The organism is Sphingomonas sp. PL-96 (genome assembly GCF_020707215.1).
Classification (GTDB): Bacteria; Pseudomonadota; Alphaproteobacteria; order Sphingomonadales; family Sphingomonadaceae; genus Sphingomonas.
Map to the genome: position 1 here is coordinate 1 of NZ_JAJFET010000003.1, position 57671 is coordinate 57671.

Below are 57671 nucleotides of genomic sequence, written 5' to 3' on the forward strand. Positions count from 1 at the left end.
AGCCCGGTAGCTCGTCAGGCTCATAACCTGAAGGTCACAGGTTCAAATCCTGTCCCCGCAACCACACACAAAACAGCCCCGTCTCACCAGAGACGGGGCTGTTTGCGTTTGAGCCGTCAGCAGCAGGGCGCAGACGGCGCTACGGCGGCTGTGCCCCTGCGCAGGGAGGCAGTCGCGGCCGCCCGGGCTTACGCCGACAAGCGCGGTTGCGCCGCTTGGCGGGAAGGTTCTCAAGCGGCTGTACGGGTCGCGTTAGGGGGCCGGGATCTGTGGCGCGTGACGGCCGACGATGCACCCATACCCGGTGAGCCGGATTGGTGGTACGAATTTGACGGCGGCCAGTCGTACTTGATCGATGCCGAGCACGGCGAGTGCGTTGGCATTGGCGTCGTCCATAGCGATGTATTCTTCGGTTCTCTGGGCTGAGTAACGCGAGCGGACGAGTCATAATCACGAGTTGAGTCTACGCTGAAGCGCCAGCGGATTGTGGTGAGGACCCAAACTCCACCGTTCAGAACGTCCTTCCCGCTCCCCTAGAAGCAGAGGCCATCGCCCACCGGTTCCGAAAGCTGCCGTTCGATCAGGTGGCTGCCGCAAGTACGATAAGTGGAAACTGGTCTGTCCGCGACCGGCAGCGAGCACTCCAAGCAGCCGAACGGAGGGCGGGCGCATTGGGCCTTGCGGATTGCTTGCTGACCGCCGCATCTGATGCCTCAGCCTTTTGTGTTGGCTGAACGAAACGTCGGCCCGACGAGGTATCCGGATGCACGGGTGTGTAATCCGACATCCCGCAGAAAGGCTGGGCACCGAAAAAAAAAAGCGCCGAGGAGCGCCTCCACGAGATGCTCCCGTTCCGCCTTTCGCAGCGGGGCATTCCCTTCGCCCGGAGTGAGTTTCCTTCATCCAAGATGTGAAACATGCGTTTGATCTACTTCGGGCGGGCGATGAATAGTCGCAGCAGGTCGGCATCAGGCCGGCGGTCAAGATCGATGGAGAGTTTGATGCTGCTTTCGGGAAAGGTTGCAATCGTCACAGGTGCCGCGTCGGCTCGCGGTATCGGCCGCGCTACGGCCCGGACCTTCGCCGAGCAAGGCGCGACGGTGGCCATCATCGACCTGGATCCGGGCAGTGCCGCGGCGGCAGCCGAGTCTCTTGGCGCAAAGCATCTGGGTCTCGGCGCAAACGTCGCCGACGAAACCGCCGTCGCCGCTGCGGTTGCCGCCGTAGCGGAGCAGTTCGGGCGGATCGACATTCTCGTCAACAATGCCGGCATCACCCAGCCGGTGAAGACGCTGGAGATCGGCCGGGCCGACTACGATCGCATCCTCGACGTCAACCTGCGCGGCACGCTGATCTGCTCGCAGGCGGTGATCCCGCACATGATCCGCGCGGGCGGCGGCAGCATCGTGTGCATCTCGTCCGTGTCGGCGCAGCGGGGCGGCGGCATCTTCGGCGGTCCGCACTACAGCGCGGCCAAGGCCGGCGTGCTCGGCCTCGCCAAGGCGATGGCGCGCGAGTTCGGGCCGCAGCAGGTGCGGGTGAACTCGATCACCCCGGGGCTGATCTCGACCGACATTACCGCGGGCAAGCTCAGCGACGCGCAGGAAGCCGAGATTCGCGCCGGCATCCCGCTCGCCCGCCTTGGCCGCGCCGACGACGTCGCCAATGCCGCGCTCTATCTCGCCAGCGACCTGTCGAGCTATCTTACCGGCATTACGCTCGACGTGAACGGCGGGATGCTGATCCACTGAGGCGCGCGGCGCGGGCTCAGCCCGCGTCCGCCGACCCGGCGAGTTCGTCGAGCAGCCAGCGCGTGAACGCCTTCACGATCGGTCGGTCGGCGTTGCGCTTGGGATAGACGAGGTAATGGCCGGTCTCGGCCAGGTCCTCGCTCCGTCCCTCCAGCGGTGCGACCAGCCGCCCGTTCGCCAGTTCGCGTTCGGCGAGCCGAGTCGAATCAAGGCAGATGCCGAGGCCATCGGCGGCGGCGCTGATCGCCATGAAGCTCCGGTCGAAGCGCATGGTCGAGCCCTGGCCTGGCTGCACTCCGTTGGCGCGAAACCACCTGTCCCACTGCACCGACTTGAGCGTGCTGCAGATCAGCATGTGTCCGAGCAGGTCCACCGGCGTCTTGATCCGGGTGGCGAGGGCGGGCGTGCACAGCGGGCGGATCCGCTCCTCGCCGAGCGGATGAACGGAAAGCCCTTCCTGTTCGCGCATGCCATAGACGATGTCGGCGTCGAACTCGTCGTTGGTGAAGCGGCTGTAGTCGGTGTCGGCGGCGATCTGCACTTCCATGCCGGGATTGGTCGCGAGGAACTTGTGCAGCCGCGGGGTCAGCCACTGCGCGGCGAAGCTCGGCGCGGCGTGGAGTCGAAGGACCTCGGCCTGGCGGCTTGCTACTGCCTTGATCCCCGAACGCACCAGCGCCAGTGCCTCCTCCACCGGGCCGTGCAGCGTACGCCCGTCAAGCGTCAGCGCGAGCTGGCGGCCGTCGCGATCGAACAGCAGCGCACCCAAATCGCGCTCGAGTTTGGCGATCGCGTGGCTGACTGCGCTGGGCGAGAGGTTGAGCTCCTCCGCCGCCGCCTTGAACGAAAGGTGGCGAGCCGCGGCATCGAAGACGTGCAAGGCACCAAGGCTGATATGCATGGGCTCACATGAACCCAGTTCATCTGTGGTGCAAACATAGCGTTTGTCTGATCGGCGCCGCCGCCGTCTACTCAGCTCACGACAGGACCGTCCGCAAGGGACGGATTGCCGAGAGGAGCCAGAAGTGAGCGCCGTTGCCGCCGCCAACATGCCCGTTCGCCAGCTAGCGGAACGGGCCTATCATATTCGCAAGCACGCCCTGCGCATGGGTGCTGTCCAGGGGCAGGGCTATGTCGGCCAGGCCCTTGGCGTCGCCGATGTGCTCGCGGTTTCCTATTTTCGTGCGCTCCGCTACCGGCCCGACGAGCCCGAATGGGAGGGCCGCGACCGTTTCCTGCTCTCGATCGGCCATTATGCGATCGCGCTCTATGCCGCGCTGATCGAGGCCGGGATCGTGCCCTTCGACGAGCGGGAGACCTATGGCTCGGACGACAGCCGACTGCCGATGTCGGGCATGGCCTCCTATACGCCCGGCATGGAAATCTCCGGCGGCTCGCTCGGCCAGGGGCTCGGCATCGCGGTCGGCATGGCATTGGGCCTCAAGCGCAAGGGCTCGGACCGCTTCGTCTACAATCTGCTCTCCGACGGCGAGCTCGGCGAAGGGTCGACCTGGGAGGCCGCGCTCTCGGCACCGCACTGGAAGCTCGACAACCTCATCGCGATCGTCGACTTCAACAACCAGCAGGCCGACGGCCCCTCGATGGACGTGCTCGGCCATCCCGATCTCGTCGCCAAGTTCCAGGCGTTCGGCTGGCATGCCCAGCGCGTCGACGGCAACGACATCGAGGCGTTGGTTGCCGCCTTCGACACCGCCCGCGAGCTGCGCGAGCCCAAGCCACGCATCATCATCGCCGACACGCTGATGGGCCGCGGCGTGCCCTTCCTCGAACAGCGCGAGAAGACGCATTTTATCCGCGTCGACGAGGATGAATGGGACAAGGCGATTGCTGATGTTGACGCCGGCTGGGCCGCCCAGGGCGGCACCGTCAACAGCGCGATCTGAGGGAACCCGACCATGAACGCACCCGTCCGCCTCAAGACCTCGGCCATGATCGCTTCGATCGCTGCCGAGGGACAGCGCACCATCGCCGCACCGTTCGGTCACGCGCTGGCCAAGGCCGCAGAGACCCGCCCGCGCATCGTCGGCATGACCGCCGATCTGGGCAAATACACCGACCTGCACATCTTCCAGCAGGCGCATCCCGACCGCTTCTATCAGATGGGCATGGCCGAGCAGTTGCTGATGATGTCGGCGGCCGGAATGGCGCGCGAGGGTTTCCAGCCCTGGGTCACGACCTATGCGGTGTTCGCCGCGCGGCGCGCCTATGACTTCCTCTGCCTCGCGATCGCCGAAGAGGACCTGGATGTGAAGGTCGCGTGCGCGCTGCCGGGCCTCACCACGGGCTATGGCCCGTCGCACCAGGCGACGGAGGATCTCGCGATCTTCCGCGGCATGCCCAACCTCACCATCCTGGATCCCTGCGACGCGATCGAGATCGAGCAGGCGACGACCGCGCTCGCCGACCATCGCGGCCCCGTCTACATGCGGTTGCTGCGCGGCAAGGTGCCGGCAGTGCTCGACGAGTATGGGTATCAGTTCGAACTCGGCAAGGCGAAAATGCTGCGCGACGGGGCCGACGTGCTGATCGTCTCGTCGGGCTTGATGACGATGCGCGCACTGGAAACCGCCGATGCGCTTCGCGCCGACAAGCTCGAGGCCGCGGTGCTCCACGTGCCCACGATCAAGCCGCTCGACGAGGAGACGATCCTGGCCGCCGCGGGTGCGAAGCCCGGCCGGCTCGTGGTGGTTGCCGAGAACCATTCGATCACCGGCGGCCTTGGCGAGGCGGTAGCGGGCGCGATGATGCGCGGCGGCGTCCACGCACCTTTCCGCCAGGTGGCGCTCCCCGACGCGTTCCTCGACGCGGGCGCGCTGCCGACGCTGCACGATCGCTACGGCATTTCGACGCAGGCCATGACCGAGAACATCAAGGCGTGGCTCGCCGCGTAACGGATGCGGGACTCGAAACATCGAGCCTGCCGGATAAGGAGAGGATTATGACCACCACTGCTCTACGCGCAGGCACTGGCGCGGTGGACGGCGGCGTCTACGGCAAGATCGCCTGGCGCATCCTGCCGTTCCTGCTGCTCTGCTACCTTGCCGCCTATATCGACCGGGTGAACATCGGCTTCGCCAAGCTCCAGATGTCTTCGGACCTGGGCTTTTCGGAAGCGGCCTATGGTTTGGGCGCCGGGATCTTCTTTATCGGCTATTCGATCTTCGAAGTGCCGAGCAACCTGATGCTGCACAAGGTCGGCGCGCGGCGGTGGATCGCGCGCATCCTGATCAGCTGGTCGCTCATCTCGGCCTGCTTCGCCTTCGTCGAAACCGAGACGCACTTCTACATCCTGCGCTTCCTGCTGGGCGTCGCGGAGGCCGGGTTCGCGCCGGGTGCGCTGCTGTACCTGACATACTGGTTCCCCGCGGCACGGCGCTCGCGCGCGAACAGCGCGATGTTCCTGGCGATCCCGCTTGCCGGCATCATCGGCGCGCCGCTGTCAGGCCTGATCATGGAGCACATGTCCGGCGTCGCCGCTTGGGAAGGCTGGCGCTGGATGTTCGTGATCGAGGCGCTGCCTGCCATGATCGCGGGATTGCTGACCTTCCGCTTCCTTCCCGACCGGCCGAGCGACGTGGACTGGCTGTCGCCCGCTGAGAAGCGTCAGGTGCTCGACGATCTTGCCGCGGATGCGGGTGTGCGAACCGAGCATCTTTCGGTCCGGCAGTTCCTTGCCGACAAGCGCCTGTGGCTGCTGTGCGCGATCTACTTCTGCGTGGTCATGGGGCAATATGCGATCACCTTCTGGCTGCCGACGATCGTCAAGAACGCTGGCGCGACCGGTCCGTTGATGAACGGGATGCTCACCACCCTGCCGTTCCTCGCCGCGATGGTGGCCATGCTCGGCTTCAGCTTCTCGGCAGATCGCCACCGCGAGCGCCGCTGGCATCTGATCGTCCCGATGGTGGTGGGTGCCGTCGCACTGACGATCGCCTCCTTTGTGCCACACGACCTGACGCTTTCGATTGTGCTGCTGTCGATCGCAGCGGCAGGCATGCTGAGCGCGACCGTGATGTTCTGGAGCTTGCCGCCCGCCTTTCTCGGCGGCGTGTGGGCGGCCGCCGGCATCGGCGGGATCAACGCGATTGGCAACGTCGCCGGCTTCGTCTCGCCCTATGTGATCGGATCGCTGGTGTCGGCCGGCGGCGACCTCCGCCTCGGCCTCTATGCGATCACCGCCGCCGTGCTGATCGGCGCAGCCTTGGTGCTGCGGGTGCCCCGCTCGGCCAATCGTTGATCCGGCGGCGCGTTCTGGCGCGCCGCCTGCTTCCACCCCTGAGGCTCGCAGGACCGCCGTGATCCGGCGCGCCGGAGGAAAGCCATGCTGATACTGGCCCTGGCAGCGTCCGTTGCTGCACCCCTTCCGGAGCAGACCGGACCGGTCCTGCCGACCCACGCCCCGGCGCAGACCGGATCCGCCGAGCCGGCCGAAGCGCCCGCGCAGGAGGCCCTGCCGCCCCGGCCGGCGCCCTCGGCGATCACGGGTGCGCCGCCGCCACCTGCACCGCATCTGCTGGGGGACTGGGGCGGAGTGCGCACTGCGCTGGAGGCGAACGGCATCACGCCCACGATCCAGTATATCGCGATGCCTGCGTGGAACGTCAGCGGCGGGACACAGGAGCGCGTAGAATATGCCGGCCAGTTGACCATGGGGGCGACGGCCGATCTCGACCGGATCGCCGGGATCCAGGGCGGATCCTTCCAGCTGCTCGTCACCAACCGCCATGGCCGCAACCTCAACGCGACCGCCGGACTGGAGGTACTCCAGCAGCCTCAGGCGATCTTCGGCGCCGGCCAGATCTGGCGGTTGTCGCAGCTCTTCTATCGCCAGAAGCTGGGGAAGGTGGAGGCCAAGATTGGCCGCATGAGCATCGGCGAGGATTTCGGCACGGCACCCTGCTTCTTCGAGAGCCTCTATTTCTGCGGCATCGTGCCGGGGCACGTCACCCCCAACTACTGGTACAACCCGCCGGTGAGCGTCTGGGGGGCGCGGGTGAAGGTGGAGGATGGTCTCGGCTACACGCAGGTCGGGGTCTACGAACGCAACCCCACCAACTTGCGCGAGGATCGTGGCTTCTACCTCGGCACCGCGGGACAGACCGGCGCGCTGATCCCGCTCGAGCGTGGCTTCACCGTGAAGCTGGGGGGCGACGCGCGGCGCCCCGGCATCTACAAGATCGGCGTGTGGCACGACACGTCGCGCAGCGAGGATCTCGTGCGCGATGTCGACGGCGGCTATGCTGCCTTGTCCGGCCTGCCGCTTGCGCAGGCACGCGGGCGATGGGGCGGCTATTTCGTCGCCCGGCAGCAGCTTACCGCGCCGGCAGCGGACGGCAGCGGTGTGTTCAACCTGTTCCTGAGCGGTACGTTGACGGACGGGCGCACCAATCTGATCCGCTCGATCCTGGTCGCCGGCGGCACCTGGTCGGGGATCCTGCGCGGCCGGCCCAAGGACGAGATCGGCCTGGCGATCGGCCGCACCCGGATCAACGATCGGCTGACCGAGGTCGAGGCACGCCAGCGCGCGCTGGGCCTGACCGACCGCTCACCCCAGCGCGCCGAATGGGCGGCCGAGCTGGCCTATTCGATCGTGGTGGATCCCGCCTTCAGCCTGCGGCCCAATCTCCAGCTCTATCACCACCCGGGCGGTCGCACCGATCGGAACACGGTTGCGGTGCTCGGCCTGGGAGCGTTCGTGACGCTGTGACCGAAGTCGGCGCCCTTGGTCGAACAGCAGCGGGATTCGGGTTTCGGCGGTAAGGCGTTCTGCTCTGCGCAACCGTGTGAGCAAGAATCACGCTGCACGAAAGTTTTGCACCTCCCGCACTGCTTGCTTGAGCTCGCTGAAAGCATGGCCGAAAGCCCGTCGTGCTCCCGCACGTCATGCCGCGCGGGAGTGTCAAGCTTCGCCACTTGGGTCCCGCGACCGTGGCAATTGCGGAGGCTCAATTGGACGTCTCAAAAGGTGCGCGGATCGCGCAACTCGCCTTCGGCGCCGTGCTCATCGCGCTCGGTGTCTTTTTCGCTGGCTTCGGCGGCTGGCTCGCCGTTCTTGGCGGCTCTCTCTACTATCTGCTGGTCGGCGTGGTGATGATCGCCAGCGGCGTGCAGGTGGCCCGTCGCAAGCCGTCCGGCTTCTTCCTCTATCTCGGCATCTGGCTGATCACCCTTGTCTGGGCGATCTGGGAAGCGGGCAGCGACCCGTGGAAGCTCGAAGTACGGCTGCTCGCGCCAAGCGTGCTGCTCGCACTGTTCCTGATCCCGGCGCTGGCGGTGCCGGCGCGCACCAGGATCTCGACCGGCCTGTGGCGCGGTTTCCAGGCGGCAACCGCGATCGCGGCGATCGGGCTTGTCGCGCTGATCCTGGTTGCGAGCTTCGGCCCGGAACGTGGCGCCCAGTCGCAGGTCGTCGCGGCAGGACCGCAGGGCGCGAGCGACTGGGGCTTCTACGGCAATGATGCCGGCGGCTCGCGCTACAGCGCCGCGGCACAGATCACGCCCGGCAACGTCCGCGAGCTCGAGGTCGCCTGGATCTCCAACAGCGGCGACGGTCCCGACGAGACCGAGATCCACCACAAGGGTCGCGAATATCATTCCGAAGCGACCCCGCTGAAGATCGGGAACTCGCTGTTCACCTGCACGCCGCATTCCATGGCGCTCGCGATCGACGCGACGACTGGCAAGACGCGCTGGAAGTTCGATCCCAAGCTGCCGCGCACCAACCCGTACATCGTCTGCCGCGGCGTCGCTTATTATGCCGCGCCGCAGGCTGCGGAGTGCAAGACCCGTATCTTCCTGCCCACCATGGATGCCCGCATCTTCGCCATCGACGCGGAGACCGGACAGCCTTGCCGCAGCTTCGGCAACAACGGCGCAGTCGACCTGCGCGACCAGACCGGCACCTGGCCTCCGGGCTGGCAGGTCTCGACGTCGACGCCGCTGGTCATCAATGACCGGCTCGTGATCGGTAGCCGGGTGATCGACAACATGTCGACCAACGCGCCGTCGGGTGTGGTCCGCGCCTTTGACCCGGTCAGCGGTACGCAGGCCTGGGCGTGGGACGTCGGCCGCTCGCCCGACGCGCTGCCGGGGCGCCTGCCGGAAGGGCAGGAATATACCCGCAGCACCCCCAACGTCTGGGGCCCGATCACCGGCGATCCGAAGCTCGGCCTCGTCTATCTGGGCACCGGCAACCCGTCGCCCGACTACTATACCGGATTCCGTCGCGCCTTCGACCGCCGCTTCGGCTCGTCGATCGTCGCGCTGGAGGCCGCCACCGGCAAGCTCCGCTGGAACTTCCAGATGGTCCACGACGACATGTGGGACTTCGACACGCCGATCGGCCCGTCGCTGTTCGACACGGCGGATGGCACTCCTGCGCTGATTCAGACGACCAAGACGGGTCAGGTGTTCATGCTCAACCGCGCGACCGGCAAGCCGATCGCTCGCGTCGAGGAGCGTCCCGTCGACCAGGTCGGCGCGGTCCCCGGCACCTTCATCTCCAAGACGCAGCCATTCTCGGTCGGCATGCCGAGCCTCACCCCGCCCAAGCTGACGCCGCAGGACATGTGGGGCGCGACGCCGCTCGACCAGCTGATGTGTCGCATCGACCTGGCACGGGCTCGCAACACTGGGATCTTCACGCCGATCGGGCCGAGCCGTTCGATCGGCAACCCCGCGTTCGATGGGGTCACCGACTGGGGCGGTGCCTCGGTCGACACGCAGAACCGCGTGATGTTCGTCAACACGATGAACATGCCGTTCTACTTCGAGCTGGTGGATCGCAACAGCGCGCGGGGCAAGGAACTGCTCAAGCGCAAGAGCAGCGGCGGCGAGAATGCCAAGAAGCTCGACGTGCGTGTCCAGGCGGGTACCCCCTATCTGGCGACGCTGCGGGCCTGGCTGAGCCCGGCGACGGTGCCCTGCGTGCCGCCGCCCTGGGGCGAGATGGTCGCGATTGATCTCGACACGCGCCAGATCCTGTGGCGCAAGACGCTGGGCACGGCGCGGGACAACAACCTGTTCGGCCTGCAGCGGAACCTGCCGCTTCCGACCGGTACGCCGAACCTGGGCGGTTCGATCGTCACTGCCGGTGGCCTGGTCTTCATCGGCGCGACCACCGACCAGTATCTTCGAGCCTTTGACGCTCGGACCGGCAAGGAGGTCTGGCAGCACCGGCTCAAGGCCGGCGCCACCGCCACGCCGATGACCTATGTCGGCGCCGATGGTCGCCAGTATGTGGTGATCACCGCGGGCGGGCATGGCGCGCTTGGCACCCGGTACGGCGATGAGACCATCGCCTTTGCGCTGCCTCCTCGCAGCTGAGACACGAACCCGGAAGGGCGGCGCAAGCCGCCCTTCTTTTTTCTCCAAGGAGATCAGAAATGGATTTGGGACTGAACGGCGCCAAGGTGCTCGTCAGCGGCGGATCGCGCGGGATCGGCCGCGCGATCGCCGAATGTTTCCTGGCCGAAGGTGCTGAGGTCGCGTTCTGCGCGCGTAGCCCCGAGGGTGTCGCGGACGCGCAGCGCGCGCTTGGCGAGCGCAGCCATGGCAGTGCGGTCGACGTGACCGATGCCGATGCGATCGCGCGCTGGATCGCGGAGGCCGGCGAGCGCATGGGCGGCATCGACATCGTCGTGCCGAATGTCAGCGCGCTTGCCGGCGGCGGCGATCTCGCCACCTGGCGCCGCGCCTTCGAGACCGACATCCTCGGCAGCGTTGCGATGGCCAATGCTGCATTGCCCTTCCTCAGGGAGTCGGCGATCGCGTCGGTGGTGCTGGTGTCGAGCGTGTCGGGGCGCGAAGTCGACATGTTCGCCGAGCCCTACGGCGTGCTCAAGGCAGCGCTGATCCACTACGGCAAGACGCTGTCTGAGCGGCATGCGGCAGACGGCATCCGCGTCAACACGGTCTCGCCGGGCAATGTCTACTTCCCCGACGGCGTCTGGGGCTCGATCGAGCGCGAGGCGCCGGACGTGTTCGAACGCTGCATGGCGCAGAACCCCTTCGGCCGCATGGCCCGTCCTGACGAGGTCGCCAAGGCGGTCGTCTTCCTGGCCAGCCCGGCCGCGAGCTTCACCACCGGCACCAATCTGCTGGTCGATGGCGGATTGACCAAGGCGGTGCAGTTCTGATCGGCAGCAACGATGCATTTTTGTGCGTCGGCAAACTCCGACCGACAGTGCCAGAGCGGGGGTGGTTGTAAAATCAGCGCAAGGGGGCCGATGATCCATAAAGGCCAATGGCAATCGTGCGGTCGAGGCCAGGCTGTCGATGGCATACTACGTCATCGAGCGGATGAACCTGGATCTCTGCGGACTTGCCAGCCACATGTGACCAGATCTGCATTGAGAACATAGACGATGTCGATGCTGCCATCGCCTCCGCGGGAAAGGAGGGCATCAGGAAGATCGCCGGGAGGTTGTTGCAGCGACATGAACGCCGCTGCGGCGTCGATCGCTGCCGACCGACCAGTTGACCTCGCAACGGCAGCTTCACCAACGTCGTTTGTCAACACTTGCCAGTCCCTGACTGGCCCTTTCCGGCTAGGCAACGAGTCAGCGAATCAAAGTGGCTGCATGTCCCCGCAACCAAACACAAAACAGCCCCGCCTCACCAGAGACGGGGCTGCTTGCGGTTGGGGCGTCAGCGGCAGGGCCGCGTCAGCGGAAGGACCCAGACTAGGCTACGGCGCCTGTGCCCCTGCACAGGTCGATTGCGAGCTTGCCGTCTTCCCGCGTGAGCACCACCGCCTCGAAGAGGGCGCCGATGCGTTCAATGCCTGGGCCTTCAATGCCGCAACCTCGAACCCCTCCGCGGGACGGACCCTCGACTTCGATAGGTCGGACCGAGACCGGGGTGGAGCAGCGCGGAGACGTCCTCGCGGATGGCACTCACCTCCAGCTCGGCGCTCAGTTGCCTCCCGCGCTCACTAGGCTGCTTCAACTCCTCCACGAACATTGCGGCGTCGACGCCCTTGAGAATGGAAAGCCGTCCACGTCATCAACAGTCGAGATGCGCGGGCGAACGTTGATCCAGGACAGGTGCGTCCTGGCGGATCAGCGCCGGGGTTATCAGCGTACGGCGGTCCCGGGAAGAGACGGGAAGTCTCCCGCCTCTTCCCTAGCTTTAGCGAGCGTTAGAACTTTTTGCTGAGCGACACCCGCCAGGTCCGCGGATCGCCGAGGAAGCGAGGACGGATGACGCTGAAGCCGAAACCGGTGGTCCAGTAACGATCGTCGGTCAGGTTCTTGACGTTGAGCTTGAGGGACCAGTCGTCCAGGTCATAGCCGACATAGGCGTTGACGATGTCCGTCGCCGGAACGTGCCCGTAGAAGGAATTGTCGGGCGTCGAGTAATAGTCAGACCGGGCGTTGTAGTTCGCACCCAGCAGGAACGTGCCCGGGCCGGCCGCGAGCGACAGATCCGCGCCGACTGTTGCCTGGTACTTGAAGACGTTGGTCATCTCGTTACCGACAAAGGTGCTCGCCGCATTTGCGACCTCGTCTGCAGATTCCTTGTACTTGCCGTCATTGTAGACGCCGTTCGCCCAGAGGGTGAGGGCAGGGATCGGCCGGACATTCAGCTCCGCCTCGATGCCCTTGTGCCGGGCGGCATAGTTCTGGGTAAGGAAGACCCCTTCATCGGTCACCAGCTGCTGCTGGATGCTGCTGTAGTCGTTGATAAAGGCCGAGACGTTCAGCCGGGCGTGATGATCGAAGAACTCGCTCTTGAAGCCGAGCTCATAGGCTTTGACCTTCTGCGCGGCGAACGGCAGGTCCACCTGGGCCGCGGTATCGGAAAGCCCGTTGTAGCCGCCCGCTTTGAAGCCTTCGCTGTAGCTTGCGTAGAGGAGCAGGTTATCCAGCGCCTGATAGTCCAGGCTCGCCTTGGGCAGGAAGTCCTTGAACTTGTCGTGCCGGACTACCCGGACGCCGCTGATGGTCGCATCGAGCGATTTGTGATCCTCGGTGTAGCGGCCACCCAGGTTCAGCGTGAGCTCCGGCGTGAAATGCAGTCCGACCTGACCAAAGGCAGCGTAACTGTTGGTGACGATGTTGAACTCGTGCGGGATCTCACTGCCGAACAGCTCGGTCCGGATGTTCTGCGCGCCCGCCTCACGGAAGTAGTAGAGGCCGCCGACGAACGACAGAAACTCGTTCAAGGCGGTGCCGCGCAGCTGGAGTTCCTGGCTAAGCGCGGTCTGGTGGCTGGCGGACGTGTTCACATATTGCGCCGTATATCCCTCGCCTGGAATGCCGAGCGCGGCGTTAGGGGTACCGCCGCTGAAATCCAGCGTCCAAGCATCGGTGAGCTTGGACCAAGCCGAGATCGAGGCGAGCTCGACGGTGTTGCTGAGCTGGGCGGTGACGTTGAGGCTGGTGCCGTACTGGCGCACATCGGTGTAGGCCTCGCGCGGGGAGTTCACGACGCGGTACGAACCCGAAGTGGGCTGGATCGCCTTGTAGTCGGTTTCAGTGCTCGTCGGATCAAGGCCGACGGCGTAAAGGCCATCGCTGCTGAGGTGTGAGTAGAAGCCCTTCAGCCGGGCCTTGATGTCGCCCTTGTCGTAGACAACGTCGCCCTGAAAGCCCTGGTAGGATTCGGCGCCGACCTTCTTGTCGAGGGTGGCGTTATACTGGCGGCCGCCGTCGCGGTCGCGGATGATGCCGGAGAAGCCGGCGCGCAGATCGCCGTCCTTGGTGACCGGCCCGCTGATCGCGGCCTTGCCGTAGAATTCGTCCCAGCTGCCCGCACCAATCTCGATGCGTCCCTGGGTGGTCTCCCCGGGTTCGCGCGTCACGATCTTGAGCGCGCCGGCCGAGCTGTTGCGGCCATAAAGCGTTCCCTGCGGCCCGCGCAGCACCTCGATCCGCTCCACGTCGAGCGCCTCGATGAACGACGCCGCGGTGCGCGGCTGATAGACGTCATCGATATAGACGCCGACCTCTGGCTCGGAGGTGATGTTGGATCCGTCGGTAACGCCGCCGCCGCGAATGAACGGCACGATGCCCGCCGACCCCCCGGTCGTCGTCGTGATCTGCACGTTGGGCGCGATCTGGCCGATGTCCTTGGCCGAGGTGATCTGCAGCTTCTCCAGGGCCTCGGAAGTGATCGCGGTGACGGCGACCGGGACCTTCTGGACCGACTGCGAGGTACGTTGGGCGGTTACGACGATGTCGCCGAGACCGCCGTCGGCGGAGCCCGCAGGGGCTTCCTGCGGCGGGGTGGCATCCTGTGCCTGAGCGGGGGTAACCAGAAGGGTCGAGGAAATTAAAGTAGTCGAAAGCAGCATGCATCGTACAAATCGGTTAGCCATGTCGGTATGCCCCTAGCTCTTTCTATCGCCGCTGGCATTGCAGGCGATGCGAGCGGGGACTGTTAGGCATATTCGCGGATTTCGCCGCCTGTCGGTCAATGACGTCACAAAACTGCGATTTAACCGCCTGCCGGCTGAGCCGGGATGATTGCGCTGCAGCCCCACCGGACAGGCCATGCTGGCTTCCACGGAACACGCAAGCAGGAAAAGGGTGGGGCGCATGGAGCTGGATGGACGCATTGCGGTGGTCACCGGTGCTGCTTCCGGGATCGGCAGCGCGGCGGCCCGGCGGATCGCAGGGCTGGGCGCAACGGTGATCGGGTTCGATCAGGCCGCCGACGGGGCGATCATGGCTGTGGACGTGGCGGATCGCGCGGCAGTGGACCGGGCGGTCGCGGAGGTGATCGCCACTCACGGCCGCGTCGACATGCTGGTAAACGCAGCCGGAATTGGCCGGCTCGGCACGATCCTGGATATTGCGCCCGCCGATTGGGACGCGGTGCTCCAGGTCAATCTGCAGGGCAGCTTTGCCACTTGCCGGGCGGTGGCGCCCCATATGGTCGCGCGGCGGAGCGGCGCGATCGTCAACATCGGGTCCACCTTTGGTCTGGTCGCTCGCGATCAGAGCCTCGCCTACGCGGTGAGCAAGGCGGCGGTGATCCACCTCACCCGCGTCATGGCAGTGGACCTCTCCGACAGCGGCGTGCGCGTCAACTGTGTGTGTCCGGGGCTGATCGAGACGCCGATGACGTCCGAACTCTTCACGGACGAGGCGCGCCGGATCCTGGAGCAGAACGTCGCGCTGCACGCGATGCGGCGGCGGGGCCAGCCGGACGAAGTGGCGGAGGCGATCGCCTTCCTCCTTTCCGACCGCGCATCGTTCATGACCGGCGCGATCGTGCCGGTGGACGGCGGCTACACCGCCGGCAAGTGGGTGCAGGACTGAGCCGGGTGCCGGGCGTCAAGCGCCCGGCATGTTGCCGCAATCAACCGGCAGGAACACGCCGGTGATGGCGTGGCTCGCCGGATCCGACATCATCAGCACGCCGTGCGCGATGTCCTGTGCGGTGGCCAGGCGATTCATCGGCGAATAGCCGGCCATCAGGGCGAGATAGGCAGCGGGATCGCCGTCCTTGTGGAGATTTCCCATCAGCATCGGCGTGTCCACCGCCCCCGGGAGCACGGCGTTGACCCGGATGTTGTACTTGCCAGCGCTTTTCGCCGCGGTGCGCGTGGTCATGAGCATCGCCGCCTTTGACCCGCAATATGCGGCACCGTCCGGATTGGCCGTAATCGACATGCCCGAGCCGATGTTGACGATGGCTCCGCCACCCGACGCCTTCATGCGCAGGATCGCATGCTTGCAGCCGAGGAACGCGCCATCGGCGTTGACCGCGAAGTGGCGGCGCCAGACGTCGATCGTCATGTCCTCGAACGCGATGTTGGGGGCGTAGAAGCCGGCGTTATTGACCAGAATGTCGATCCGGCCGAACTGCGCTTCGATCGCGTTCATCGCCGCGGTCCAGGCTGCGTCGTGGGTGACGTCGAGGGCGCAGGACGCAGCACCGCCCCCGAGTTCGTCGGCGAAGGCTGCAGCGGGCGCCTCCGCCAGGTCGGCGACCATCACACGGCCGCCCTCCGCTGCATAGGCGCGGCAGATGGCGCGACCGATGCCGCCGGTGCCGCCGGTTACCAGAATGTTCTGATTGGCAAACCGCATGGGTGTTTCCGTTCAAACAGGGAAAGCGCGGCCGCTCATGCGACTGCAGGAACTGGAGCTCCAGCCGTGCTGCCGTTCAGCCGGTACCGCGAGAAGAGCAGCAGACTCGCCAGCTGCGCACCCGCCGGGATGAACGAATACAGTAGAAGGATGCCGGTGATTGCTTGGGGGCTCTGGGCAACGGCGCCGCCCGTCGAGCTGTGGAAGCCGAAGAGGCTGAGCACGATTCCGCCTACCAGCGGCCCAAGCGCGAACGCGAGCTTCTCGGCTGCTGAGAATAGACCGGAGAAGACGCCTTCATGCGCAACGCCGAAGCGCTGACGCTGATAGTCGACCGTGTCGGTAAGCATCGACAGCGCGAGCAGTACGAACCCAGAATTGACGACCCCGATGAAGACTCCGCGCACCAGGACCAGGACGTGCTGCGTCGCAAGTGGACCGACGAGCGGCAGCGTGACCAGAACGTCGTTGCCCGGGCGGAGATAGAACCAGGTCGCAGTGACCGCGGCCCAGCCGATCGACCCCGCGACATAGCAGCGCTCCTTGCCGAAGCGGCGCGACAGCGACAGCCAGAAGGGCTGGCTGAGGATGCTGCCCAGGCTCATCGACAGCACGAACAGCGGAATCAGCCAGATTGCATCAAGCGCATAGAGGAAGATAAACCCGATCACCGTATAGCTGGCGGCCTGGCCGATGTTCTGGATGAAGGTGGTGCCGAGCAGGACCGTGTACGGCCGATTGGCGAAGACCGGGGCGAGCTGATCGCGGAGGCGCGGCGGCGATTCGCCGCCGGGGAGCAGCGCCACGTGGCGCAGGCCGAGCGCCGTGACCAGCATCGAGACCAAGCAGATGCCGGCAAAGGCGATCGCCATGACGTGCCAGCCATGCGCACCGCCGCCAAGCCAGAAGATCAAAGGCTGCGCGAGCCCCACGCCCAGCATCACCCCGATGATCGTGAAGACCATGCGGAACACCATGATGCGGGTGCGTTCGTGCGGGTCTGTCGACAGTTCGGAGGCGATGGCCAGATAGGGCACCGAAAACAGGCTGAACGCCGTCGAGGCGACAAAGAACAGCACGCAGATCGCCGCCGCGGCGACATAGGGGTTCGAATAGCTGGTGATCGTGAACAGCGCGACGAAGCTGAGGCTGGTCAGGACCGCACCGACCAGCAGGAACGGTGTGCGACCATGGCGCGCCTTCGCACGATCCGAATAGGCGCCGACCAAGGGATCGCAGAGGATCACCCAGAGTTTCGGGATAAGGATCGCGATGCCGGCAAGCCATGCGGGCACACCAAGCATGGTGGTCATGAACATCGGCAACAGCACCGCCGGCGTGTCGCGAAAGATCTGCGCCCCCAATTGCCCCGCGCCGTAGCGCGTGACGATGCTCGTCGAGATCCGGCCAAGCGCTTCATTCATGTGTCTGGTTCACTCCCTGTTCGCCGTTCCTGGCAAGAGGGCCGCAGGCGCGGCGTCGAAATGCTAACCCTAAGCATTGGGCGGCCACGGTACAGCCGTCACCTCTGTCCGGCAGTCGGATAGCGGTTGCGCCGGTCTTCGTGACTGGCATGCGCACGAGTCAGCCAGTTCGATACCGGGGAGATCGGTGCGCGCGTCCATTGATCCGGGCGCAAGCCGGTAACCGCCTGGCGATCAAACGGCGGTGGCGCGTGGCACATGCCGCGGAGGGACTTCTAGCTTTCGGACCAGGCGAATATAGCTGGGCAGAGGCCTTGGTGACCGAGGCCGGTTTCTGGCGGAAGAGGACGGATCCGATGCTCAATACTTTTCAGCAGGCCCGACATGCCGTGTTGCCCGATGCAACGCCTGAGGAAGCGGCTCGCCAGGAATTTGTGAAGAGCCTCAAGCACTTCATCCAACAGGGCATCCTGCCCGGCCTGGGCCCGATCTATCGGACGCGGGCCACCAAGCGGTTCGAAAAGGAAACCGGCAGCGCACCATCCGACCGTCACGACATCCGCAAGGCGATGGTTCCGGACACCTATTTTCAGCATTATGCGGCGGTGAACCGGATCAGCCAGGAGCTGCTCTGGGACAGCGTGATCGACAGCATCGACCGCGAGGGCGAGGGACTGGTCGAGCGGGCCGAGGAAGCGGCTGCGACCAACAAAGGCACGCTGCGCATCGACGAGGCGTTCCAGGTGCCGAAGTATGTGTCGTCGCTCGACATCCACTGCATGCCCGGCGGCTATGCGGGGCGCCCCGGCAACGACGATTTGCGGCTCGGCGCGTTGTATGACCGCGGCGTGTTCCTCTACGCCATGGGCTATACCGGCCCGGACAATGACGACATGGGTCGCTCGGTCTGCCTCTACATCAAGTCGCGGCTCGGAGACTTCAAGCCGCGCCGCATCCTCGACATGGGCTGCACCGTTGGTCACTCGACGCTGCCCTACAAGGAGCTGTTCCCCGAGGCGGAGGTGTGGGGCATCGACGTTGGCGGGCCGCAGGTACGTTATGCGCACGCCCGCGCCGGCGGCATGGGGCTGGACGTCAACTTCGCCCAGATGAATGCCGAGAAGATCGACTTCCCTGATGGCCATTTCGACCTGATCGTCAGCCACATCCTGCTGCACGAGACGTCGGGCAAGGCGATGCCGCAGATCTTCAAGGAATGCCACCGGCTGCTGTCGCCCGGCGGCTTCATGATCCACGCCGATCTGCCGCCGTTCGACCTGATGGACCCGTTTACCCAGTTCATCCTCGACAACGAGACCTATTATAACAACGAGCCGTTCTGGGGCGCGATGCGCGACCTGGACCAGATCAAGCTGGCGCGCGAGGCCGGGTTTCCGGCGGAGACGATCCGCTTCGACACGGCACCGATGGCGGTGATGATGTTCGCCGAGAGCGAGGCCGCCGGATACAGCCAGGATGCCGCCGATTCCGTCGCCGAGCGCGATTTCGTCGCCGGTGAATTCGCCCCCGGCGGCGGATGGGAAGTGCTGATCGCGCAGAAGCAGGCCTGAGAGGAAGCATAGAAGATCATGACGACGCAGACACTTCCGCCCATGCTTCGCAGCGCCAAGGGCAAGCGGCCGAGCTTCTACGACACGCCAGGTCTAGACCAGATGATGTCGATGATCATGGTCCTGGCCGGTGAGGTATCGGTGCTCGCGGACCAGATTGACCTGATGCAGCGGGTTGCCGGCAGCAAAGGGCTGGACCTTGCCGAGGGCATGAAGACGATCGAGCTCAGCCAGGAAGCGCTGGAGGAGCGCGAGGCGCGTCGCCAGGCGATGCTCGACCGCCTGTTCTACCTGATGCGCAAGGAAGCCGCCGAGGCGGAAGCCGAGGAAACCGCCGAAGGCTATAGTCGGGTGATCGAAGAGATCGCGCAGGGATGAGCGTCGCGGTGGAGGAGCGGGCCTCCCTTGCGAGCCGGCTGACCGAGATCGTTGGTCAGGATAACGTCCATACCGGTGCGGCCGTGGAAGCGCGTGCGACGGACGTGTTCCGCGCGGGCGCCATGCCGGTGGCGGTGGTGCGGCCGGGGAGCGTGGAAGCGCTGCAGCGCGTGGTGGAGCTTGCCGCGTCCGAAGGCGTGCGCTTCACCGTGCGCGGCGGCGGTGCCTCCTATACCGACGGCTATAGCGCGCGCGACGCGGGCCAGCTGCTGATCGACCTGGGGGCACTCGACCGGATCCTGACGATCAATTCGGTCGACGGCTATGTCACGGTCGAGGCAGGCGTCACCTGGGCGGCGCTGCGCGATACGCTGGCCGCGCAGGATCTGCGCACGCCCTTCTGGGGACCGTTCTCAGGGCTTGCCGCCACGGTTGGCGGATCGATGTCGCAGAACACGATCAGCCACGGATCGGCGGCCTATGGCATCTCGGCGGATTCGGTGCTGTCGTTCGACGTGGTGACCGCCGATGGCAGCATCCTGAGTACCGGCCCTGCGGCGGTGGGCGCCAAGCCCTTCATGCGCCACTTCGGACCCGATCTGACCGGGTTGTTCACGGGCGATTGCGGCACGTTGGGCATCAAAGCGCGTATCACCCTGCCGGTGATCGCGCGGCGGCCGACCCACCGGCCGATCTCCTTTGCCTTCGAGACGTTCGAGGCGATGCACAAGTCGATGCGGCTGATCGCCCGCGAGCGGATCGAGGACACCCATTTCGCGCTGGATGCCGCGCTGTCGCAGGGACAGATTGCGCGGCAGGAGCGGGCCGGCGCCACGCTGGGCATGGCGCTGTCGATCGTGCGCAGTTCGCCGTCTCTGGCCGCCGGCGTGCGTCAGGTTGCCAAAGCCGCGCTGACCGCCCGGCGGCAGATCGGCGCTGCCAAGTACATGACCCACTATATCGTCGAGGGGTTCGACGATGCCGAGGTGAAGGCGCGGCTCCACCGCATTCGAGCAATCAACCAGGGTCTGGGCCCCGAGATCGCGGCGACCGTGCCGGCGGTGGTGCGCGGCACGCCGTTCGCCCCCTTGTACAACGTGCTCGGGCCGTCCGGTGAGCGCTGGGTGCCGCTGCACGGCAACCTGCCGCATTCGGCGGTGCCGGCGTTCCACGCCGCCTATATGGCGCTGCTGGAAGCACGCGCCGCCGATATGAAGGCGCACGGCGTGTGGTGCGGCGGCATGTATGGGGCGATCGGATCGGGCGGGTTCCTGTACGAGATCGCGATCTACTGGCCCGACGAGATCACCGCCTATCACAATGCCACCGTGCCGGCCGACTATCTCGCGGGGCTGCCGCGTTACCCCGCCAATCCGACGGCGCGCGCCTATGTCACGCAACTGAAGGCCGACCTGGTCGACCTGCTGGTGGCGCATGGGGCGGTCAACTTCCAGCTCGGCCGGGCGTATCCCTATGCCGGGCGTTTGGAAAAGGCGCCGCTCGGCCTGGTGAAGGCGATCAAGGCAAAGCTCGATCCGGAAGGTCTGGTCGCGCCGGGCAATCTGGGGTTGTGAGCAGCGGCCGAACGCTGCGCAAGGCCTATGTCGACTTGCCCGATGGCCAGGTGCATTGTCGGGTCGTGGAGGGACGCGATCCAGCGATCCTGTTCCTGCACCAGACGGCGAGCTCGTCCGCGAGCTACGTTCCGCTACTTCGGGCGCTGCGTCTTCCGAACCGGCTGGTGGCGATCGACACGCCGGGGTTCGGCGGCTCCTTCGATCCGGAAGGGGACCCGAGCCTCGCCGACTATGCGGGATGGGTCGTCTCAGTGGCGGATGGCCTCGGCTGCGATACGTTCCATATCTTTGGCCATCACACCGGCGCCAGCCTCGCGCTTCACCTCGGCGCCGATCTGCCGAGGCGGGTACGTTCGGTCATTCTCGCTGGGGCGGAGTTCATGACCGTCGACGAACGCGAGGCGCTGGAGGCCGGGCTCGGCACCCCGCTCTATCCACAGGCGGACGGGAGCCATCTCCTTGCCAACTGGTCCTACGCCGCGCAGTTTAATCCGGGTTGCGACGTCGAGCTGCTCCACCAGGAGGTGCTGTCCATGGCGCGAGCGTGGCGGGGCCGGGCGCAGGCGTATCGCGCCGTCGCGCGTGGAGACTCGGTCGCCAGGGCCAGAGCGCTGGCGTGCCCGGCGCTGATCCTCACTTCGCCCGGCGATTACTTCCACGCGATGGTCGATCGGGCGCGGGCGGCCCTGCCCGATGCGGCGCTCGCGGTGACGGGGGGCGACAATTTCCAACGGAGCACGGATCCGGACGGAGTCGCGCGCGCGATCGAGTGGTTCTTCGCCGGCCTCTAAGCGCCTTCGCGGCCGGTGAGTTGCTGCTCGCCGGGATCGGTCTCAACCAAGTTGAGCAGGACGCCGTCGGGATCGCGTAGGCAGACTTCCTGCTGCGCGCGGTGCGGCATGCGGAACATTTCCGGCTCGGGCGACCAGGTGGCGCCAGCCGCACGAAGCGCGTCCAGCGTGCTTGCCATACTGCGCACGTAGAAGACCAGCGCAACCTCGCCGATGCGTGCCGGTCCGCTGGCCATGGGCACTGTTCCGGGCTGGAGCGCGGGATCGATCTTGAACAGCCCGATCATGCCGTAGTTCGGCCCATCGTCGCTCTTGCAAATGCGCAGGGCGAGCGGCCCGTGATCTGCAAACCCGAGGATGGTGGAGGCGGACGGATCGAGCAGCACCCCCTCATAATAGATCCGGGTGAAGCCCAGCGCCGCGTAAAAGCGGCAGGAGCGCGCGAGGTCGCGGACAAAGATCGTGCCGCGGATCAGCGAGGATACCGTGCGTTCGGACAGTGCTACTTCCACCGTCATGCTTCGCTCCATTCGGCCAGTTCGTACCAGGTCTCGATCAGCGACCAGCGCATCAGGAGGAACAGATTGTCCTGCGCCCGCACCCACAGGTCGGCCGCGGGCCAGTCCTCGCGCCAGCGCAGCGCATAGCGGCGTGCGGCGAACCGGCCGGCGGCGACCTCGATCTCCTCGGCGCCGACATATGCCGCGTCGATGGTCATCAGGCGCCCGCCGATCGCCTCGTCGCCATTGGGCGATACCGAATTGGTGACGGTGGCGATCGGGCGGAAACGGCCCGGATCGTCCGTGCCACGCTGTTCGACGATCAGGGCGTCGCCCTGAAGCGGGTGGAGGCCGAGATAGGGCAGGGGCGCTTCGGTCGGGATAAACTGCTGGGGGGCTGCCTCGCCCGCGATGCTGGAGTCGACCCGCACCCCGTCCGGCTCAACGCGGCACCACAGCACCCCCTCGGTGCGGCCCCCGCGGGTGACGCGGCAATAGCCTTCCTGTGGCCGCCAGTCGTGCGCCAGCGATAGCGTCACGTCGCGCAGCAGGTCGACATCGTCGAGGACGCACAAAGCGCGCAGGATGTGGCCGCCCGGATGCGAGCACAGGTCGAACGTCTCGCGGCCCACCTGCGCGCCATCCCCGGCGCGATAGGCGATGCTCCCCTGGAGCCTGCGGGACAGAGCGGATGGGACTGCCTTCATGCCGCGACGCTATGCGGCGGCGGGCACGGCGCTGTCTGCAACCTTGTCCCTGTCCGCCAGTCGGGCAGGACCGCTGCCGCTGTACCTTCCCGCACGCGCGCTGGCACATTCGCCGGGTTGTCGCTTGGGGTTCGGGATGAGCGGATTCGTCGAAATCGTCTGGAGTGTCGTCGACATCGATCGCGCCTGTGCCGCGATGGTCGATGTTGCCGGCTACCAGCGGCACGACTTGCCCTACGCTACGCCGGAGGAACTGGCTTACTGGAACGTGCCGGGCTGCACGGGGATCGCGCAGGCCATGCTGACGGCGCCGGGCGAAACCAAGGGCAGCTTGCGGCTCGTCTCCTTTCAGGGCTGCAGGAGGCAGCCGATCCGCCCCAGCCAGCGCACCTGGGACAGCGGCGGGATCTTCGACCTCGATCTCTTCGCGCGCGACGCGCGCGGCATCTATGACGCGCTGGTCGAGCGCCACGGCTGGACTGCGTTCGGCAACCCTGTCGATTATGTAATGGGTGCGTTCGACGTGACCCAGGTGGTGGCACGCGGCCCCGATGGACTGGTGCTGGCGATCATCGAGCCGCGGCAGGCGGTGGAGATCGCGCTACCGCCGGCGGACCGGCTCACCCGCATCTTCAACTCGACGCAATTGGTGCGCGACGTTGGCGACGCCATCGCCTTTTACACCGACGTCCTGGGGTGGAAGGTGATGATGGACATGGTGATCGACGATGCGGTGGAGCCTGGCGCGGACGTATTGGGGCTGCCGATGCCGTACGCCAGGGCGGTGCGCCGCCGGGTCGCGATCGTCCATCCCGAGGGGCGCAACGATGGTTCGGTCGAGCTGATCGAGATCGACTTTGCCGGCGAGGATTATGCCGAACGCGCAGTGGCGCCCAACATCGGGTTGCTCGCGCTGCGGGTTCCCGTCGATGACGTCGCATCGCTGGCGGCGCAGGTGGCTGGATGCGGGCACGCGCTGCATACCCCGCCGACGCTGGTCGACGTCGCCGCTATCGGGCGCACCCTGTTGTTCAGCGTACGCACTCCCGACGGCGCGATCATCGAGTTTTTCGAAGCCGGGGGCGCATGACGCGCTGGATCGCCCGCTCGCATTGATTATGCCTCTGCAGCTTCCCGCCCTGCCGCCGCCGGCATGGCCGGGAGCGCCTGGCGCGTCCGCCCGGACACGCTTTCTTGACCACAGCCGACTGCAACACCGGAGCTGCCCTGATGGAATATGATTACGTCCCGCTGCCCCAGCGCAATCCCCTTCAGTGGCCGGGCGGCGCGCGGGTCGCGTTGGTCCTGACCTTCAACCTGGAGACCTGGGATCTGGTGAAGGACACGGACAAGCCTTATTATGCCGGCGGCCCGTCGATCCTGCCCGACATCCTTCCCGGCAACACGCCCGATTTCCCCAACTACACCTGGCGCGAATATGGCCAGCGGGTCGGGCTGTGGCGGATGATCGACCTGTTCGACGAACTGGGCGTCAAGGCGAGCTGCACCACCAACGCCGTCACCTTCGAGCGGCGCAAGGCGATGACCGACGCGGTGCTCGAGCGCGGCTGGGAATTGCTGACCCATAATTGGGAGCAGGGCGAGCTGCTGACCAATTTCGCCAACGATCCCGCCAAGGAACGCGAGATCGTGTTGCGCACGCTGGACCAGTTCGAGAAGTTCACCGGGCGCAAGTCCAAGGGCTGGTTGTCGTCGTCGCTGCGCGGCACGCTTCAGACTGCGGACATCCTCGCCGAGCAGGGCTGCACCTTCTACTGCGACATCATGAACGATGATCAGCCGTATCTGCTGCGCACGCCGAACGGCCCGATCGTGTCGGTGCCCTATTCGAACGAGATCAACGACTTCACCTTCATCACGCGCAAGAACTACACGACCGACCAGTTCCGCGACGCGCTGATCGAGGAACTCGATGTCCTGAATGAAGAAGGCGCCAAGACCGGGCGGATCATGAACGTCGGCTTGCACCCGCACGTCTCCGGCCGTGCGCACCGGATACGCGCGCTGCGCGAGTTCATCGAGCATGCCAAGTCGCTGCCGGGCGTGTGGTGGGCCACGCGCGAGGAGATCGCGGCCTGGTATCTGGAGAACCATGAGGCGCACATTCCTGGCCAGCTTGGCTGACCGGCACTTGAGCTGAGAAAGCGGGGGCGGGACGATCGATATCCCGCCCCCTTTTTTCATCTGCTCAAGGGTGATTCTGAAGGAAGTCGGCGATGGCGTACCCCCAGGCCTCGGGCGCCTGATCGCAGATGTCGATGCCGCCGCCCTCGATCTCGCGATAGGCGAAATCGGGACGCAAGCGGTGCGCGGCAAGCGCAGACGGGTGCGTCATGTCGCCTGTGTTGCTGAGCAGCAGCACCGGCTGGGCGAGGCGCGCGAGCGGTTCGTCGTGCCGATAGGAGAAGGCGGCGTAGTGGCCGTACCAGTAAGCGTCATGGCCATAGGCCTGCATCGCCTGGACGACATAGTCGCTGATCCTCCGCTCACCGACACTGCCGGCCGCCAGCATCTCGCGGATCTCGGCCACTTCAACGAAGTGGCGGCCTTGGGGAAGGGCGGTGAAGGCCCTTTCGCGGTCGACCAGCGTATCGAAGCCCGACTGACGTTCGGCGTCGCTGATGATCATCGGGCCGGCAAGCACCACCGCGGTAATCCGCTCGGGATGGGCGAGCGCCAGCTCGGTGGCGACCAGCGCGCCGGTGTGATGGCCAGCAACGGCCGCGCGATCGATGCCGAGGCTGTCGAGCACCGGCAGCACGGCGGTGGCATAGTCTGCAATCGTCGGCGGCGCAGCAGGCGGGTCGGAAGCACCGAAGCCCGGCATGTCGATCGCGATCGGGCGAAGACCGCGCTCGACCAGCGGTGCGAAGACGTTGGCGAACTGATCCGAACTCATGATTGCCTGGTGCAGCAACACCAGCGGACGTCCTTGCGCGGCATGCTGGAAGTGGATCTGGCCGAACGGGCCGTCGGTATAGCCGCGCCGCAGTTTCATGCTTGGTTGGTTCCCTTCGTCACGGCGTCACCACTTGGCGGATCGCTTGTCCGTTCGCCAGCGCGTCCATCAACTGGTTGATGTTGGCCAGCGCGTTGACGGAGGTGAGCAATCGCTCGACCGGCATGCGCCCTGCCTTCCACAATTCGATATAGCGGGGAATGTCGCGCGCCGGCACCGCCGATCCCATGTAGCTGCCGATCAGGGTTTTGCCTTCGGCTGCTAGCGACAAGGCGGGGATGTCGAACCGTTCGGCCGGATTGGGCAAGCCGACCGTGACGATCCGGCCGCCGCGACGGGCGGCCTGGTAGGCGGCGATCAGCACCGCGGCGCGGCCGACCGTCTCGACCACCACGTCGGGGCCGCCGTCCGGAAACAGGCCGCTGAGCGCGTCCGCTGCCCCCTCGGGCGCGAGTGCGGTCGCGCCAAGCTCCTCCGCGATCCGGCGCTTCTCCGGCGACGGATCGATCGCGGTCAGCGTCCTGGCGCCGATCGCCCGCGCAGCCAGCAGCGCCGACAGCCCGACACCGCCCAGGCCGTAGATCAGCACCGTCTCGCCTTCGCGCACGGCGGCGGAGTTGAACACCGCGCCGGCGCCGGTGAGCACCGCGCAGCCGAACAATGCCGCGATCTCAGGCGGGAGATCGTGCTCCACCTTCACGGCCGAGCGGCGGTCCACCACCGCGTGGCTGGCGAAGGCGGAAATGCCGAGGTGATGATGGACCTCGTCGCAACCGTCGTGCAGGCGCCGGCCACCGTTCAACAGCCGCCCCTCGCCATTCGCCGCCGCGCCTGTGCCACACATATAGGGCTCGCCTGCGAGGCAGCGGGCGCAGGTGCCGCAAGCGGGCAGGAAGGCGAGGATCACCCGATCGCCGACCGCGAAGTCCGGGTCGTCGGGCGAACCCAGCGCCTCCACGATCCCGGTCGCCTCATGGCCGAGCGCCATCGGCATCGGCCGGAGCCGGTCGCCGTTGATCACCGACAGGTCGGAATGGCACAGGCCCGCCGCGTCGATCCGGATAAGCAGCTCGCCTCGTCGCGGCGCATCCAGCTCGAGCTCGGCGAGGCGCAGCGGCTGCGTCTGCGCATAGGGTTGGGCATGGCCGCCCGATCGTTCCAGCAGCGCTGCCGTGATTCGCATCAGTCGGCTTGTCCCCATTTACGATCGAACGCCCAGACGTCCTCGAACCCGATCATGCCGCAGAAGGTCCTGAAGTCGAACACCTCGGGATCGCTCGGCTCGCCTTCGCCTGCGTCGCGCAGCTGGATCAACGCCTTTTCCATCGCCGAAGCCGCAACCAGGCTGGTGAGCGAGGGATAGATGCCGAAGGCAAAGCCGATCTCGGCCAGCACGCTCGCGTTGAGCGGCGGAGTGAGGCCGCCATTGGCGATGTTGACTAGCACCGGCTGATCGAACTCGGCGCAGACGGTGCGCATCTCCTCCTCGCTTTGCAGCGCTTCGGGGAAGAGGATGTCGGCGCCGGCCTTGGCATAGGCTTCGAGCCGGCGCAGCGTGCCGTCGAGTCCCTCGGACTGGCGCGCGTCGGTGCGCGCGATGACCAGCATGTTCTCGCGCGCGTCCACCGCGACCCGCACCTTGTTGGCCATGTCCTCGGCCGACACCACTCGCTTATAGGGGGTGTGGCCGCACTTCTTGGGGAATTCCTGATCCTCGAGCTGAATCGCCGAAACGCCCACGGCCTCATAGCCGCGCACGGTGTGGTGGACGTTGAGCAGCCCGCCATAGCCGGTGTCTGCATCAGCGATCAGTGCGGCCTCTGAGGTCCGCTTCACCGTCGCCATCCGGTCGACCATCTGCGAATATCCGACGATCCCGGCGTCCGGCAGCCCATAAGCGGAGGCGGTGAGCCAATAGCCGGTGCCGTATACGACATCGAAGCCGACACGGTCCGCGACCACGGCTGCGATCATGTCCTGGACGCCTGGCACCACGAAGAACTGCTTGGTGGCGAGTTTGTCACGCAGGCGGGTATCGGTCATCTGTCTATCCTACCAGAGCCAGGGCATCGCGCGGCGCTGGGCCGCCTCGAAGCTGGCGATGTCATTTCCGTGCAAGCTTTGGATGCGGGTGATCTCGCTCCAGCCGTTGAGCAGCGCCGCGCGCTGGGCCGGCGCCACGTCGAAAGCGAGCGGCGGCAGGCCGTCGACCCTCAACCGCTGCTCGAGGAGGTCAACGGTGAAGCGCCCGCCCGATGTCGCGCTCGCGTGAAGCGCCGTCACCGTCTCTGTGTCCAGCCGGATCGGGAGCATGCCGTTCTTGAAGCAATTGGAGTAGAAGATCTCGCCGAAGCTTTCCGCGATGATCACGCGGACGCCGAGATCGTCCAGTGCCCAGGGCGCCTGTTCGCGGCTCGAGCCGCAGCCGAAGTTGGGGCCGGCGACCAGGAAGGGCGGGACCTTGCGCAGATCGGGCGCGATCGGAAAGGCGGGATCGTTGCGCCGGTCGTAAAAGGCAAAGGCGCCGAGCCCGGTGCGCTCGGTGATCAGCAGAAAGCGGGCGGGATAGATGATGTCGGTGTCGATGTCCGCCTGCGGCAGTGACAGCGCCTGGCCCGTGACCCTAGTCAGCGGGGTCATGCCCGGCTGCTCCGCACGTCCACGATGCGGCCGGCGAGTGCGGCTGCGGCGACCATCGCCGGGCTCATCAGATGGGTGCGCGCGCCGATCCCCTGGCGCCCTTCGAAATTGCGATTGGAGGTGGAAGCACAGCGCGCGCCCGCCGGCAGGCGATCGTTGTTCATCGCCACGCACAGCGAGCATCCCGGCTCCCGCCACTCAAACCCGGCCTTGAGGAACACGCGATCGAGCCCTTCCGCCTCCGCGTGGCGCTTGACCGCGGCGGAGCCGGGCACCACCAGCGCACGTACCCCGGGGGCGACATGGCCGCCGCGCGCCACGTCGGCCGCAGCGCGCAGATCCTCGATCCGCCCATTGGTGCAACTGCCGATGAATGCGTGGTCGATGGGAAGGCCGACAAGCGGGGCGCCGGGTTCGACTGCCATATAGTCCAGTGCGCGGCCCAGCTTTTCGCGGCCTTGCGGCACCGCGCCATCGATCGCGATTACCTGATCCGGGCTGGTGCCGAAGGTGACGTGCGGCGCGATCTCGTCGGCGCGAATCACCACTTCGCGGTCGAACATGGCGTCGTCGTCCGATCGCAAGCCGCGCCAGTAGCTTAGGGCCGCATTCCAGCGGCTGCCCGATGGGGCGCGGGGCCGGCCCCACACATAGGCGAAGGTGGTCTCGTCGGGCGCGACCAGCCCCGTGCGCGATCCCGCCTCGATCGCCATATTGCAGAGCGTCATCCGCCCCTCCATCGACAGCGCGCGCACCGCGGGGCCGGCGAACTCGATCGCATGCCCGACCGCGCCCGACGCGCCGATCCGGCCGATCAGCGCGAGTGCCATGTCCTTGGCCGACACGTACGGCGGCAGCTCGCCCTCGAAAACCACCCGCATCGTCTTGGCGCGCGTCTGCCACAGCACCTGGGTAGCCATGACGATGCCGCACTCGCTGGCGCCGATGCCGAAGGCGAGCGCGCCGAACGCGCCATGCGTCGAGCTGTGGCTGTCGCCGCACACCAGGGTGACGCCGGGCAGAGTGAAGCCCTGCTCGGGGCCGATCACATGGACGATGCCCTGGCCGCCGCCGTCAAGGGGAAGGTATTCGATTCCGTAGCTGGCGCAGTTGCTTGCCAGCAATTCGATCTGCGCCGCGGCTCGCGGATCGGCAATCGGCTGGTCACGGGCCTGGGTGGGTACGCTGTGGTCGGCCACTGCTAGCTGGGTTTCGGGGCGCCGCACGGGCAGTCCCTCCTCGCGCAGCATCGCGAAGCTCTGCGGGGTGCTCACCTCATGGAGCAGGTGGCGATCAATGTAGAGCAGCGACGGGCCCTCGCCGCCGTCGACGACGAGGTGCGCGTCCCACAATTTCTGGTACAATGTCCGGGCCATCTCGCCTGAGCGTTACCGCGCCGGCCCTGCCGGGCCACAGCCTCCGGCACGGGTTTATCCGCTGTGCGGGCAGCCGGCGACAGCCGCCCGCTTCTCCCTCAGCCGCGGGTGGAAATGCCGCTCAGGTCGCTGCTGATCGCAGCGGCACAGGCCTTGAGCGTTGGCAGGTAGCGCTCGATCGCCGTATCGAGCTTCATGGCGCTGACAAAGAACACCATCGTCATGGCGGCTTCGAACTCGCCGTCGTTGAAGATCGGCACCGCGATCGAGGAGGTCTTGCCCGGCGTGCGATTATAGTGGTTGCGCCCCTGGACGGCATAGCCGTTGGCGCGGATCTTCTCCACGTCGAGACTGACCTGCGCGGAGCGGAGATAGTCCAGCTCCACCTCGGGCATCTCCCGCATCCAGCCCAGGATCATCTCGCGTTCCTCGTCCGCTGCAAAGGCGAGCGACAGGCGGCCCGAGGCGCTGTCCAGGATCGGCAGGCTGAACCCGGGATAGTAGTTCTCGAACGTCAACGCAGTGTTGGCGTGGGTGCTGTCGCGCAGCATCATCCGGCGCCCGACGCGGATCGCGATCGAGATCGGCCAGCCCACCTCGCGGGTGAGTTCCACGATGTGCGGGCGGGCGGTGCTGACCAAGTGATCGCGATGCTGGAAGCCGTGCGACAGCGTCTGGACCAAGGCTGTCGGACGATAGCGCTTGCGGGACGGTTCCTGCTCGATCAGTCCTTCGAACAACAAGGTCTGCACGATCCGGCATGCGGTGGGGTAAGGCACGCGGGAGGCCTTGGAGATCGCCATCATCGTCAGCGAGCCATGCTCGTTGATCGCCTTCAGCGCGGCGATCGATCGGCTGAGCGATCGGATAGGCACGCCTTTTTCCATCTGTGCGACTCCTTGATGACATTTCAATGTCCGACAGGTGACCACGACGCTACCGATGTGCGGATATTTTCGCTGCTTTTAACCGACTGTCGGATAGAAACCAGATCGCCGGCATCGGATCGGCGAAAGCTTGGATCACCTCACCATCGGGCATGCGCCGGGGATCGTCGCTCCCGAACCTTCGCTCCTTCTGCTTCATGGGACTTTGACATTGCTCCAGATCGATCGGCCGGGGCTTCGCCCGCAAACCCAGTCCTTCCTTGATCGCCGGGCGAGCGGCGAGGGGCTCTTGATCGATGGCGCCTGGACCCAGGCAGCAGGCGGCGGGACCCTGCCGACCGTCGATCCGGCGACCAATGCGGAGATCGGCCGGATCGCGGACGCTGGGGAAGGCGACGTCGACTCGGCGGTGCTCGCTGCCCGGCGGGCGCTGCCCGGCTGGAAGGCGACCACGCCCGCGCAGCGCGCCCGCATCCTCTGGGCCATCGCCGACCTGCTGGAAGCGCGCATCGACGAACTCGCCGAGCTGGAGACGTTGGACCAGGGCAAGCCGCTGTTCGTGGGCCGATGGGCGGAGATCCCGGGCGCGATCAATCAGTTCCGCTTCTTCGCCGGCCAAGCGATGGCGATCGAAGGCCGCGTGATCGACAATTCGATCGACTATCAGCCGGCGGGCAAGCAGGTGCGGAGCTGGACGGTGCGCGAGCCGGTCGGCGTGGTCGCTGCGATCGTGCCCTGGAACTCGCCCGTGGTGCTCACTGCGATGAAGCTTGCGCCAGCGCTCGCGGCCGGCTGCACGATTGTCCTGAAACCGGCCGAAGACACGTCGCTCACCGCACTGATGCTGGGCGAGCTGATGATGGAGGCCGGGCTGCCTGCAGGCGTGCTCAACATCGTTACCGGGCTCGGCAGCCGCACCGGCGCCGCGCTCGCCAATCATCCGGGTGTGTCGAAGATCGCCTTTACGGGATCAACCCAGACCGGCCGGGCGATCATGGATTCGGCCAAGCGCGACTTCAAGCGCGTGACGCTGGAGCTTGGTGGCAAGTCGCCTTCGATCGTCATGCCCGATGCGGATCTCGACCTCACGATCCCCGGTGTCGCCAACGGCATCTTTTTCAATGCCGGGCAGGTCTGCATCGCCGGGTCGCGTCTTTACGTGCACCGCTCGATCTACGACCAGGTCGTGGACGGCGTGGTCCGCTACGGCAAGGGGCTCACCATGGGGCACGGCCTTGCCGCCGAGACGCAGATGGGCCCGCTGGTCTCCGGGCGGCATGCGGCGCGGGTGGCGCAGTTCGTCGACACCGCGCGCCAGGATGGGGCCACCGTGCTGAGCGGCGGCGAGTTGCTGGGCGAGGCGCAGACCTTCATCGCTCCCACGGTCGTCGTCGACGTCCGTCCCGACATGGAGATCGTGCGCGAGGAGGTGTTCGGGCCGGTCGTGGTCGCGCAGCCGTTCGACGAAGTCGAGGAGGTGATCGAGTCCGCCAATGCCAGCCATTATGGGCTCGCCGCGAGCGTCTGGACGCAATCGCTCTCCACCGCACACCGGATGAGCAGCGCGATTGAGGCCGGCACGGTGTGGATCAACTGCCACGCGATGTACGATGCTTCGCTGCCGATCGGCGGCATCAAGCAATCAGGGTCGGGACGCGACAGCGGCCGCCAGGCGCTCGACGGCTATCTCGAGTGGAAGACCGTCTGCGCAGTGCTCTGATCGGCACCGCGACCCGCGTGTGACCGCTGAGCGGACAACCGAGAGGTCAATCTATCCGGTTCCGGCTGGTTCCGGTGAGGATGCACTCGGCGGTCACGACGTCTCAGAAAGTGGATGCCGGACGGATCGGCGCGGGCGGGCTTCGTGCGCGCGCCGCCGGCCTGTGTGCGGTGCCCGAGCGGATCGACGAGAACAGGCGGGCGGAGCCCCGCAACGAGGAGCACTATTGATGGCCTATCGCTTGGGCGTAGACGTTGGCGGCACCTTCACCGATCTTCTGCTGTTCGACCAGGGAAGCGGGGCCTTCTGGCGGCACAAGACCCCCTCCACGCCCCATGACAGTTCGGAAGGGATCCTGACCGGCGTCGAGGCGATCTGTGCCGCCGCCGAAATCACCCCGGCCGACATCGAATATTTCCTGCATGGAACCACCGTCGCTACCAATGCGGTGCTGGAGGGCAAGGGCGCGCGCGTCGGCCTGATCGTGTCCGAGGGTTATCACCAGATCATGCAGATCGCCCGCAGCTTCGTTCCGGGCGGGCTTGCCGGTTGGATCGTCTGGCCCAAGCCGCAACCGCTCGCGGCGCTGGAGGATACTTTCGAAATCAAGGGCCGGATGAGCGCGCAGGGCGACGAGCTTCGCGCCGTCGACGACGCTGACATCCGCGCTCAGTTGGAGCGGCTGAAGGCACAGGGCGTCGAGGCGCTGACCGTCAGCCTGATGAACGCGTATCTCAACGGCGCGCACGAACAGCGGGTCGGCGAGCTTGCAGCGGAAATCCTGCCGGACGTCCCGGTCTCGCTGAGCCATGTCGTGCTGCCCGAGATGCAGGAATATGAGCGTACGCTGACCACCGTCGCCAATGCGGCGGTGCGGCCGGTGGTCGGGCGCTACGTCCGCAACCTGCGCAGCAAGCTGCGCGACGCGGGCATGGCCGGCAAATTGTCGCTGCTGCGTTCCGACGGCGGCCTGATGACCTCGGAGAAGTCGGAGGAGCATCCGGTCTCGCTGCTGATGTCGGGCCCGGCCGGCGGCGTCACCGGCGCGATCTGGGTCGGCAAGAACGCAGGCATCAAGAACATCCTGACGCTCGACGTCGGCGGCACCTCGACCGACGTGGCGCTGATCGAGAATCTGGAGGCTCGCCGGGTACGCACGACCGAGGTTGGCCACCTCGCCGTCCGCGCCTCGGCGCTGGACGTCAAGACGGTGGGCGCGGGGGGTGGCTCGATCGCCTATGTGCCCGAACTGACCGGCGCGCTGCGCGTCGGGCCGCAATCTGCGGGCGCGGTGCCCGGGCCGGTCGCCTATGGCAAGGGCGGTACCCTGCCGACCGTGACCGACGCCAATGTCGTGCTCGGCTATCTGCCGGAGGCGCTGCTCGGCGGCACCTTCAAGCTCGATCGCGAAGGCGCGGTTAAGTCGGTGCAGACGATCGCCGACGCGCTGGGCATCGAGCTGTTCGCCGCCGCGCGCGGGATCATCGACATCGTCAACGAGAATATGTTCGGCGCGCTGCGCATGATCTCGGTGCAGCAGGGCTATGATCCGCGCGACTTCGCGCTGATGGGCTTCGGCGGTGCGGGACCGATCCACGTCAACGCCGTCGCGCGCCTGATGGGCAGCTGGCCCGCGATCTCGCCGGTGTCACCGGGCGTGCTGTGTGCACTGGGAGACGCCACCACTCGGATGCGCACGGAGACTGCGCGCTCCTTCTCGACGCTCGCGTCGAAGACCGACGCGGAAGCACTGGCGGCCGTCCTGTCGGAAATGGAGGCGCAGATCCGCGCCGAGCTGGAGGATGAGGGGGTCGCCGCCGGTGACATCGACGTCACTTTCGAAGTCGACATCCGCTATGCGGGGCAGGCGTTCGAAGTGCCGATGGGCGTGACGCTCCTCGCGTTACTTGAAGGCGGCCTTGCTGCGCTGACCGGACGCTTCGACGAGGAACACCGCCGGCTGTTCACCTTCAACATGGAAAGCGAGCATGAGATCGTGAACCTGCGTGCGGTCGCACTCGGCGTCGCGCTGGATCTGCCGGCGGTCCAACTGCCGGAGGGCGACGGCGACCCCAGCGCCGCCAAGATTCGCGACCACCAGCTCTACATGGACGGCCGCATGCAGCCCGCGGTGATCTACGACCGGTCCAAGCTGCGGGCCAAGGACGTCATTCCAGGCCCCGCGATCGTGATCGAGATGGACTCGACCACCCTTATCGAAGCCGATTGCGTCGCGACCGTCGATGCCGTCGGCAACATCCTGATCACCCTGGCGAACGCCTGATCTGAAGGACTGAAACCATGCCCGCACGGATCAACCAGACCAACCACAATGTCTTCGAGAAGAAGGCGATCGACCCTGTCACCCTCGACATCATCGAGAATGCGCTGCGCAACGCGCGCGTCGAGATGGATGCGACGCTGGTGCGCACCGCCATGTCGCCCGGCATCCGGGAACAGGGCGACGCGTTTCCGCTGATCGCCGATTACCGGGGCCGCATGATCGTCGGCCAGTTCGGGTCGTATATCGGCCCGTTCCTCGACGGCTACGACGGCGAGGTCGAGGAAGGCGACCTGATCATGCTGTCCGATCCTTATTCGGTGGGTGGCGCAGTCAGCCATTGCAACGACTGGCTGGTGCTGCTGCCCGTGTTCAAGGACGGTCGCCTGATCGCCTACACCTCGATGTTCGGGCACCAGTCCGACATCGGCGGCATGGTCGCTGGATCCATGCCGATCGACGCCACCTCGATCTTCCAGGAGGGCGTTCGCATCCCGCCCATCAAGATCTTCAAGCAGGGCGTCTACAACGAGGATCTGGTCAAGCTGATCATGCACCAGGTCCGCACGCCGGACTGGTGCAAAGCCGATCTCAACGCGCTGGTCGCCGCATGCCGCGTCGCCTCGCGCCGGGTCATCGAAATGGCCGAGCGCTTCGGCGACGACGTGTTCGTCTCCGCCTGCGAGGAACTGCTCGCGCGCAACCACAAGGCGATGGCGCAGCTGATCGACACCGCGATCAGCGAGGAAAAGGTCAGCTTCCAGGATTATATCTGTGACGACGGCCTCGGCTACGGCCCGTACAAGATCCGCTGCACCATGTGGCGTGAGAACGGCCGCGTCGTCCTCGACTTCGACGGCACCGATCCGCAGAGCGCTGCCTCGATCAACTTCTTCCTCAACGAGAACATGATGCGGATGTTCTTCGGCATCTACATGATCATGGTGTTCGATCCGCAGATCCTGTTCAACGACGGCTATTACGATCTGATCGATGTCCGCATCCCGGAAGGATCGCTGCTGAAGCCGCGCTTCCCGGCTGCGCTGTCGGGCCGGACCCATGCGCTGGGGCGGATGTTTGACATCCTGGGCGGCCTGCTCGGCCAGAAGACGCCGGACTTCCTTACCGCCGCGGGCTTCTCGTCCAGCCCGCACCTCTTCTATTCGGGGTTCGACAAGGAGGGCGAATATTTCCAGCTGTTCCAAATCGGCTTCGGCGGCATTCCCGGACGTCCGCTGGGCGACGGCCCGGACGGTCACTCGCTGTTCCCCAACTTCACCAACGTGCCCAACGAGTTCCTGGAGCGCTACTTCCCGCTCGTAATCGAGCGCTACGAGACGGTCGCGGACTCCGGAGGCGCCGGGCTGCACCGTGGTGGCAACGGCATCCTGATGTCCTACCGCTTCCTGGAACCGGGCAAGATCGCGATCCATGACGATCGCTGGTTCGTGCCCCCCTGGGGCGTGAACGGCGGTGCGCCCGGCGCGCGTGCCCGCAAGACGCTGGAGAAGGCGGACGGCACCAAGGTGATCGTCGGCAACAAGATCGAGGATTATGAGGTTCAGGCGGGCGACGTGCTGCACTTCGTCACCTGGGGCGGCGGCGGGTGGGGAGATCCGCTCGAGCGCGACCCGGCGCTGGTGGCGCGGGAAGTGGGGCAGGGGCTGGTCACCGTCGCGGGCGCCCGCGCCTATGGCGTGGTGCTGACCGACGACGGCGTAGTCGATGCGGGCGCGACCGAAGCACTCCGGACGCAGATCCGCGGCGAGCGTGGCGATGTGTCGGTGTTCGACTTCGGCCCGGATATCGAGACGCTGCGGGCGCAGTGCGAGGCGGAGACGGGGCTGCCCGCGCCTAAGCCGCCGCGCCAGCTTCATTCGCTGGCAAGGGCGGCCTGAGCCGATGAGCGACGAACTCAAGGACAATTACGCCGGGGCGTTCGACGGGACGCTCCGCTTCGGCGAGCGGCCCGCGTTGCTGATCGTCGACGTGGTCGCCGCCTATCTGACGCCGGGATCGTCGCTGTACGATCCAGCGTTCGAGGTGGCGCTGGCGTCCAACGAGCGGCTGGTCGCAGCCGCTCGCGCGGCGGGGGTGCCCGTGATCTTCACGAACGTCGTCTACCAGCCGGGTGGCGCCGACGGCGGCCTGTTCTACGCCAAGGTGCCGGCGCTGAAGGCGTTCGATCGCGGATCGGCGATGGGGGCGTTTCCGGACACGCTGCAGCCGCGTGCCGACGAGACGATCGTCTCCAAGCAATATGCGTCCGCCTTTTTCGGGACCTCGCTCAGCTCGACGCTGGCGGCGCGGCGGATCGACACGCTGCTCATCACCGGCTTTTCGACGTCGGGCTGCGTGCGCGCGACGGCACTCGACGCGTTGCAGCACGGCTTCGTGCCGTTTGTCGTGCGCGATGCGTGCGGCGACCGCCACCCCGCCCCGCATGAGGCCAATCTGTTCGACCTTCAGGCCAAATACGCCGAGGTTGTGACGGAAGAGCGCGCGCTGGCGCTCCTCGGCGGGGCGGAATAGCGGCGGCTCACAGCCGCACGGTGATGGCCTTGGTTTCCAGAAATGCACCAAGGCCGTCATCGCCGAACTCGCGTCCCCAGCCCGACTGGCCATAGCCGCCGAACGGGATGTTGGTGCCCACTGCCCCATGACAGTTGATGGAGACATGGCCGGACCGGATCCGGCCCGCAAGCCGGTGCGCGGTCGACAGGTCCCGCGTCCAGACGCTGCCGGACAGTCCGTAGATATTGTCGTTCGCGAGGGCGGCGATTGCGTCGAGATCGTCGGTGTCGAAGCGGCGCACCGCCATCACCGGACCGAAGATCTCCTCGCGCTCGATCGCCATGTCGGCATGGGTGTCGGCAAAGATCGTTGGTTCCACGAACCAACCGGGGCGATCCACCCGGCGCCCGCCGGCGACCAGGCGTGCGCCCGCCCGTTTCGCCCCCTCAATGTGGCCGAGCACCTTGTCCAGCTGTCCTTGCGAAATCAGCGGCCCTTGCTGCGTCTGGTCCGAAAGCCCGTGTCCCAGCGTCATGCCGCGCGCGAATGCGGCCATTCCCTCCAGCAGAGCCTCGTAGATGGCGGCGTGCGCGAAGATGCGCGTCCCCGCCATGCAATTCTGCCCCTGGAGGAAGAAGCACGCCATGGCGACGCCCGGGATTGCCTGCTCGAGATCGGCATCGGGCATGACGATGACCGGCGACTTGCCGCCGAGCTCCAGCGAAACCTTCTTGAGGTTTCCGAGCGCCGCCTGAACGATGCGGCGCCCCGTCGCAGTCGATCCGGTGAAACTGATCTTGTCGACCAGCGGGTGTTCGGCCAGTGCTGCGCCCGCATCTGCGCCGAAGCCGTTGACGATGTTCACCACGCCGGCCGGAAAACCCGTCTCCAGCGCGAGCTGCCCGAGCGCCAGGATCGACAGCGGGGTTTCCTCCGACGGCTTCACCACCACGGTGCAGCCTGCCGCCAGCGCCGGGGCAAGCTTGAGGATCGCAGTCGAGAGCGGCACGTTCCACGGCACGATCAGGCCCGCCACCCCGACCGGCTCGCGCAGCGTATAGGTCAGCGCCTCCCCAAGATCGGCCAGATGGCGGGGCGGCGGCATGGTCGCGCCCTCAATCCGCAGGACGGCGCCCGCGTAATAATCGACCATCTCGATGCAGTTGGCGACCGTCAGCCGCGCGATCGCGATCGGCATGCCGTTGTCGAGGACGTCGAGTTCGGTGAGCAGCTCCGCCTGCGCCTCCATTGCCCGGGCAAGACGAAACAGCAGTGCCGATCGCTTTGCCGCGGAGAGGCGCGCCCAGAGTGGAAAGGCTGCGGCCGCCGCCCGGACCGCGGCGTCCACGTCAGTCGCCCCGCCGATCTGGAAGCGCGCCAGCTCCAGCCCGGTGGCCGGATCGCGCGTCACATGGCTCTGCCCGCCTTGTGCATCCACCCAGGTGCCGCCGATCAGCAGGCGATGGGGCCCCGGCAGAAAGGCGCGCGTCGAAGCCGCGATGGCGTGGCCGTCGAAGGGCGTGGCGTCCAGGGTCATAGCGCAACCGTCCTGCAATCGTAGCTGAAGAGGCCGAGCGACTCCTCGTCGCGAAGGCTCGCCAGGCCGAAGCTGTCGCTGTCCTGCCCCTGCATGCGATCGGCGTTGGCGTTTGATTCCGCCTGGATGAAACTTGCCCGGGCGTGCCGGGCCGCGACATAGCGCCGCAGCCCCTCGGCAACTGTTGCGCTGTCCGCAAGCGCGCGCGTCAGCACGATTGCGTCCTCAATCGCGGTGGCAGCCCCTTGGCCCAGAAACGGCGTCATCGCGTGCGCCGCATCGCCGAGCAGAGTGACGCAGTCCGTTTCGATCCAATTGGAAAGCGGGCGCCTGGCGTTGATCGCCCACTTGAACAGCGGGCCACGCCGTGCGGCGGCGATCATCGCCTGCACCTCACCGCACCAGGTCGCGTAGGTGGCGGCAAGGTCGTCCGCCGACGCAGGAATGGTCCAGCCCTCCTGGTCCCAGCCCGCCTGGCGCGCGAAGAAGACGCAGTTCAGCAAGGTACCCGCGCGCACCGGATAGCGGGTGATCATCCGGCCGGGACCGATATGGATGCCGGGATAGCCAGCAAGCGCGGCGAGATCCTCGTTCACGGGAAGCAGCGCCCGCCAGGCGACATGCCCCGTGAACTGGGCAGGGACCTCGTCAAACCGCGCGCGCACGGCCGACTTGACCCCGTCGGCACCGACGATCACGTCGCCCTCGAAGCGCCGACCGTCTGTCAGGACAAGCGTGTTGCCGACGCTGCGGGCGACGCATGCGCCATTGTGCAGATCCACCCCTGCGTCCCGCGCGGCGGCGAGCAGCAACTGGTGGAGGTCGGCGCGATGTATCGTGACATAGGGTGCGCCGTAGCGATCGCGCTGGCTGCCACGCTCGACCGCGCGCAGGATCCGGCCGTCTTGCCAGTGCTGGATGCGCTGGCGGCTGGGCTCGATGCCGGCTTGCGCGACCGCCTCGCACAGGCCGATGTGATCCATCCCCTTCATCGCATTGGGCGACAGGGTGACGCCGGCGCCGATCTCACCGAACTGCGCGGCAGCCTCCAGCAGCATCACGCCAAATCCGGCCTGCGCCAGGGCGACGGCAGCGGTCATGCCGCCGATGCCGCCGCCGGCGATGACGACCCTTGCGGTGGATGCCATGTCCCTCGTCTCTCCCGCCCTTCTCCAAAGTGCTATGGGCCAAGGCCTCTTCGCCGGATGCGCTCTGCTGCCCGGTGATCGGCTGGCGGATATTCGCGTTTCGACGGCCAAGCTTCGCGATCGACCGACTAACCCCTTCCCCAGAACAGGAGGCAGCGCCGCCATCGCGACGTTGCGGAGAGGGGAGGCAAACCGAGTGACAACCGCGAGCGTAGCCAGGCGGCCACACGCTGACGTCCTGGGCTTCCGAAGGAAGTTCGGCGTGCTGGGACCATCGACGAACACCGTGGTTCAGCCCGATTTCGACGACATGCGACCGTGGGGAGTGACCAACCACTACAGCCGGATCGTCGTCGCCAACCCTAGCGCCGTGTCGAACGAGACCTTTCTGGCAGGTGTCGCCGACATCGACCGCAACACAGCCGACGCGGTGACCGGGGTGATGACCTGCCAGCCGGATTATCTGGTCATGGGCATGTCGGCAGTCACCTTCTTCGGCGGGGCGGAAGGCGCGCGCCGCTGGCGGGAGTCGATCGAGGCGCTGTCGGGCATCGGCGTCACGATCGGGTCGGAGGCGGTCGCTGCGGCGCTCGCCGCTTATGGCAATGTAAAGCGGGTGGCGTTCTTCTCGCCCTATTACCCCGCCGCCAACGATCAGGTCCGGCGCTTCCTGGCTGATCATGGCTATGAGACAGTGCGCGGCACCCCGCTCCAGTGCCCGTCCTGGATTGCCATCGCCGAGCTCACGCCGGAAACTCTGCGCGACACCATGAAGGACCTGGATGGGGACGACGTGGACGCGATCATTCAGGTCGGCACCAATGTGTCCAACGTGCGCTTGGCCGCCGCTGCGGAGCTGTGGCTCGGCAAGCCGGTGATCGCGATCAACACGGCCACCTACTGGCACGCGCTGCGGGCCAACGGCATCCATGATCGCATGCCGGGCTTCGGACGCCTGCTCGCCGAGTTCTGACCTGCCGTACGCGGGCGGCGCGGGCGTTGCGCCCTGCCGGTCCGCCGACGCCGATGTTCGTGCTGCGGACAGTTCGCGCAGGTTCGTGGGAACCCGGCGCAGCCCTCCCTAGCCGCATCGCCATTCAATCAGGGAATAGGTTCAAGCATGACCGGTCAAACCGAACGCGTTCAAGTCGTGATCGCTGGCGCGGGACCCGTGGGGTGTGTGGCTGCCACCTATCTGGCCCAGCGCGGCATCGACGTGATCCTGGCAGAAACGGGCAACGACGCTGCGCAGGACTTGCGCGCCTCTACCTTTCACCCGCCGTCGCTGGAGATGCTCGACACGCTCGGAATCGCGCAGAGCCTGATCGACATGGGGCTCAAGGCGCCGATCTATCACTGGCGCGATCGCCGCTCGGGCGAGGTGCTGTCGTTCGACCTGAGCGAGATCGGCGACGTCACTCGCTTTCCCTACCGCATCCAGTGCGAGCAATATCACCTCGCGCGCATGCTGGCCGAGCGACTGGGTGACCAGCCCAGCGCGCGGGTGATGTTCGGCCACCGGGTGATCCATTTCGATCAGGACGAGGCGGGTGTCACCGTCTCGCTCGAACATACCACCGGGATCAAGAAGGTGCGGGCGGACTATCTGATCGGGGCCGACGGCGCCAACTCCCTGGTACGCAAATGGCTGGGGGTGGAGTTCGATGGCTTCACCTACCCCGAGCATTTCCTGTGCCTGAGCACCAAGCAGCCAATCGATGCCGAGATCCCGAACCTCGCTTACGTGAACTACGTGTCCGACCCCGAGGAATGGCTGGTGCTGTTGCGCGTGCCCTCTGTCTGGCGGGTGCTGGTTCCCGCAAGTGCCGAGGAAGACCCCGCCTGGCTCCTGTCCGACGCCAAGAAGAACAAGGTCTTTGGCGGTCTGCTCGCCGATGGCGAGGCGGTGAAGACCGAGCACCGCACCATCTACCGCGTTCACCAGCGGGTGGCGAAGAGCTTCCACCACAACCGCGTCCTGCTGATGGGCGATTCCGCGCATCTCAACAATCCCCTTGGCGGGTTCGGCATGAACAGCGGCATTCACGACGCCTTCAACGGCTGCGAGAAGCTGGTACGGGTGCTGAACGGCGAGGCCGGGCAGGAAGAACTGGCGCTCTATGATCGCCAGCGTCGCACTGTCACCCACGACTTCACCCAGCAGCAGACGATCGAAAACATGGCGATCATGCGGGCAGGGCAGGGCGAGGCGCACAAGCGCAAGCAGGAAACGATGCGCACGCTGTCGACTGACCCGGAGCGCCGTCGCGCCTATTTGCTGCGGCAGGCGATGTTTACCAGCCTGGCCGACGCAGCGGCGATCCGCTGACGCCGTTCGCAACCATAATCCAGGACATCCCATGTCGAACCCGCTTCTCGAACAGCTGAAAGCGGCAGGCTGGCTGCGGCAGAAGAACGCGATCGGCGGTGTATGGCGCGACGCCGACGACGGCGCGACGTGCGAGGTGACGGACCCGGCCACCGGCGAGGTGCTCGGGACTGTTCCCTGGAGCGGGGCCGCCGAGACGCGGCAGGCGATCGAGGCGGCGCATGCCGCCTTCGCCGGCTGGTCGGCGGCGCTGGCTGCCGATCGTGCCGCGGCGCTGCATCGTATGGCGGCGCTGATCCGCGAGAATGTCGACCTGATTGCCGCGATGTTGACCCTCGAGCAGGGCAAGCCGCTGAGTGAGGCACGCGGCGAGGTGCTGCTCGGCGCCAGCTACGTCCAGTGGTTCGCCGAGGAAGCGCGCCGCATCAACGGCACGGTCGTGCCTTCTCCGTGGCAGGGCAGCCGTATCTTGGTGACGCGCGAGCCAGTGGGCGTGGTTGCGGCCATTTCCCCGTGGAACTTCCCCTTCTCGATGCTGTCGCGCAAGATCGCGCCGGCCTTGGCCGCGGGCTGCACCGTTGTGGTTAAGCCGTCCGAGCTTACGCCTTACTGCGGGCTGCTATGGGCGGTGCTCGCGGAGCGGGCGGGGATCGCGGCGGGCGTGGTGAACATCGTGACCGGCGACGCCGTCGCGATCGGCGGCGAGCTGACCGCCAACCCCCTGGCGCGCAAGCTCACCTTCACCGGCTCAACCCGCGTGGGCAAGCTGCTCTACCAGCAATCCGGCGCGACCATGAAGAAGCTGTCCATGGAGCTCGGCGGGAACGCACCCTTCCTGGTGTTCGACGATGCCGACCTAGACGAAGCAGTGGCGGGCGCGATCGCGGCCAAGTTTCGCAACACCGGCCAGACCTGCATCTGCGCCAACCGCCTGTATATCCAGGACGGCATCTACGAAGCTTTCGCGGAGCGCTTCGGCGCGCGGGTGCAGGCGCTGCGGGTCGGCAACGGTCTCGACGCGCATGTCGAGCAAGGGCCGTTGATCAACACCGCCGCGATGCAAAAGGTCGAGGCGCACGTCGCCGATGCGATTGCCAAGGGCGGACGCGTGCTCACCGGCGGCAGGCCGCATGCGCTGGGCGGCACCTTCTACGAACCAACGGTGATCCGCGATGCCAACCCGGACATGATCATCGCTCGCGAGGAGACCTTCGGCCCGGTGGCCCCGCTGTTCCGGTTCACCGACGAACAGGCGGCGATTGAGGCGGCCAACGCAACCGAATTCGGGCTCGCCGCCTATGTCTACACGCGCGATCTGGCGCGCACCTTTCGGGTCGCGCAGGCGCTGGATGTCGGGATGGTCGGAATAAACCAGGGCATCATCACGAGCGAAGTGGCGCCATTTGGCGGCGTGAAAGACAGTGGAATCGGCCGCGAAGGTGCGACTTCCGGTATCGAGGAGTTTGTCCAATACAAGTATGTGAGCCTAGGCGGCCTGTAACTAGGGTCAGGGCCCATCAACGTGAGCGTTGCGATCTGGTTCGGACTCCGTGAGGGGACTGGAGTAAGCAACCTGGCTTGGCCGACGGGCGGCCAGGTCAGCGACTACACCGGCGCGGCCGGGCTATGCCGTCGCACGTCTCCGTTGGCGGCTCTCACGATCGGAAGCAGCTCGAAAACCGGCCGCGCGAGGGAGGGATCGCACGTGGCTTGAACCAAGGTGATTGGCAGAGCACTTGGATGTGTCGCGTCAGACCGTAAATGCGGTTGGGGCAGACAAATACGATCCGCTTCTGCCGCTTGCGTACAAGCGTGCCGCGTTCTTCGACATTGAAGTCGAGGCGTTGTTCTGCAATCCTTTCAAATCAACGGCCCGGATCGAATAGGCATATGTCGGATGCAGCGCTTGTTCTGATTGCCACGTTGATCGGCCTAGCAGCCTATACCGCCCTGCCATCTCTCTTGGCTATGGTGCGGAAACACCCCGATCGGGCCTTGATTTACAAGCTAAGCCCCCTGTGTCTCCTATCGTTCCTCCTGTGGCTGGTCCTTGTCGCATGGGCTTCCACCGGCCAACGGAACGATGCAGTCATCTCACGTTACATATCTAAGCTGCGAGGGAACAATCGCCTCCCTTTGGCGATCATGCTGCTGATCCTATTCGGACTAGCAGGAAGTCTTATCTCGCTTATGCGCTGATCATTCGTGGAGTGGATCATCGCAACGGCGATCGCCTTGGTGCTGCGATGACTCTGCCGCCCGCGATAACTGCGGCCAAGAAGTCCATCAAAGGGGGTGGCAGGATGGCAGGTGTTGCACTCTCCATCGGGCTCGCTTTCTCCATGCTCTACGACCCTCCGCAGCACTAGGTCATAGAGAACATCGCAAAGCGCCAAAGCGACGACGAGGACGTGGCCCACAGGACGAACGGTAAGCGCGAGCGGTCCCAATCTCGATCCGGATGGGAAAGTTCCGGTTTGACTGCCGCTCCTAGCCGGGATGGCATGGCAGCTTCAACCGGACCGGTGGCACCTTCCCACCCACAGCGAGGCACGGACGCAAAACATGACCAGTCTCGACGAAACCAAGTTTGCGTAGAACCTGCCCCGAGGCGGGGTTGTCTTCGAAATTCCCGGAGGTGAGAGAGTGACAGCCAACGTCTACAAGGCCGAAGGTAACAACGGCTCGTGCCGCTTCCGTTGCAACTCCCTTCCCCCAGTGCGCACGGGACAGCCAATAGCTCAGCTCGGCAGTTTCGGCGTCATTCTCCGGGGTCAGCCCGACCGCGCCGATAAGCACGCCGGATCCTCGTAGGGTTATCGCCCAGACCCATTCGGCGGGCACAATCTGGTCGAGGAAGAATTGCGCGTCGTCCGGCCCATAAGGATGGGGAACCCGCGCGAGACGGCGGGCGACATCCCAATCTCCAACGATGCTCACGATGGCATTCATATCACCATCGTTGGGGCGCCTGAGAGACAGGCGTTCGGTCACCAGATCAGGACGTTCGTGCAGTGAGAGACCCTTGGTCATTGGCAGACGCCGCCCAAGCGCTGAGCACTCGGACCGGCTGCATATCCCAATTCCTGCCGCGTTGTTTTCGCAATCTTGTAGCGCGCAAGCTGCGCCGGATCGTCACCGGCTTCTACGATCCAGGCCGCTATCTTGCCCGATGGTGTGTCCAAGTCCTCGCTGCCGACGACCCGCGCGGTGAAGGCGCCGAAACCTTTGTCGTACTGCCAGAACGGAACGGCGTAGGTGCCCCCCTCCTTCAGCGGCAAGGCGGCGAAGGTAAGTCCCCACAGATTGCCATCCCACGTCGGACGCGCCAGTGCCACGTCTAAAGGCGTCGAGCCCGTGGCCGTCTCCTTCGTCCCTCGGAGACCGTGCGCGCCATATTCGACACTGACCCGGTGCCAGCCCTTTTCGTTGCGTCCGCGCCCGCGCTGGCTATCCATTCTGATCGGCAACAGCGTTTCGCGATCAACGATGAAATGGTCCCGCATATCGAACGCGCCGTTTTCGAGCTTCTGATGCACGACGATATCCCACGCCGGCTTACCACCATCGCGCGACGCCGTGATCGTCTGCAACGTCGAGCCGATTGTCCTGTCGCCGGCGACGATCGCGTAGCAGGTCGAGCCGGCCTGAAGGCGACCGCCTTCCATTTTCGGCGTTGCCGCGCCCGTGGTGGCGAGCGCCGCGACCATGACCAACGTCTTCATCAAGCCTCCTTCGGGTAGGACGAGCCGGCACCGGCATTCCGCCACCTTGCCAAGAACGGGATCGCAGCCAGCTCGATTGCCAGCGCGGCGAACTGGATCGCGCTGCCGCCAACGTTCGGGACGGTGATGGCAATGATGTGGACGATCAGTGCGGCGATGATCGTCGCCACCAGCCACAGGATCGCTGCCCTGCGCCATCGTCCATCGAGCAGGAACCAGGCGACAGCCAGATGCGCCGAGCCGAGCAAGAGCAGCAGAACCGTCAACGCCGGGGCTGCCGCGACATAGGCATCGGCCAGAATCCGCCCGCGCGCACCACCGGCCATCAGCATGTCATGATAGTGGTCGTGACCGGACAGCACCAACCTGGCGCCGGAGAAGGCGCAGCCAAGATGGAAGGTGGCGATCGGCACGATCAGCCCGAGTACGAGGGCGTGGCTCACCACCGCAATCCGCCCTTCGGCGTGGTGAGGCAGCCGCCGCCATGCCGCGATCAGGCACCCGCAGGCAAAGCCGAGCGCCTTGCCATCGCGCCGAGCCAGATCGAACTCCGCCGACATCGCCTGCCCCCATTCGCTGCCATCGCGCGGCAGGCAACGCAGAGCCAGCGTCATCACAAGCTCTGCGATGCCGGCCATCATACGGACGACAATCGAGACACAGTGCCGGTTTCCGGCACGATCGTGCTGGCAAGAGCGACGCCGGTCGCGGTCAGCCGGTACGCATGGCGCGCTGGTCGTCCCAGCCGAGCCGGTTCCTGCCATTCGGCCTCGACCAAGCCTTGCTCGGTCATCCGCATCAGCAGAGGATAGAGCGTGCCCGACGACAGGCCGGTGTGCTTCATCAAGTCGTAGCCATGCCGCCACGCCGACGGCTCCGTCATAAGCGCGGCAAGGAGCGAAAGCATCTGCTTGGATGGCCGACGTTTGCGGATCATCCATCTAAAACGCTATATGTAGATTTAAGAGTCAACGGTGCGCAGCGAGCCGTCTGGTTTGTCACAGCTCCGTCGTGATTGGATTCTGAGATGGCGCGGGGCCTTCCCGACCACGCATCCTTCTGGGAAAGCCGTAGCCGTCTTCATCGCCCTTGCAGTCAGGAAGGTTGGCGCCCCAGTTGCCGTCTCGACAAGCTCACTCAGACAGACGTACTGCTCGCAGGGCGGCCCCGCGCGCCCTCGAGAGATCGATTCGACTTGAGGCGGTCCTGCGCGAGCGCCACGACATGATGGCGGACGGCCCGCGGGTCGGAGGCCTCATCTCGACGCTCGAGGTGCGCATCACGCGGGTGCACGTCCGGCCCGACCTGCTCATTGATGGGCACGAGAATCGGGTCGAACCGAGCAACAGGCAGCCGCTGATCATGAACTTTCAGAAGGCCTACGGAGTCGCCAACATCGAGGCCATCGAGTCTTGCCTCGCAGAGATCTAGGAGAGGAAATGCCGCATGCCCGACGTGGATCGGCGCGGGAGAAGCTGCTCGAGACCGTGCGCTGACAAAGCGCGGCACGCCGGCTTGAGAAGTCGGGGTGCCGCACGTACACGAGCGGGATCAAACGTGTGGACCTGCGGAATTTTCATCCCAAGCAGCATTGATGTGGGGGGGGAGGGAGGCGGACAGACTTGAGATCGTCAGGCGAGCAGCAAGCCGGCACCAGCGACAGCGAAAGATCTGGCAGAGTGCCGAGCAATAGCCGGCTGGCGCAAAGATTGGCGGCAACTTTGGTTGCCTCACCTGGCGATGGCCAAAGAACAGGGCCGCGCCATGGCGCTTTACAGAGCGCTTCACCGACCACAGCACCATGCGGTGCTGTTCATGGCGGTGTCGAGCACGCCGCCTGCGATGAACAGCCAGCGCAGGTCCCAGACCGCAAAGCGGGCTCGGTGAAGGGCGGACAGCGTCCGGTCGGTCGCTTCCACGGGGTTCGTCGCCCGCGTGCCGATGCGATCCAGCAGCCGCCCCGTGCGCGTGTCGAACCGCAGCGTCCGGCCGGGTCCGCCGCCGGGGCGCGGCATGAGGCTGTTGCGCTGAATCTCAGCCTCGACCGACCACGGCGTACCGTCGCGACGCTCGATCGTTAGCCGGCCGGCGGGGCTGCCCCAGGCCTGTTCGGCGCCGGCCAGGATCGCGGCGACCGGCACGGGCGGCACCTGGGGCGCCACGCCCGCCGTCCCCGCGCGCGGGATCGCCGCTCCGCTCCGCATGCTGCCGGTAACTGCCGCCTCGAGGGGCCCGGCCGTCCTGCTCCAGGGAAGCAGCGTGCCGCCAACCAGCAGCAGGTCCGAAAAAGATCATCAGGTGGAAGGGCAGGGACAGCACCGCAGCCGCATCGAGCGCGTCGAGCTGGCTGCGCTGCCCCTTGCCCGGGCGGAAGGTGAAGAAGTCGCGAAAAGATCCGCTTTCTTGGGAAGCTGCCGGCGTTGCTTGCTGCAAGTGGCTGCCCCAGATCGCGGGCAGCCACGCAGGTTATCGGATCACAGCGCCTGCTGCTCGACGTTGAGGTTGCGCGCCTTGCTCGGGCTCGCGGCGGGGGTGACGGTGGGCGCGCGCCCTTCCGGCACCTCGATGTACGGCAGCTTCAGCGCCTTGCTGGTCATGCCGCGGATGCGGTTGGTCAGCGCCGGGTCGCTGTCGAGCTGCAGGCCGTAGGAGGGGATCATCGTCTTGAGCCGTGCCTGCCACGCGCCGGCCACCTGCTGCGGGAAGGCGCGCTTCATCACCTCCAGCATGATCGCAGGCGAGGTCGACGCGCCCGGGGATGCGCCCAGCAGCGCCGCGATCGAGCCGGTCTTGTCGGTCACGATCTCGGTGCCGAACTGCAGCACCGCACCCTTCTTCGGGTCGCGCTTGATCACCTGGACGCGCTGGCCGGCGGTGATGAGCTTCCAGCTGCCCTGATCCGCCTTGGGATAATATTTCCGCAGTTCGGTCTGGCGGTCGGCATCGCTCAGCATCGCCTGCTGGGCCAGGTAGCGCACCAGGTCCAGATTCTCCACGCCCACGCTCAGCATGGTGCCGATGTTGCTGCCATAGATGCTGGAGAACAGGTCGAGCGAAGACCCCTGCTTCAGGAACTTGGTGCTCTGGAGCGCGAACGGACCGAACAGCGTGACCGAGCGGCCGTCGAGCTTGCGCGCGTCGAGGTGCGGCACCGACATCGGCGGCGATCCTGCCTCCGCCTTGCCATAGACCTTGACGTCGTGGCGCCCGGTGACTGCCGGGCTTTCGAATGCCAGGAACTGGCCGCCGACCGGGAAGCCGGCGTAGTTCCTGGCCTCCGGGATGCCCGACATCTGAAGCAGCTTGAGCGAGGCGCCGCCTGCACCCACGAACACGAACTTCGCCTTGACGGCGCGGTCCTTGCCCGTGCGGACGTCATGGACCGCGACGTTCCAGCTCCGGTCGGCGTTCTGGTGCAGGCCGCGCACCTCCTGCCCCAGGTTGAGGCTGAAGTTCGGACTGCGGCGCAGCGTTCCGACGAGCTGGTTGGTGATGGCGCCGAAGTTCACGTCGGTGCCGATCGGCATGTAGGTGGCGGCGACCTTTTGCGCAGGATCGCGGCCCTCCATTACCAGCGGGGCCCATTTGCGGATCTGCGCGGGATCCTGCGAGAACTGCATGCCGTAGAACATCGGATGCTGGACCAGCGCGTCGCGCCGCTTGCGCAGATAGGCGATGTTGTCGTCGCCCCACACGAAGCTCATGTGCGGCGTCGGGTTGATGAAGGTCGACGGATCGGACAGGGCCCCGCGCTGGACCTCATGCGCCCAGAACTGGCGCGCGACTTCGAACTGCTCCGCGATCTGCACGGCCTTGATCGTCTCGATCGACCCGTCCTCGGCCTCGGGCGTGTAGTTGAGTTCGGCGAAGCCGGAGTGACCGGTGCCGGCGTTGTTCCAGCCGTTGGAGCTTTCCTCGGCGACCTTGTCCATCCGCTCGTACATCTGGATACGCCAGCTTGGCTCCAGTTCCTGGAGGTAGGTCGCCAGCGTCGCGCTCATGATGCCGCCGCCGATCACGACGACGTCGACCGGTTCGGCGTTCTCCGCCTCAGGCCCCGCCGGCGAGGCCATCGGGCGGAGCAGGAACAGTCCGCCCGCGACCGCGGCCAGCGCGACGATGCAGGCGAGCGCGATCAGAACGCGCTTGGGAAGGCTCCGGCGACGCGGAGCGTGCGCCGAAGAAGAAGGTTCAGTCATGGTTTCTTCCGCATTGCTGATTGGAATGGAAAGCCCATGCGGGGGAGGAAACCGAGCCAGCGCCCATATGTCGCGCTGCGTTCGTGAGGGTCGCGGCCAAGGGGCCAGGGCCACCGTTCTTTCCGACTCCGCGAGGAGCTTCCTGCCACTCTGTCGGACAGTGGCCTCGAAATAAGGCTTCGCGCATCGGTGCGCACGCGCGCTGAGGAAAAGCAACTTCCTTGAGCCAGATCAAGGACTTGCGCTTTCTCGGTGAAGAGATATCCCGGGCGGGTGTCCGGTTTTTGGTACATGTTGACCGGGCAAGATCCCAATATTGGATCATGGCGGCGCAGGCGGTAGAAGGACGCATGAAGCGCTGGGCACCTGTCACTCGAACGCTGCTGATGGCGCTTCTTCTTGCTGCGGCCGCAGCAGTCGTCTGGCTCGCCGGGGCGCTTGCCGAGCACCAGGCCATGCAGCGCCTGCGCGAGGGCGCCCACAGCGCCGCGGTGCTGCGCCAGGCCCATCTCGACGGCGAGATGCAGCGCTTCCGGCTGCTTCCGGTTGCGCTGTCGGACGATCGCGACCTGGCGGCGGCGCTGGGCGGCACGGCGGCTGCCCGCGACACGCTCAACCGCAAGCTTGAGGCGCTGGCCCGCACAACCGGCGCGGCCCAGATCTACGTGCTGGACGCCGCGGGCACCACGATCGCCTCCAGCAACTGGGCAACCCCGCGCAGCTTCGTCGGCGAGAACTATGCGGCGCGCAACTATTACCGCGATGCCGCCCGCCGCGGCGAGGGGAGCCAGTTCGCGCTCGGGACGGTCAGCGAACGTCCCGGCATGTACCTTTCGCACCGCTCCCGCAGCGGCGGCTATGTGGTGGTAAAGCTGGAGTTCGACCGCATCGAGCGCGACTGGGCGCGGTTGCCGGGCATCAGCCTGGTGACCGACCGCGACGGCGTCGTCCTGATCACGAGCCGGCCCGCGTGGCGCTTCACCACCACCCGCGCGCTGACCGATGCGACCCGCCGCCGCTTCCGTGAGGAGCTGCAGTCCGGTGCGGGATCGCTGCGGCCGCTCCCGCTCGCCGTCGAGAAACGGGATGGCGTCCGCATCGCGCGGCCCGCCGGCGACGGGCGCCAGCGACTCTTGTGGGAGACGGTGCCCACGCACGAGGCCGGATGGCGACTCAACCTGCTGGTGCCGCTCGACGCGGTGGCGGGCACGGTCGCCCTCGCCCGGGTGGCGGCCCTGCTGACGCTGCTGCTGCTCGGCGGCGGCCTGTGGACCCTGCGCGAGCGGAGGCGCCAGCGTGCCGGCAGGGCCGCGGCGGCCGCCGCTCGGACCGCCGGGCTGGAGGCGCTGGTCGCCGCACGCACCCGAGCGCTGCGCCAGGAGATGGAGGAGCGCGGACGCCTGGAAACCCGCGCCGAGACTCTGCGCGACGCCTTGCACCAGGCCAATCGCCTCGCCTCGCTGGGGCAGATCACCGCCGGCATCGCGCATGAGACCGCACAGCCTGTCGCAGCCATCCGCAGCTATGCCGCCAACGGCCGGCTGCTGCTGGAGCGGGACGACCCCCGTGCGGTGGCCGACAACCTCCGGGCGATCGAGCGGCTGACCGATCGCATCGACAAGGTGACCGCACAGCTGCGCGGCTTTTCCCGCAACTCGGCGGGCGCGCTAGAGCCAGTGCGGCTGGCGGAGGCGATCGAGGGCAGCCTGCTGATCCTGAAGGCGCGGCTGACCCGGGTGACGGTGCAGCTGCCGGCCTGCCCCGCCGGGCTGGAGGTGCTTGGCGACACGATCCGATTGGAGCAGGTGCTGGTCAACCTGCTGCAGAATGCGCTGGACGCGCTGGACGGGGTCACGGACGCCGCCATCACCCTTGCCCTTGAGCTGGAGGACGAGCAGGTGGTGCTTTCGATCTGCGATAATGGTCCGGGGCTCGCCCCTGAGATCGCGGCGCGGCTGTTCACGCCCTTTGCCACCAGCAGGCCCGCCGGCCTGGGCCTCGGCCTCGTGATCGCCAGCGACATCATGGCCGCGCTCGGTGGCGCGTTGCGCTGGGTGCCCGGCACGTCCGGCGCCCGTTTCGACATGGTGATGCGCCGGCCATGAACGACGCGTCCGCCCCACAGGTCGCACTGGTCGACGACGACGAGGATGTCCGCGCGGCGATTACGCAGACGCTTCAGCTGTCCGGCTATGCGGTGCGGTCCTTTGCCAGCGGCGGCGAGGCGCTGGCCGCGCTGGACGCGAGCTTCCCGGGCGTGCTGGTCAGCGACGTGCGCATGCCACACCTGTCGGGCATCGGCCTGTTCCAGGCAGTCCGCGCGCTCGACCCGGAGCTTCCGGTGATCCTGGTCACCGGCCATGGCGACGTACCGATGGCGGTCGACGCGCTGAAGGCGGGGGCCTGGGATTTCCTGACCAAGCCGTTCGACCCGGATGCGCTTCTCGCCTCGGTCGCGCGCGCGGCCGAGAAGCGCGCGCTGGTTCTGGAAAACCGCCGCCTGCGGGCGCTGGTCCAGGCTCCGTCCGCTTCGCCCCTGATCGGCGACGCACCTGCCATCGTGAGGCTGCGGGCGATCATCGAGACGCTGGCGGCCACCAACATCGACGTGCTGATTGAAGGAGAGACGGGCACCGGCAAGGAACTGATCGCCCGATTGATCCATCAGCAAAGCGCGCAGGCGAAGCGGGCGTTCGTGACCGTACCCTGTGCGGCCATTCCCGATGCGATCGCCGATGTCGCCCTGCACGGTGACATTCGGCCGGGGCAGGACGGTGCCGAGGGCAGGCTGATGCAGGCGAACCAGGGCAGCTTGTTCCTCGACGACGTGGACCAGGCAGGCCCGGCGCTTCAGGCCCACCTCGTCCGTTTTCTGGAGGATCGGCTTGTCCAGGCCCGCGGCGCGCGTGCGGCCCAGCGGCTGAGCGTGCGCGTGATCGGCTGCATGTCGGACGGCGGCGATGCGGGCGTTCAGCCGCCACTGCTCTACCGGCTCGCCGCGATCCGGCTTCGCGTGCCGCCCCTGCGCGAGCGCAAAGGCGACATTCCGCAGCTGTTCGCGCACCTGCTCGATAGCATGGCGAGCCGCCTGCGCCGGCCGCTTCCCACACTCGACGCCGGCATCCTCCAGTATCTCGTCGCCCATGACTGGCCCGGCAACGTCCACGAGCTCGGCCGGTTCGCCGAGCGGCTCGTGCTGAAGCTCGACCAGCATGTCGCAGACGGCGATGGGCCGCCTGCGGCGCTTGGCGACCAGGTCGATGCCTTTGAACGCAACGTGATCGTTCAGGCGGTCCGCGCGTGCGGCGGCGACATCGGCAAGGCGATCGCCCGGCTCGGCCTCACCCGCAACACCTTCTACTACAAGGTCCACCGGCACGGCATCGATCTGAAGGCCCTGCGCAAAGGCGGGACCCTTGCGTTCCGGGATTAGCTGAGCATCACGACGCTTCTGCGAGAGCATATCTAGCGGAACCTGGATCCCGATCAGAAAGCCGGCGCTGTCGCGAAAACCGGGACGTGCGCGAAGCCATGGAGTCAGCAAGTTCGCGACGTAAGGGGTGGTGCTCTGCGGTGGTGCCGCTGGCACATCCTTCATGAACCGATGACCGCCTTACCCGACAGCACCTAACAGCACCCACTGGCGGGGTGCCAGCGCTCTGGAAATACGCCAGAAACATCGGCGGTTGATCTGCCAAGCGTATGAAGCGTGCGATCCTCCGACTGGCGAAGGTCCATCTTGTTGGGGATCTGTACGAACGCGCCTGTGATCGAGGCGTAAGCTTGCCCCTGGACGCAAAGCGGCGCGAGCGGCTCGCGTGCATTGCCCGGGCAGGAGCCTTGTTCATCCACATTCCGAAAAACGCCGGCATGTCGATCAGCGCGGCGCTTTATGATCAGCAGATCAAGCATGCCTCGATCCGCTATTACCAATTGGCAGCGCCCGACCTTGTGCGTCGGGTTGTCAGCTTTGCGGTGGTGCGTGACCCGGTCGCGCGGTTCGCGTCGTCTCTGAGCTATGCGCAAGCGGGCGGTGGCAAGGATAACGCGGTCTCCGAGCCGTTCCGGGATCGGTACCGGTCGTTCCGCACTGCCGACGACGCGCTGGACCATCTGGAAACCGCAACGTCGCTATACCAGCTGGACCACATCTTCCGGCCTCAGAGCTGGTATCTGCGGGGCATCGACGGTGCGCTGGCGGTCGACCGGATCTTTGCGATGTCCGACACGGACGCACTGCAGGCGTTTCTGGATGCCGGCGGGGGGCCGAAGTTGCGGCACCTCAACGCCTCAGACCCCCGTCGCCCGAGCCTGAGCGCGAAGCAGATCGATCGGATCGAGCGCTTCTACGCGAAGGACCGGGTCCTGTTCGACAGCGTCGCCGGGCGTGGCAGCCGGTCGGATGCGCAAACAGGGTCGAGCCACGGCGCAACACCGCCTTGGCAGCCGCCATTGACGCATTCCGGCGCGTCGGCCGGTGCGGCGGCACAGGAACCCGCAGGTCAGAACAAGGAAAGATCAGGCCGGTGCTGATCCCTGTATGGCTCGGCGAAGCACCCAGGTCGGTGCGATCCGAAGCGCATGAACCGCCCTGCGTCGCCTTCCTGTTCCTGGGCGAATTGTTCCTGATCCCGCACCTCCTGCCGATCGCGGCGGCCCTTGCCCGCCGCGCCAACCCGCCGCGCATCCGATTGTACGTCGCCACAAGCGTGCATGAGGAAATCCTGATCGAAGCATTGGCGAAGCTGCGCCTCAGCCAAGTGGAAATTCGACGGGTGCGAGGCTTTCGGAGCTTCCCCGCCGGGTCTCGCGAAACGCCGAATCTCCGCTCCAAGGTCCTGCTCCTGGCGCTCAATGCGGCTGCTATCCTCCGACACGACGTTGCCGTGGTCGCGGAGCGCACCAGCCTGTGGTTGCCCTTCGCCGCTCGGCGGCGCGGCGCGGCCTTTGTCTACAACGAGCATGGCGCCGGACCGCACGCCAACTTCCGCAGCCGTCGCAACCGCTATGCCGCGCGGATCCTGATGCCGGGCAGCGGCATGGCGGCGCGGGTGCGCGAAAGTGGCCATACCGACGCGCCGGTCGTCACCGTAGGCTACATCAAGCGCGACTATATCCGGGACGTGTCGGGTTCTGCAGGCGGCCCATGCTTTCCAGAGCGCCGGCCAACCATCGTCTATGTCCCACATTGGATGCGGGCCAAGTCGAGCTGGTGGGCAATGGGCGAAAGCGTTCTCGATTACTTCGCGCGATCACGAGAGTATAACCTCATCGTTGCGCCCCACATCCGCCTCGCCAAATTCGATGCCGAGTTGGAGGACCGTCTGCGTCCCTATCGCAACTGTCCCAACATCCATATCGACACGAGGTCGTTCCGCCTGATCGACCAGAGCTATATCAACGGTGCCGACATCTATCTGGGAGACGGGTCGAGCCAAGTCGTGGAATTTGCCGAGACGCCCCGCCCTGTTGTGTTCCTGAATGCGCATGGGATCGACTGGCAATCCGATCCTCGGTTCGGCCACTGGCAGATGGGCCAGGTGGTGAAGGACGTGGCCGGGCTCGATCGCGCGCTCGCCGAGGCGCCGCGGGCGCAGACCCGCTACGCGCCGGTCCAGCGGGCCTATGTCGAACGCATGATGGGACAGGATGACAAAGCGGCCAGCGAGCGCGCTGCGGAAGTGGTGTCGAGGGTCCTTGTGGAACGCCGAGCCCGCCGTGCCCTCGCCTGACGGTGCCGCAGAAGGACCGACGCCCGTTCGTCGCGGTGTCTGCGTTCGGCTCCCTTCAGCGCGATAGCTCCATCCGGGCGACAAGGCCGCCGCCCGGGCGGTTGGCAAGCGTCACGTCTCCACCATGTCCCCGCGCGACGGCGCGCGCACTGGCGAGGCCAAGGCCGATGCCGCCCGTCTCGCGCGACCGCGATGCCTCTGCCCGGACGAACGGCTCGAACATCCGCTCCAGCAGCGCCTCGTCGATGCCCGGGCCGCGATCCTGAACCTCGAGCCAGATGGTCGAGCCATCCTCACCCAAGAGGACGCGGATCGGCCCGCCGGCATGCACCACGGCATTGCGCATCAGGTTGGACACCAGGCTCTTCAGGGCCACCGGGTCGCCCTCGATCACGAGTTGCGGCCCCGCCTCCAGCTCGACCGGATGCCCTTCGTCGTCGAGCCCGTCCGCGACGCTCTCCACGACGGTGCGCAGGTCGAGCCGCTGGCAGCGCGCGGGCTGCTCCTGGTCGCGAAGAAAGGTCAGCACGGCCGTCAGCATCGACTGCATGTCAGCCACTTCTTCCTCGACCGCCAGGCGGACGGACGGGGAGGCACCTTCCAGGTGCAGCGCGATCCGCATCAAGGGGGTTCGCAAGTCGTGCGCCACGGCGCCGAGCATCAGCGAGCGGTCCGCCACATAGCGCTGGAGCTGCGCCTGCATCTCGTTGAACGCCGATGTCGCGTGCGCGACTTCGGGGATGCTCGACAATGCCATGGGCGGGCTGCGAGGGTCGCGACCGAGACGCTCGGCCGCCGCCCCGAACATCGCGATGGGGCGGGCGATACGTCGCGACAGCCACCATGCGATCGGCATCGCGAGCAACACGGCCAGGGCAAGCGTGGCAATGGCTCGCCAGCGCCAGAAGCCGATCTCGAGCCCCGAAGGCTGGAGGACCACCCATCGGCCTGAAGGCTGCCGGAACGCAGCCTTGAAGTCGCCTGCGATCGACGTGCCGGTCGCCTCGCGCGGGCTGGGTCCTCTGCGGAATGGCCGCGGATGGCCGAAGGCGTCGCGCAGCCGTACGCGAACCGCCTCGGACGGAAGCCGAAGCCGTGTCGCCAGGTGATCGTGAATACGCCGCTCATAGCGGGCGCTCCCTTGCTCGAATCCGGGATCGTCCGTTTCGACACGCTTGAGCGCCTCGGTCCCGCCTCCCTTCAGCGCCCGCTCGATCTGCTCGAGCGAGAAGAAGCGCGGTGCAGGCGGCGGTGTCACGATCACGAGAACGACGTTCAGGGCCTGAACGGCGAGAAGCGATCCAAGCAGCAAGGCAAAGATGCGCAGGAAAAGCGGTCGGCCGACCGCCTTGACCGAACCAGGTGTCGCGTCGCTCATGCGCGGATCACGTCGGGCACGAACATATAGCCTTCGTTGCGCACGGTGCGGATCATCTCGTCGCCGCGGGCGCGCAACTTCCGGCGCAGGCGGCTCACCTGCACGTCGATCGCCCGGTCGAAGGCGTCGCTGTCGGGGCCGCGGGCCTGCTCGAGCAGGCTGTCGCGCGACAGGACCCGCCGGGGACGCTCCACAAAGGCGCGCAGCACCTTGAACTCTCCCTCGGTCAGGTCGACCAGCACCCCGTCGGGATCCAGCAGTTCATGACTGGCGAGATCGATCCACCAGCCTGCAAACCGCAAGGCGTCGCTGGTCCGGCCGTGACCGCGATCCCGCAGCGCCGCCTGAACATGAACCGCGATCTCGCGCGGCGAGCAGGGCTTGGAAAGGTAGCGGCCGGCGCCGAGTTCCAGGCCATGGATCCGGTCGGCCTCCTCGGCGCGCGCACTCAGCATGATGATCG

General features: G+C 66.3%; 50 protein-coding genes (1 of these 50 running past the window's edge). 28 read left to right on the top strand and 22 right to left on the bottom strand.

What is annotated here, in order from left to right:
• Positions 1-276 precede the first annotated feature (276 nt).
• Positions 277-426 carry a hypothetical protein gene (locus LK533_RS07510; protein WP_229362174.1) on the top strand — a complete coding sequence of 50 codons (150 nt, stop codon included), beginning with the start codon at positions 277-279 and terminating at the stop codon, positions 424-426.
• A 575-nt stretch (positions 427-1001) separates the two neighbouring features.
• Positions 1002-1751 carry an SDR family NAD(P)-dependent oxidoreductase gene (locus LK533_RS07515; protein ID WP_229362175.1) on the top strand — a complete coding sequence of 250 codons (750 nt, stop codon included), beginning with the start codon at positions 1002-1004 and terminating at the stop codon, positions 1749-1751.
• 16 nt (positions 1752-1767) lie between these two features.
• Here the strand turns inward: LK533_RS07515 and LK533_RS07520 are convergent, their stop codons facing one another.
• Positions 1768-2652, bottom strand: coding sequence for a LysR substrate-binding domain-containing protein (locus tag LK533_RS07520; RefSeq protein ID WP_229362176.1), 885 nt, complete (start codon positions 2650-2652; stop codon positions 1768-1770).
• A 124-nt stretch (positions 2653-2776) separates the two neighbouring features.
• Here LK533_RS07520 and LK533_RS07525 point away from each other — a divergent pair, with 124 nt between their 5' ends.
• From LK533_RS07525 to LK533_RS07550, 6 genes are all read left to right on the top strand, one after another.
• Positions 2777-3655: a transketolase gene (locus LK533_RS07525; protein WP_229362177.1), complete on the top strand. Its 879-nt coding sequence runs from the start codon at positions 2777-2779 to the stop codon at positions 3653-3655.
• Between the two features lie 12 nt (positions 3656-3667).
• Entirely contained in the window at positions 3668-4663 is a 996-nt protein-coding gene (locus tag LK533_RS07530; protein ID WP_229362178.1) for a transketolase family protein, read from the top strand.
• Positions 4664-4710: 47 nt separating this feature from the next.
• Positions 4711-6009, top strand: coding sequence for an MFS transporter (locus LK533_RS07535; protein WP_229362179.1), 1299 nt, complete (start codon positions 4711-4713; stop codon positions 6007-6009).
• Positions 6010-6093: 84 nt separating this feature from the next.
• Positions 6094-7479, top strand: a complete 1386-nt coding sequence (locus LK533_RS07540; protein WP_229362180.1) for a carbohydrate porin — start codon at positions 6094-6096, stop codon at positions 7477-7479.
• Positions 7480-7721: 242 nt separating this feature from the next.
• Complete coding sequence (locus LK533_RS07545; protein WP_229362181.1) at positions 7722-10097, top strand: membrane-bound PQQ-dependent dehydrogenase, glucose/quinate/shikimate family; 2376 nt, start codon at positions 7722-7724, stop codon at positions 10095-10097.
• A 59-nt stretch (positions 10098-10156) separates the two neighbouring features.
• Positions 10157-10909 (top strand): SDR family NAD(P)-dependent oxidoreductase, encoded by a 753-nt coding sequence (locus LK533_RS07550; RefSeq protein ID WP_229362182.1) that lies wholly within the window; start codon positions 10157-10159, stop codon positions 10907-10909.
• Positions 10910-11913: 1004 nt separating this feature from the next.
• Here the strand turns inward: LK533_RS07550 and LK533_RS07555 are convergent.
• Entirely contained in the window at positions 11914-14070 is a 2157-nt protein-coding gene (locus LK533_RS07555; protein WP_229362183.1) for a TonB-dependent receptor, read from the bottom strand.
• A 244-nt stretch (positions 14071-14314) separates the two neighbouring features.
• Between LK533_RS07555 and LK533_RS07560 the strand changes: the two genes are divergently transcribed.
• On the top strand, positions 14315-15040 hold the full coding sequence (locus tag LK533_RS07560) for an SDR family NAD(P)-dependent oxidoreductase (RefSeq protein WP_229362184.1): 726 nt from the start codon (positions 14315-14317) through the stop codon (positions 15038-15040).
• 15 nt (positions 15041-15055) lie between these two features.
• On the opposite strand, the gene LK533_RS07565 is transcribed toward LK533_RS07560, so the two are convergent.
• Both LK533_RS07565 and LK533_RS07570 read right to left on the bottom strand, forming a co-directional pair.
• Complete coding sequence (locus LK533_RS07565; protein WP_229362185.1) at positions 15056-15814, bottom strand: SDR family NAD(P)-dependent oxidoreductase; 759 nt, start codon at positions 15812-15814, stop codon at positions 15056-15058.
• Positions 15815-15849: 35 nt separating this feature from the next.
• Positions 15850-17238 carry an MFS transporter gene (locus LK533_RS07570; RefSeq protein ID WP_229362186.1) on the bottom strand — a complete coding sequence of 463 codons (1389 nt, stop codon included), beginning with the start codon at positions 17236-17238 and terminating at the stop codon, positions 15850-15852.
• Positions 17239-17594: 356 nt separating this feature from the next.
• On the opposite strand from LK533_RS07570, the gene LK533_RS07575 reads away from it, so the two are divergent.
• From LK533_RS07575 to LK533_RS07590, 4 genes are read left to right on the top strand one after another with little or no spacing between them, the layout of a single operon-like run.
• On the top strand, positions 17595-18809 hold the full coding sequence (locus LK533_RS07575; protein WP_229362187.1) for a class I SAM-dependent methyltransferase: 1215 nt from the start codon (positions 17595-17597) through the stop codon (positions 18807-18809).
• 18 nt (positions 18810-18827) lie between these two features.
• The gene (locus tag LK533_RS07580; RefSeq protein WP_229362188.1) at positions 18828-19187 is read left to right on the top strand and encodes a hypothetical protein; all 360 of its coding nucleotides are present in this window, start codon (positions 18828-18830) and stop codon (positions 19185-19187) included.
• Positions 19184-20761, top strand: coding sequence for an FAD-binding oxidoreductase (locus LK533_RS07585; RefSeq protein WP_229362189.1), 1578 nt, complete (start codon positions 19184-19186; stop codon positions 20759-20761). Before LK533_RS07580 ends, LK533_RS07585 begins: the two co-directional genes overlap by 4 nt.
• On the top strand, positions 20758-21555 hold the full coding sequence (locus tag LK533_RS07590; protein WP_229362190.1) for an alpha/beta fold hydrolase: 798 nt from the start codon (positions 20758-20760) through the stop codon (positions 21553-21555). The genes LK533_RS07585 and LK533_RS07590 overlap by 4 nt, the downstream gene beginning before the upstream one ends.
• Here LK533_RS07590 and LK533_RS07595 read toward each other — a convergent pair.
• Positions 21552-22073, bottom strand: coding sequence for a VOC family protein (locus LK533_RS07595; RefSeq protein ID WP_229362191.1), 522 nt, complete (start codon positions 22071-22073; stop codon positions 21552-21554). The genes LK533_RS07590 and LK533_RS07595 overlap by 4 nt on opposite strands.
• On the bottom strand, positions 22070-22762 hold the full coding sequence (locus LK533_RS07600) for a hypothetical protein (RefSeq protein WP_229362192.1): 693 nt from the start codon (positions 22760-22762) through the stop codon (positions 22070-22072). Before LK533_RS07600 ends, LK533_RS07595 begins: the two co-directional genes overlap by 4 nt.
• A 136-nt stretch (positions 22763-22898) precedes the next feature.
• On the opposite strand from LK533_RS07600, the gene LK533_RS07605 reads away from it, so the two are divergent.
• A complete protein-coding gene (locus tag LK533_RS07605; RefSeq protein ID WP_229362193.1) occupies positions 22899-23852 on the top strand; it encodes a VOC family protein in 954 nt (317 codons plus the stop codon).
• A gap of 140 nt (positions 23853-23992) precedes the next feature.
• Positions 23993-24907: a polysaccharide deacetylase gene (locus LK533_RS07610; RefSeq protein WP_229362194.1), complete on the top strand. Its 915-nt coding sequence runs from the start codon at positions 23993-23995 to the stop codon at positions 24905-24907.
• Positions 24908-24971: 64 nt separating this feature from the next.
• Here LK533_RS07610 and LK533_RS07615 read toward each other — a convergent pair whose 3' ends face one another.
• From LK533_RS07615 to LK533_RS07640, 6 genes are all read right to left on the bottom strand, one after another.
• On the bottom strand, positions 24972-25781 hold the full coding sequence (locus LK533_RS07615; RefSeq protein WP_229362195.1) for an alpha/beta fold hydrolase: 810 nt from the start codon (positions 25779-25781) through the stop codon (positions 24972-24974).
• A gap of 19 nt (positions 25782-25800) precedes the next feature.
• Positions 25801-26925 (bottom strand): zinc-binding dehydrogenase, encoded by a 1125-nt coding sequence (locus LK533_RS07620; RefSeq protein ID WP_229362196.1) that lies wholly within the window; start codon positions 26923-26925, stop codon positions 25801-25803.
• Positions 26925-27785: an isocitrate lyase/PEP mutase family protein gene (locus LK533_RS07625; protein ID WP_229362197.1), complete on the bottom strand. Its 861-nt coding sequence runs from the start codon at positions 27783-27785 to the stop codon at positions 26925-26927. Before LK533_RS07625 ends, LK533_RS07620 begins: the two co-directional genes overlap by 1 nt.
• Before the next feature lie 9 nt (positions 27786-27794).
• Complete coding sequence (gene leuD, locus LK533_RS07630; protein ID WP_229362198.1) at positions 27795-28382, bottom strand: 3-isopropylmalate dehydratase small subunit; 588 nt, start codon at positions 28380-28382, stop codon at positions 27795-27797.
• Positions 28379-29758: a 3-isopropylmalate dehydratase large subunit gene (gene leuC / locus LK533_RS07635; protein ID WP_229362199.1), complete on the bottom strand. Its 1380-nt coding sequence runs from the start codon at positions 29756-29758 to the stop codon at positions 28379-28381. The genes leuD and leuC overlap by 4 nt, the downstream gene beginning before the upstream one ends.
• A 98-nt stretch (positions 29759-29856) precedes the next feature.
• A complete protein-coding gene (locus LK533_RS07640) occupies positions 29857-30633 on the bottom strand; it encodes an IclR family transcriptional regulator domain-containing protein (protein ID WP_229362200.1) in 777 nt (258 codons plus the stop codon).
• A 223-nt stretch (positions 30634-30856) separates the two neighbouring features.
• Here LK533_RS07640 and LK533_RS07645 point away from each other — a divergent pair, with 223 nt between their 5' ends.
• The 4 genes from LK533_RS07645 to LK533_RS07660 all read left to right on the top strand — a co-directional run bounded on the left by LK533_RS07645 (position 30857) and on the right by LK533_RS07660 (position 37178).
• Entirely contained in the window at positions 30857-32365 is a 1509-nt protein-coding gene (locus tag LK533_RS07645; protein WP_229362201.1) for an aldehyde dehydrogenase family protein, read from the top strand.
• 229 nt (positions 32366-32594) lie between these two features.
• Entirely contained in the window at positions 32595-34649 is a 2055-nt protein-coding gene (locus tag LK533_RS07650) for a hydantoinase/oxoprolinase family protein (RefSeq protein ID WP_229362202.1), read from the top strand.
• 17 nt (positions 34650-34666) lie between these two features.
• The gene (locus LK533_RS07655; protein ID WP_229362203.1) at positions 34667-36544 is read left to right on the top strand and encodes a hydantoinase B/oxoprolinase family protein; all 1878 of its coding nucleotides are present in this window, start codon (positions 34667-34669) and stop codon (positions 36542-36544) included.
• Positions 36545-36548: 4 nt separating this feature from the next.
• Positions 36549-37178, top strand: coding sequence for an isochorismatase family protein (locus LK533_RS07660; RefSeq protein ID WP_229362204.1), 630 nt, complete (start codon positions 36549-36551; stop codon positions 37176-37178).
• A gap of 7 nt (positions 37179-37185) precedes the next feature.
• Here LK533_RS07660 and LK533_RS07665 read toward each other — a convergent pair whose 3' ends face one another.
• Together LK533_RS07665 and LK533_RS07670 are read right to left on the bottom strand one after the other, a co-directional pair.
• Complete coding sequence (locus tag LK533_RS07665) at positions 37186-38697, bottom strand: aldehyde dehydrogenase family protein (protein WP_229362205.1); 1512 nt, start codon at positions 38695-38697, stop codon at positions 37186-37188.
• Positions 38694-39845: an FAD-dependent monooxygenase gene (locus LK533_RS07670; protein WP_229362206.1), complete on the bottom strand. Its 1152-nt coding sequence runs from the start codon at positions 39843-39845 to the stop codon at positions 38694-38696. The genes LK533_RS07665 and LK533_RS07670 overlap by 4 nt, the downstream gene beginning before the upstream one ends.
• A 262-nt stretch (positions 39846-40107) precedes the next feature.
• Between LK533_RS07670 and LK533_RS07675 the strand changes: the two genes are divergently transcribed.
• From LK533_RS07675 to LK533_RS17935, 4 genes are all read left to right on the top strand, one after another.
• The gene (locus LK533_RS07675) at positions 40108-40818 is read left to right on the top strand and encodes an arylmalonate decarboxylase (protein WP_229362207.1); all 711 of its coding nucleotides are present in this window, start codon (positions 40108-40110) and stop codon (positions 40816-40818) included.
• A 147-nt stretch (positions 40819-40965) separates the two neighbouring features.
• On the top strand, positions 40966-42174 hold the full coding sequence (locus tag LK533_RS07680; protein WP_229362208.1) for an FAD-dependent oxidoreductase: 1209 nt from the start codon (positions 40966-40968) through the stop codon (positions 42172-42174).
• Between the two features lie 31 nt (positions 42175-42205).
• Positions 42206-43675 carry an NAD-dependent succinate-semialdehyde dehydrogenase gene (locus LK533_RS07685; RefSeq protein WP_229362209.1) on the top strand — a complete coding sequence of 490 codons (1470 nt, stop codon included), beginning with the start codon at positions 42206-42208 and terminating at the stop codon, positions 43673-43675.
• Between the two features lie 223 nt (positions 43676-43898).
• The gene (locus tag LK533_RS17935) at positions 43899-44060 is read left to right on the top strand and encodes a transcriptional regulator (protein ID WP_324255270.1); all 162 of its coding nucleotides are present in this window, start codon (positions 43899-43901) and stop codon (positions 44058-44060) included.
• Positions 44061-44664: 604 nt separating this feature from the next.
• Here the strand turns inward: LK533_RS17935 and LK533_RS07695 are convergent.
• The 4 genes from LK533_RS07695 to LK533_RS07710 are packed head-to-tail and all read right to left on the bottom strand — an operon-like array spanning position 44665 to position 46782.
• Positions 44665-45207, bottom strand: coding sequence for a GNAT family N-acetyltransferase (locus tag LK533_RS07695; RefSeq protein ID WP_229362210.1), 543 nt, complete (start codon positions 45205-45207; stop codon positions 44665-44667).
• Complete coding sequence (locus LK533_RS07700) at positions 45204-45899, bottom strand: hypothetical protein (RefSeq protein ID WP_229362211.1); 696 nt, start codon at positions 45897-45899, stop codon at positions 45204-45206. The genes LK533_RS07695 and LK533_RS07700 overlap by 4 nt, the downstream gene beginning before the upstream one ends.
• Positions 45899-46540 carry a hypothetical protein gene (locus LK533_RS07705; protein ID WP_229362212.1) on the bottom strand — a complete coding sequence of 214 codons (642 nt, stop codon included), beginning with the start codon at positions 46538-46540 and terminating at the stop codon, positions 45899-45901. Before LK533_RS07705 ends, LK533_RS07700 begins: the two co-directional genes overlap by 1 nt.
• Positions 46537-46782: a PadR family transcriptional regulator gene (locus LK533_RS07710; RefSeq protein ID WP_229362213.1), complete on the bottom strand. Its 246-nt coding sequence runs from the start codon at positions 46780-46782 to the stop codon at positions 46537-46539. Before LK533_RS07710 ends, LK533_RS07705 begins: the two co-directional genes overlap by 4 nt.
• 341 nt (positions 46783-47123) lie before the next feature.
• On the opposite strand from LK533_RS07710, the gene LK533_RS07715 reads away from it, so the two are divergent.
• Complete coding sequence (locus tag LK533_RS07715; RefSeq protein ID WP_229362214.1) at positions 47124-47330, top strand: hypothetical protein; 207 nt, start codon at positions 47124-47126, stop codon at positions 47328-47330.
• A gap of 353 nt (positions 47331-47683) precedes the next feature.
• On the opposite strand, the gene LK533_RS07720 is transcribed toward LK533_RS07715, so the two are convergent.
• Together LK533_RS07720 and mqo are read right to left on the bottom strand one after the other, a co-directional pair.
• A complete protein-coding gene (locus LK533_RS07720; protein WP_229362215.1) occupies positions 47684-48103 on the bottom strand; it encodes a hypothetical protein in 420 nt (139 codons plus the stop codon).
• 270 nt (positions 48104-48373) lie between these two features.
• On the bottom strand, positions 48374-50098 hold the full coding sequence (mqo, locus tag LK533_RS07725) for a malate dehydrogenase (quinone) (protein WP_229362216.1): 1725 nt from the start codon (positions 50096-50098) through the stop codon (positions 48374-48376).
• A gap of 386 nt (positions 50099-50484) precedes the next feature.
• On the opposite strand from mqo, the gene LK533_RS07730 reads away from it, so the two are divergent.
• From LK533_RS07730 to LK533_RS07745, 4 genes are all read left to right on the top strand, one after another.
• Positions 50485-52203: a sensor histidine kinase gene (locus tag LK533_RS07730; protein ID WP_229362217.1), complete on the top strand. Its 1719-nt coding sequence runs from the start codon at positions 50485-50487 to the stop codon at positions 52201-52203.
• Positions 52200-53531: a sigma-54-dependent transcriptional regulator gene (locus tag LK533_RS07735; RefSeq protein WP_229362218.1), complete on the top strand. Its 1332-nt coding sequence runs from the start codon at positions 52200-52202 to the stop codon at positions 53529-53531. Before LK533_RS07730 ends, LK533_RS07735 begins: the two co-directional genes overlap by 4 nt.
• A 269-nt stretch (positions 53532-53800) precedes the next feature.
• Entirely contained in the window at positions 53801-54631 is an 831-nt protein-coding gene (locus tag LK533_RS07740; protein ID WP_229362219.1) for a sulfotransferase, read from the top strand.
• Complete coding sequence (locus LK533_RS07745) at positions 54625-55830, top strand: hypothetical protein (RefSeq protein ID WP_229362220.1); 1206 nt, start codon at positions 54625-54627, stop codon at positions 55828-55830. The genes LK533_RS07740 and LK533_RS07745 overlap by 7 nt, the downstream gene beginning before the upstream one ends.
• A gap of 55 nt (positions 55831-55885) precedes the next feature.
• Here LK533_RS07745 and LK533_RS07750 read toward each other — a convergent pair whose 3' ends face one another.
• Together LK533_RS07750 and LK533_RS07755 are read right to left on the bottom strand one after the other, a co-directional pair.
• Entirely contained in the window at positions 55886-57208 is a 1323-nt protein-coding gene (locus LK533_RS07750; RefSeq protein ID WP_229362221.1) for an ATP-binding protein, read from the bottom strand.
• A protein-coding gene (locus LK533_RS07755; protein WP_229362222.1) for a response regulator crosses the window boundary here: on the bottom strand, positions 57205-57671 show its 3' portion. Its footprint extends 217 nt past the window's final position; only the last 467 of its 684 coding nucleotides appear in the window; the start codon falls outside the window, past its right edge — the gene reads right to left on this strand; the stop codon is at positions 57205-57207. Before LK533_RS07755 ends, LK533_RS07750 begins: the two co-directional genes overlap by 4 nt.

Coding starts and splice junctions, on each gene's coding strand:
- LK533_RS07515 (WP_229362175.1), top strand. CDS start 1,002: ATGCTGCTTTCGGGAAAGGTTGCAATCGTCACAGGTGCCGCGTCGGCT.
- LK533_RS07520 (WP_229362176.1), bottom strand. CDS start 2,652: ATGCATATCAGCCTTGGTGCCTTGCACGTCTTCGATGCCGCGGCTCGC.
- LK533_RS07530 (WP_229362178.1), top strand. CDS start 3,668: ATGAACGCACCCGTCCGCCTCAAGACCTCGGCCATGATCGCTTCGATC.
- LK533_RS07535 (WP_229362179.1), top strand. CDS start 4,711: ATGACCACCACTGCTCTACGCGCAGGCACTGGCGCGGTGGACGGCGGC.
- LK533_RS07540 (WP_229362180.1), top strand. CDS start 6,094: ATGCTGATACTGGCCCTGGCAGCGTCCGTTGCTGCACCCCTTCCGGAG.
- LK533_RS07550 (WP_229362182.1), top strand. CDS start 10,157: ATGGATTTGGGACTGAACGGCGCCAAGGTGCTCGTCAGCGGCGGATCG.
- LK533_RS07555 (WP_229362183.1), bottom strand. CDS start 14,070: ATGCTGCTTTCGACTACTTTAATTTCCTCGACCCTTCTGGTTACCCCC.
- LK533_RS07560 (WP_229362184.1), top strand. CDS start 14,315: ATGGAGCTGGATGGACGCATTGCGGTGGTCACCGGTGCTGCTTCCGGG.
- LK533_RS07565 (WP_229362185.1), bottom strand. CDS start 15,814: ATGCGGTTTGCCAATCAGAACATTCTGGTAACCGGCGGCACCGGCGGC.
- LK533_RS07570 (WP_229362186.1), bottom strand. CDS start 17,238: ATGAATGAAGCGCTTGGCCGGATCTCGACGAGCATCGTCACGCGCTAC.
- LK533_RS07575 (WP_229362187.1), top strand. CDS start 17,595: ATGCTCAATACTTTTCAGCAGGCCCGACATGCCGTGTTGCCCGATGCA.
- LK533_RS07580 (WP_229362188.1), top strand. CDS start 18,828: ATGACGACGCAGACACTTCCGCCCATGCTTCGCAGCGCCAAGGGCAAG.
- LK533_RS07585 (WP_229362189.1), top strand. CDS start 19,184: ATGAGCGTCGCGGTGGAGGAGCGGGCCTCCCTTGCGAGCCGGCTGACC.
- LK533_RS07595 (WP_229362191.1), bottom strand. CDS start 22,073: ATGACGGTGGAAGTAGCACTGTCCGAACGCACGGTATCCTCGCTGATC.
- LK533_RS07600 (WP_229362192.1), bottom strand. CDS start 22,762: ATGAAGGCAGTCCCATCCGCTCTGTCCCGCAGGCTCCAGGGGAGCATC.
- LK533_RS07605 (WP_229362193.1), top strand. CDS start 22,899: ATGAGCGGATTCGTCGAAATCGTCTGGAGTGTCGTCGACATCGATCGC.
- LK533_RS07610 (WP_229362194.1), top strand. CDS start 23,993: ATGGAATATGATTACGTCCCGCTGCCCCAGCGCAATCCCCTTCAGTGG.
- LK533_RS07615 (WP_229362195.1), bottom strand. CDS start 25,781: ATGAAACTGCGGCGCGGCTATACCGACGGCCCGTTCGGCCAGATCCAC.
- LK533_RS07620 (WP_229362196.1), bottom strand. CDS start 26,925: ATGCGAATCACGGCAGCGCTGCTGGAACGATCGGGCGGCCATGCCCAA.
- LK533_RS07625 (WP_229362197.1), bottom strand. CDS start 27,785: ATGACCGATACCCGCCTGCGTGACAAACTCGCCACCAAGCAGTTCTTC.
- leuD (WP_229362198.1), bottom strand. CDS start 28,382: ATGACCCCGCTGACTAGGGTCACGGGCCAGGCGCTGTCACTGCCGCAG.
- leuC (WP_229362199.1), bottom strand. CDS start 29,758: ATGGCCCGGACATTGTACCAGAAATTGTGGGACGCGCACCTCGTCGTC.
- LK533_RS07650 (WP_229362202.1), top strand. CDS start 32,595: ATGGCCTATCGCTTGGGCGTAGACGTTGGCGGCACCTTCACCGATCTT.
- LK533_RS07655 (WP_229362203.1), top strand. CDS start 34,667: ATGCCCGCACGGATCAACCAGACCAACCACAATGTCTTCGAGAAGAAG.
- LK533_RS07660 (WP_229362204.1), top strand. CDS start 36,549: ATGAGCGACGAACTCAAGGACAATTACGCCGGGGCGTTCGACGGGACG.
- LK533_RS07665 (WP_229362205.1), bottom strand. CDS start 38,697: ATGACCCTGGACGCCACGCCCTTCGACGGCCACGCCATCGCGGCTTCG.
- LK533_RS07670 (WP_229362206.1), bottom strand. CDS start 39,845: ATGGCATCCACCGCAAGGGTCGTCATCGCCGGCGGCGGCATCGGCGGC.
- LK533_RS07680 (WP_229362208.1), top strand. CDS start 40,966: ATGACCGGTCAAACCGAACGCGTTCAAGTCGTGATCGCTGGCGCGGGA.
- LK533_RS07685 (WP_229362209.1), top strand. CDS start 42,206: ATGTCGAACCCGCTTCTCGAACAGCTGAAAGCGGCAGGCTGGCTGCGG.
- LK533_RS07695 (WP_229362210.1), bottom strand. CDS start 45,207: ATGACCAAGGGTCTCTCACTGCACGAACGTCCTGATCTGGTGACCGAA.
- LK533_RS07700 (WP_229362211.1), bottom strand. CDS start 45,899: ATGAAGACGTTGGTCATGGTCGCGGCGCTCGCCACCACGGGCGCGGCA.
- LK533_RS07705 (WP_229362212.1), bottom strand. CDS start 46,540: ATGATGGCCGGCATCGCAGAGCTTGTGATGACGCTGGCTCTGCGTTGC.
- LK533_RS07710 (WP_229362213.1), bottom strand. CDS start 46,782: ATGACGGAGCCGTCGGCGTGGCGGCATGGCTACGACTTGATGAAGCAC.
- LK533_RS07715 (WP_229362214.1), top strand. CDS start 47,124: ATGATGGCGGACGGCCCGCGGGTCGGAGGCCTCATCTCGACGCTCGAG.
- LK533_RS07720 (WP_229362215.1), bottom strand. CDS start 48,103: ATGCGGAGCGGAGCGGCGATCCCGCGCGCGGGGACGGCGGGCGTGGCG.
- mqo (WP_229362216.1), bottom strand. CDS start 50,098: ATGACTGAACCTTCTTCTTCGGCGCACGCTCCGCGTCGCCGGAGCCTT.
- LK533_RS07730 (WP_229362217.1), top strand. CDS start 50,485: ATGGCGCTTCTTCTTGCTGCGGCCGCAGCAGTCGTCTGGCTCGCCGGG.
- LK533_RS07735 (WP_229362218.1), top strand. CDS start 52,200: ATGAACGACGCGTCCGCCCCACAGGTCGCACTGGTCGACGACGACGAG.
- LK533_RS07740 (WP_229362219.1), top strand. CDS start 53,801: ATGAAGCGTGCGATCCTCCGACTGGCGAAGGTCCATCTTGTTGGGGAT.
- LK533_RS07750 (WP_229362221.1), bottom strand. CDS start 57,208: ATGAGCGACGCGACACCTGGTTCGGTCAAGGCGGTCGGCCGACCGCTT.